Origin of the sequence: Rhizobium sp. P32RR-XVIII, assembly GCF_012641395.1 — a bacterium.
In the GTDB taxonomy this organism is placed as follows: domain Bacteria; phylum Pseudomonadota; class Alphaproteobacteria; order Rhizobiales; family Rhizobiaceae; genus Rhizobium.
In genome coordinates this window covers 613,117-669,196 of sequence record NZ_JABAIH010000002.1, presented here as the reverse complement: position 1 = coordinate 669,196, position 56,080 = coordinate 613,117, and the positions used below count along the sequence as shown (strand labels likewise).

Sequence of the window (56,080 nt, the reverse complement as noted above, 5' to 3'; positions counted from 1 at the left end):
CGGTGGCGGTGGCGGGAATGGGGGCGGCAACGGCGGTGGTAACGGTAACGGCGGCGGCAACGGTAACGGCGGTGGTAACGGCCACGGTGGCGGCAATGGCAATGGCGGAGGCAATGGAAACAGTGGCTCCAACAGCGGCAGCTCCTCGACCGGGCCGAACGGGTCCAGCGGACAAACCACGACCGGCGGCGGTTCTTCGCTAGCGGTCCATCATTCGGATGGAATGAGTGAGGAGATTCGGAGTGGCCGTTACGTCATGAAAGATGCCAAGGGGCGTACGATTGTTAATCGCCGGGCCACCTCCGCGGATGTGAAGCGGCTCCGATCCTTCAGCCCTTGAGCGGCTTTCGGTCGGTTGCGTCCCGCAACGCCATCGCAGCCTCGGTCCTGTTGTTGACGCCGAGCTTTGCCATGATCTGGGTCATGTGGTGCTTGACCGTCTTCTCGTGGAGATCAAGTTTTCTGGCAACCTCTTTGTTACTCAGTCCTGTTCCAACAAGCTGAAGCACCTCGAGCTCGCGCCGCGTTAACGTCGCAATCGGAACGGGCTCAATTGCAGGTGCCGGCGGACTGTTGAGAAGCTTGGCAGAGAGGGTTGGAGCAACGTAGCTTTCCCCTGAGGCGACTGTGCGAATGACATCGGCAAGTGCTCTGGATCCCACCCCTTTCAGCACGTAGCCCTTGGCGCCGCCTTTCAAGGCCGCGGTGACATCGTCACTGGCCTCGGAGACCGTCAGCATCACGACTTTCTGGGATGGCGAGATTTCCAAAATCGAGCCAAGCGCGTTCAGGCCGCCGCCAGGCATGGAGATATCCACCAGCATGACGTCGGGCTCGAGGGTCTCTGCGATGCGAACGGCATCGTCCTTCGAGCCGCCTTCCGCGACAATCTCGAATTCGCTGATCTCCGATAGGCTCCTCGTCACTCCCTCCCTGAACAGCGGATGATCATCGATAACCGCAACGCGTATTACTCGGGTCATATCTGCTCGGTCTCCGCGGTGTTGAGTGTCATGCTGAGGACGGTGCCCGGCGCCGAAAAGCCGATCTCGAAGGTGCCGCCCAAGCTCTCGATTCGTTCCCTGAGCCCTGCCAGACCAAGGCTCGCGGATCCTATGTCGTCAGGATCGAAGCCAGGCCCTCCGTCGGCGACCTCGATGCTGACACGTGTTCCTTCCACGCGTTGCACGACACGTTGTCCGACGCCGCCGCCATGCCGGTAGCCGTTATTGAGTGCCTCCTGGACAAAGCGGTAGACACATATCTTCCCCGAAGGCGAAAGCCGATCCGGCCCGCCCGATATCGACAGCTCGACGGGTGCTCCCGTTCTTTGCTGGTGGGCGCGAACGCTCCGTTCCAATATGTCCGAAAGGCTGGCGGCCTCTATCTGCGGGAGGACCAGGCCGCTGCAAATCGTTCTGATCTCATGCATGGCCTCGTCGAGGCTGGCCTTGATGGAAGCGATCTCCCGTTCGCGGATAGCCTTCGGGGTCGATCGGCTCGTCACTGTGTTGCTATCCAGCCGAAGCGAAGCATAGGCGATGAGTTGAGCTGGTCCATCGTGCAAGTCAGCACCAATGCGGCGGAGATAGCTTTCATTCAGCGCCGCCGCCCGCTGCGACGCACGCTGGACACGCTCGCGCAGCGCCTGGTTCTGCGCAAGAAGAGCAGAGAGGTCATTAATGCGCTGCCGGAGAGCGTGACGCTGGTTCTCGATCGTGTGGCTCCCCCGCAAGACGATCGCGGACAGAATCGCGAAAAACGTCAGCGTAAAGGCCCCGACAGCCATCCAGGTGCGGAGCCTGGCCTGGTTGAGGCTGTGCTCGAAATCATTGGCGACCTCGTAGAACTCGGAAACGGCCACCACCTGCCCTGACCATGGCTGCAGGACCGGATTATAGATTTCCAGCAGAGGCGTTCCGGAAAGCCGTCCCACCTTCTCCTCCTCGGCATCATCGAGGTGATTGAACTGTGCAGCCATCTTGCCTGCCAAGGCCGTTTTGAGCTCGTCGTTGAGCGGGAACGTCTTTCCGACCATGCTCTTGTCGTTCGAATAGAGGACCGTCCCGTCCGAACGCCAGAGCCGGAAGGCCACGACCCGTCCGCCGAGAGCCCCCTGCCCGAGTGTCTCGTCCAAGGCCCGAGCGACGGTGTCGTCGAGGGTGTTGGTCGTCTGCATGTCAGGCAGAAGCGGCGCGATGACGCTGTCGACGTAGAGCGCAGTCGCCGCGGCCGAATTCCGGGTAACCGCGTCTTCGATCAGACTCGTGACAAAAGCCCCGACCATCACCATCGCTGCCACCGAGACGGTGCCGCCGATCAACAGGAATTGCCTTGCAAGAGACTGCGAATTCCATCGTGAGATCAAGTCGGAGCGGAACACGAGAATTCTCAGGATTGGTCGCCCAACAACGCGATGGCGACAGGTTTCAATCTTGCCAATAGCCTACCGCCTTCGCCGAAACGGTCAATGGCGAGCGACGATGTCTGCATCTATCAGACCATCGATATCCGTCCATAGGACCTAAGTCCTAGCCCCCACCGCATTGGTCTGACGGCCATGGAACCCCGCGTCGACGCAAGCTACCGTTGCGTCACTTGATCCGCATCGCGTCATTGCCGAGACCAACGAGGAGATTCTACATGCGCCCTATTAAATTTATCGGCCGAGGCCTGGTCGCTTTCACCATTGCGGTCGCTCCACTCGCCAGCGTAACGCTTGGAGTAACGGACGTTGCCTTTGCCAAGGGAGGCAATGGCAATGGTGGCTCCGGTGGCGGAAACGGTGGCGGCAATGGCAACGGCGGCGGCAACGGCAATGGCAACGGTGGCAGCCACGGCAATGGCAACGGAGGAAGCCACTCCAGCGGACCAAGCTCCAGCTCGGGGAAATCGGGTAGCGCCCGCTCAGGCAAGACGAGTGGAAAAACGACTGCCACGGGGACGCCAACGCTGCAATCGCTTTTCGGCCACAGCAAGAAGTCCGGCAAAACGCTCAATACTGAGTCCACGAAGACGGAAAGGGCAGCAAAGACGAGCGTCAAAAGCGCCAAATCTGAAACGGCCGGCCTGAGTTCGTTGAACCGCAATTACCACGCTTACCTGAATTCCAACGATCCGCGGATGGCCGCCGTTTCGGCCTATGCAGTGGCATACGCCGAATTCGAAAAGGTGAACGGAATTGATGCAATTCCGGCCGACCCGGCATTGAGCGACGAGGCGCTGCGCGAAGCGCTTGCCGGTTTCACCAAGGGAGGCGTTGTAACCGACGCTGATCTCGCGAAAGCCAAGGACATCCTCGGCGTCGGACCGACGGTCGGCAAAATCGATCAGATCCGAGACACGCTCCCGGAGCCTGAGCCCGTAGTGACGCCTACGGAACCGACCGATGGTTCATCCGAAACGACCACCGATGGCACGTCCGAAACGACCACTGACGTGACGTCCGGAACGACCACCGATACGACGACCGAATCGACAACGACGGTTACCGTCACCTCTGAGACCAACACAACGACGGTCGCACCTACGAATTAAGAATCAGCATTCCCTAACCGGAGGCTCGCCGTGCCCTCGCGCGGCGAGCCTCCTGTCGCGTGCGGTTCCCGCGGTCGGACAAGGGCGAGTTAAGGTTCGATGGAACCTTCAGGTAGCGGGCTGGATTATGCTGGTGGAAACCAGGAGGAAATCCAATGCCTGATAACGAGAGCAAGTCGCCCGCCGTAGAATCCTTTAAACAAGAACAGGCAGCGCAGCGTCGCAGGGCCGGAAAGAGCGAACTTCAAAAGGGGCTCGAGGACACCTTCCCCGCCTCGGATCCCGTTTCAATCACCAGAAGTACGATACCGTCCGGACGGACGGATGCCGACGAGGCCGAGCGTACGAAGCAGCAGCCCGATGAAGCTGCCGTCAGCGTTGCACAGGAGTTCCCGCTGGTGGATCAGGCCTTGCTGTCCCGACAGGAGCAGCAGCGGCAGGGCAAGGCTGTCACCCGGGAGGAGCTCGAAGCGCTGAAGTCGGAAGTTGGAAGGGTGACGGAATCAGCCAGACATCTCGCCTCCAGCTCAATGCGCGTGGCGAAGGCGGAAGCAAGAAGTCTCGCGGGCGATCTTGAGGAGCGCATAAAGGAGAGGCCCCTTCTCGCCGTCGGAATCGTCGCAGCGATCGCATATGTCTGGGGCGCGACCCGCTGAAAAGGGAGAGCGGATTAGAAACCGGTGGACGCTCGGAACAGCAAGCCCCCTGCGAGCGATAGAAGCGTTCAGCGGGCGGCATTGGCTTTCTATAGCACGGCTGCCCGGACCAAAGTCGAGCCGGGCGCCGGACTCAGGTCCGGGCAGCGACAGATAATGAAAAATCCTTAGGAACTTGGGACGGACTGCCTCGTTAACAAGCCGCGTCGAGCAGGCGATGCGCCGCTTCGCCGAGCGCAAAAGCAGACTTGCCTGGAGGCTTTCCCTTGAAAGAATTTCTGTCCGCGCTCTTAGCGATAGCCACAGTGATTTCGATCTGCATTTTCGGCATGCGCGTCGCGACAAATGCGACCGCTTCGGACGCGCCTCATAAATTCGCAAGCCTCGATGCGCCCTCTCTCTGGACCTCGGAGCCGGTTCGCATCGATCCTCGCACTCAGAACTACGAGCGGCTTCCGTCACTCGTGTCCGTGGCCCCGCCGTCCCGTCAGCTATCCGCCCGCGATACCCCGCGGCCGGCAGCAAATCCCATCGACGTAACAACAACCGGATCGGTCGAAAGCCAACCTTCGTTCCCGAGTGCAGATGCCGAATGGTGTCGTCAAAAATATCGGTCCTATCACGCCGAGGACAATACCTATCGCCCCTTCAGCGGCAAGCGCCGCACCTGCCTGTCGCCTTACCTGGATACGTCATCGGGAACCGCGGTCGCCGTCGCGGACCAGCCCACGCCGGATCATCTGAGCTGGTGCAGCCAGCGGTATGCCTCATACGATCCCGCCGACAACACCTACCAGCCGTTCGGAGGCGGACCGCGCCGACCCTGCGTATCGTCGCAGGCTCAGTAATCTCAGAAACTGAGACGATCCGAGGGCTACTAATGAGGAGTTTCCTTTCCCGGCCCATTCAACCGCTCATGGAGCGCTGCCTCGACGCCTATGCGGGGCGCATGTTATTCCCGGATGAGAATGGTGTGACCTTCGACTTCCGCAGTCCGGCGGGAGAACCGGCGCTCCTAGGTCCCGACTCCCTTTCCTGGTGCATCTTCAAGAATCCCCTTTGCCTCTTCATCGGCGGGGTGGCCGCGGTCATTCTGGAACTGGCGGAACCTGCCGTCCGCACGGGCGTATGGGAGCACAGCTCTTTCCGTACGGCGCCGGTGCGGCGGTTGCAGCGGACCGGCATGGCGGCGATGGTGACCGTGTACGGCCCGCGCACTACCGCCGAGAAGATGATCGCAGCCGTCGTCCGTCGTCACGGCACCGTCGCCGGAACGACGCCCGCCGGCGAATATTACAACGCAAACGACACAGCACTTCTCAACTGGGTACAAGCCACCGCGACCTTTGGATTCGCAGAGGCCTACAGCCGTTACGTTTCACCGCTCAGCGACGCCGAGGTCTCGTGCCTCTTTGCCGAAGGCCGCGAGGCGGCGAATCTTTACGGTGCCGTCACCGCTCCGCGCTCGACGGTGGAATGGGATGAGCTCTTGGCGTCCATGAGAAGCCGCCTGGAACCGTCGCCGATCATTCACGAATTCCTCGAGATAATGAAGACGGCTGCAATCGCACCGAGGCCGATGCGGCCATTGCAGAAAATGATGGTCAGGGCTGCCGTGGCGGTCGTTCCCGCTTGGGTCCGCGAGCGTATCGGACTGGGTATCGATCAAGAGCTTCGACGGGGAGAAGCTGCTTTGCTTCGGTGGGCCGGGCGCATTGCCGACAGGATCGCACTGCCCTCGGCTCCTCCGGCGCAGGCTTGTGTCCGGCTTGGGTTGCCGCCCGACTACCTCTATCGGCATCGTCCTAAGCACGTCGAGTATTCCTAGCGTTCGATCCGCGCTTGGCTGTTGAGCACGGCGGGCACCGTTCGGCTGCGGATGCGTGTCAATTACAGACTGGTAGCGATACGCGTTAGTCAGACATTCATCACCTTAATTCACCCGATTTTTCCGCTTCGCCGCTAATCAATGCTGCCAGATAGCAAGGGGCTAGCGATGAAAGAGCTTTCGGTTACGTCACGCATCATCAAGTCGGTCTACTATAGTCGGGAAGACGGACAACTTCGTATCCGCTTCAAGAATGGTCAGGAACGTCTTTTCACCGGCGTCCCAGAAGAGGAGGTGGAAGCGATGGTTTCCGCGACCTCGCCGGGGACGCACTATATTGACCATATACGGGAACGCTTCACCCGCGTTGCGGCTTGAGCACGTTCGTCAAAGGCTTTCTCGCCTAGCTTGCTAGAGGGAAGACTCCTGTTCACGACGCTCAAGGCAGGCCCTGAAGGCCCTCCTTGCGCGAGCACTGTTCATTGCCGCCCCTTCGCCCTACATTTTCGCGATCGGAGTGGGGATTGCCATGATAGAACCAGCACAAATCGCACCCAAGATTACGCAGGGCGGCTGTCATTGCGGGGCTGTTCGTTGGGAGTTTCGGGGAAACATCCCCGATGCGACGATCTGCAACTGCACGGTATGCCGTCGCTATGGAGTGCTCTGGGCCTACGGCTATGATGGTGACGGCATCCACGTGCACGATCCGGGAAGCACTCTGACATCCTATGTCTGCGGGTCCCGCTCGCTCTCCTTCAACTTCTGCAAACTCTGCGGCAACCTTGTCAGCTGGCGGAGCCTGAAGCCAGGAAAGGACGGGCGCACCAGAATGGCCGTCAATCTTCGTCTCGCTGATCCGGACGATGTGGCCGATATCCCACTCCAGCGTTTTGATGGCCTCCACAGTTTCGACGATCTGCCGCCGGATGGACGCACGGTCGCCGATGTCTGGTTTTGACCGGTGACCGAAGCTTTTGTTGCTGGCTGCGGTTGCAGCATTGAAGCTTCGACAAGCACTGCGGCAGCCGCGCTTGAGCGCACTAGAACTGCAAGCGCCATCTTGCTAGACTAGGGAGGGGAGGCTCCGGGCGCCAGCGCGCTAGGACCGTGGCATGTCCTCTAGCGAGGCGCGACATGCAGCTTAGGCAGAACCAGGTGCTTGACAGCTCGCCGGCGATGGATCGGCGTGTTCTTCCAGTCGTTACAGCTGGGATCGCTATCGTCATCTTCATTCTTGACACCTTCACCCACCCGGAAATCCTCGTCGCCATGCTCTACGTGGGCGTTGTGCTGCTATCTGCCAAGTTTCTTCGGAGGCGTGATGTCACCTTCGTGTCTTTGGGGTGCATGGCACTTGTGCTGCTGAGCTATTTCTTGGTCCAGCACGGCGGATCGCCATCCGCCGCCTTGGCGAACCGCTTCATCAGCCTTGCAGCGATTGGCATTACCGCCTTCTTCGCGGTGCAAGGCCAATCGCGAGAAAGAGTGCTCAGCGAACAGGCCGGTCTCCTCGATCTCAGTCACGACACAATCTTCGTGCGCGACATGAATGACGTCATCACCTATTGGAACAGGGGCGCCGAGGAGCTGTACGGATGGAAAAAGGAGGAGGCTGTTGGCAAGGTCACTCACCAGCTCATGCAGACCGTCTTCCCGGCGCCGCTCGAAGAGATCACGGTAGCTTTGCTCCGCACCGGCCGCTGGGAAGGCGAACTCGTCCATACGAAGAAAGACGGAACGCAGGCCGTCGTAGCCAGCCGGTGGTCCGTACAACTGGACGCTCTCGGCAATGCCACCACGATCCTGGAGACCAATAACGACATTACAGAGCGCAAGCGCGCGGAAGAGGCGCTGCGCGAAAGCGAGGAGCAATGGAAGGCGGCGTTCGAGAACAATCCGACTGTGTACTTCATGGTGGATGCAGCGGGGACCATGCCCTCGGTGAATTCCTTCGGCGCCGAGCAACTCGGTTACTCGGTTGACGAGTTGGTCGGGAGCCGGGCGCTGGATGTGTTTCATGAGCCTGACCGCGAGGCCGCGCGGGGGCATTTGGCGCGCGCCTTCGCCCAACCCGGCCGGTCGATAAGCTGGGAGGCTCGCAAGGTGCGCAAGGACGGCACGGTGATCTGGGCGCGCGAGACGGCCCGGTCCATGCTGATGGGAAACCGGCCGGTAACTCTGGTCGCATGCGAGGATATTAGCGAGCGCAAGCTAGCCGAGGAGGCTGCGCGGCGGAGTGAGCAAGAGCTGCGCGATCTCATCGAAAACCTGCCGGTCATGGCGTACATCGCTTTGCCGTCGCCCTCCGGGCCTTTTGCAGCATTTGCCAGCCGAAGGTGGCGCGAATACTCAGGCTTGTCCGAGGAAAACACGGCCGGATTTGGCTGGCAGAGCGCGACTCATCCAAGCGACCTGGAACGCAATTTGAAGAAGTGGCAGGCGTGCGCGGCGGCGGGCGAACCGTATGAAAGCGAGTCGCGGTACCGACGCGCGGCAGACAGAGCCTATCGCTGGTTCCTGGATCGCGCCGTCCCGCTGAAGGATGAGCGCGGAGCCATCCTCAAGTGGTATGGCGTCCTCACCGACATTGAAGACCGCAAGCGGGCCGAGGACGCTCTGCGCCGCAAGGAGCATTATCTCACGGAGGCGCAGCGCCTGACCCACACCGGTAGCTTTGCCTACAACCCGGCCACGCAAGTACTTCATTGGTCCGAGGAGATGTTCCGGATCTATAGATTGGATCCACAACTCAATCCTGGGCTTGGCCTGGATGACATCTCTCGCTTCTGGCATCCGGACGATCGCGACCGCGCTCTCGAACGCATTACAACGTCGATCCGCGAGAAAGCCGAGTATGCAATCGAGTACAGGATCGTCCTGCTCGATGGAACGGTCAAGCACCTGTACTCAATGGCGCACCCGGTGTTCGATGACGCCGGAGCGGTCGTCGAATACATCGGCACTGTGATGGATATAACCGAGCGCAAGCGGGCCGAGGAGGCGTTGCAGAAGGCGCAGACCGAGCTCGCGCACGTCGCCCGAGTGACGACGATGGGCGCCCTCACCTCCTCCATCGCGCACGAGGTCAACCAGCCGCTGGGCGCCATCGTCACCAACGCCAACGCGGCCCTGCGCTGGCTCGCCGGCCGCCCTCCCGATATCGACGAGGCGCGGGCGACGCTCGGGCGCATCGTACGGGACGGTCACCGCGCCGCCGACGTGATCGGGGGAGTGCGCGCCCTGCTCAAGAAGACAGCCGTTGTCGCGGCACCCTTGGACCTGAACAAGCTCATCCAGGACACAGCCACTCTTGTCCAAGGCGAATTGCGCCGCCACCGGATCCTGCTGAGAACCGAGCTGGCGCCGGACCTGCCGCCGGTGGCGGGCGACCGGGTACAGTTGCAGCAGGTGATCCTCAACCTGATGATGAACGGCATCGAGGCGATGAGCGAGGTGACGGACCGGCCGCGCGAACTGCTGATGATCGCTCGGTCCGAGGCCTCCGGCGCCGTGCTGGTCGCCGTGAAGGACGCAGGTACCGGGCTCGACACTCAAAGTGCGGAGCAACTGTTTGAGCCGTTCTACACCACAAAGGCGGATGGTCTCGGAATGGGCCTAGCGATCTGCCGGCTGATCGTCGAGGCGCATGGGGGGCGCTTGTGGGCTAGCGCGAATGAGCCTCGCGGCGCGGTATTTCAGTTCACCTTGCCTACGACGCAGGAGAAGACAGCTCCCGCTGAGCCGCCTAGCGCGATGGCGACCGTGTGAAATTGCAAGTGGGAGTATTCCCTTTCGCCTCGGAGACGGCCACCGTCCAACGGCTTTCGTGATCGGGTCCAATTCCCTCAGCGAGGCTCCTGGTCGGATGGCCGGGATCGGGAAAATCCCACGCCAGCTCCTGGATTGAAGTTATTTGGCAGCCTCATCCGATAGAACTTTTCTCTCGCAGCAAAAGAGCGCATGATTATTCATCGTCCGCGGATGAACATCAGGCGTGTGCGGCTGTCTAGACGACAGGTGAGTTGTGCGGAGGCGGCTCCGCACCAGAGAAGGGCGCTGAGCGGGAGGGACGGGACAGGCATGCTTGTTCGATCGATTCCCGTAAGACTAAGTTCCCCAAGCCGTCATCTAGCACGTTTTCTGACGCTCTCCGGTGCAACTGCCGGAGAAATGTCAGAACCGCACAGAAGGCTCTGCGGTTCTAGCGCGGCGTCATGCTTTGACGCATAAACGAGCAACGACCTGACCCTAACGTCGGTCGGTATGAGACCGGGCTGCAACCCGACATGAGTGACCTCCATGTCGTCCTTTACACAAGCGAGTGTTGCGAACCGACTGCTGAAGGCACTAGCGCCGGAAGCCTTCGACCTGCTCAGCCAGGAAATGGCCCGGATCGATCTTGGAATCAGGCAAGTTATCGTCGAATCCAACAAGCCCGTCCCACATGTCTGCTTCATTGAGAACGGTGTTGCTTCGATGGTCGCCATCAATTCCGACAAGGAAGCCGTCGAGGTCGGGCATTTGGGACGCGAGGGCCTTGGCGGCTACCATCTGATGTTGAAGACCGATCGCACCCCGCATAGAACGTTCATGCAAGTCGCCGGGAGCGGAATAACAGTACCGGTCGAGCATTTCATGACCGTTGTCGAAGGCCACACGCTGACCAGAGATTTGCTGCTGCGATACGTGCAATCGGCTGAGCTGCAGCTTGCGCATTCAGCTCTTGCAAACGCCCGGTACAGCATGCATGTGCGTCTCGCTCGATGGTTGCTGATGTGTCATGACCGTCTGGACGGCGATGACCTTCCGCTGACGCACGAATTCCTTTCAATCATGCTCGGTGTCCGGCGGTCTGGCGTCACAAATGAATTGCATATCCTCGAAGGCATCCATGCAATCAGAGCGACGCGTGGCAATATTCGTGTTCTCGACAGACAGAAGCTCGAAGAAGTCGCCGGTGGCTGCTACGGCGTGCCCGAGGCGGAATATGAGCGCCTCGTCGGCATTCCGATCAGAGTAGAAGATCCGGTTAGTCGAAGCGGCTGATCGCATCGCTGAAGGCGACCACCGCCGGATCGAACCTGACGTTACGTCAGACCCGCTACAGGCGTTGCCAGGTTTGCGTGAGACACACCACTTTCATCGTGCAACCGCTCATCTTCATGATATCGCCGGAGACACTGAGGCTGCCTGTGAATGTCTTCCTGCTGTCAGGCTCGGTAATTTCGCCGTGGTAACCTTCATCCGTTCTGGAGAAGGAACCGATCTGTTTTCCAGCGTGATTGCCCGTTTTCATCCTAATGCAATAGACCTGGCCGCAGCGGCTTATGGTGGCGGTCGTTCCGACTTCCGTCTTCCAGTCTCCCACGACAGGGTCGCCGGCCGATGCAAGTCCAGTGGTCATGGAAAAGGCGATCGCAACGGTCGCCCGTTTCATCGTGGGTTCCATTTTCATGTCGTTTCCCCTCACGAGGCGCGCGCCCGACCGTACGCTACCGGACCGGAACCGGATAACCCTTCGGCTCGTTCCGCAGTGGTCGTGTGGCGTAGACCATGTCTAACGGCAGTTAGGAGGCCACCACGCGTCGGCAAGGCGCCACGGGGATATTCTCGGCCTCCGGCGCGGGCTTTGCTAACCACGGACGGAGCGTCCTCGCGGGGACGCTTTACCCGGCAGCCAGGATGCGACCATGACAAAATATCTCGACACACGACAGGATAGCGCACCACCACCGCAGCCGGATGTCGCGACGCAGGTTCGAACCAACCCACGTGCGAGATCGATCTTCTGGTGGCTCGTCACGGGCGTGGCAGGTGTAGCCGTGGTCGGATTGATCTTCTATGTTTCCTGACCCCTTAAAGCCAGGAGAACTAACGGGAGACAGGCTCACTGGGTCTCCCGAAGACCGCAAGAACCGTTACCATGCGGAGGCGGAAGCCGGTGGAACATGGAGGGTCACCGACTTGATGACGGGCTTGCCCGCAGCCTCGAACGGCAGAGACCTCGTCCGGCTCTCCAGGGAAGATGCAGAAGATATTGCGCATGAATTTAACGACAGCGAGCGGGAAGGACGGCCAAGCCCTCTGTTGTGACAGGAGCGACCTGCGCCCTCCGTCCACCGCGGCGGCGCCAGCGACTTGACGATGGATCGCACTCCGGCGCAAATGCCTATCTCGACGTCTTGCCGGCTCTTGCCTCCGCGACCGGCTACTCTCCGGCGATCAATAGGCGCAAAAGATAGAATGAACTCTGAAGCAGATATCGTGATCGTCGGGGCGGGCGCTGCAGGCATCGGGGCCGCCCGCCGCCTCGCGGGGTGTGGCGTGTCCATTTCCGTCCTGGAAGCGCTCCCCAGGATCGGCGGCCGTGCATGGACCGTGCAGACGCCCGCCGGTCCCGTCGATCTTGGCTGCGGCTACCTCCATTCGGCCGATCGTAATCCCTGGACCCGCATCGCAGAAGACACAGGTTTCGCGGTGCATCGCGGTCCGACGGCCTGGGGCCAGCAGTTCCGCGATCTCGGCTTCTCACAGGAAGACCAGGAGGCGGCCTGGACCGCCTTCAGCCGCTGGACGGATCGGATCGTCACGGCGCCGCCCGCAAGCGACCGGGCATCGGATGCGCTTGATCCCGGCAGTCCCTGGTCTGCCTATCTTCAGGCCTTGAGCGGATATATCAGCGGCGACGAACTGGAACGCATCTCGGCGACGGACTACGCCGCCTACAGCCGCGCCTCCACGAACAACAACTGGCGCCTTCCGGACGGCTACGGCACGCTGATCGCTTCTGCCATGCCGACTGGAATCCGGGTGCATCCCGGCACCTCCGTTGAACGGCTGAGCCTGACCGGACGCCGCATCGACGTTCATACGCCGAAAGGCACGCTTCGCCCACGCGCTGTCATCCTGACGGTCTCAACCAACGTGCTCGCGGGAAGCTCGATCACTCTGCCGCCGGAACTCGACCCCTGGTGCGAGGCAGCATGCCGCCTGCCCCTCGGCAACAATGAAAAGCTGTTCCTAGAGATCGTCGGAGACAGCCCCTTCGAGCCGGAAAGCCACGTTATCGGCAATTCCCGCAATCCGGAAACCGGCACCTATTACATCCGTCCGTTGGGCAGACCCGTGATCGAGTGCTTCCTCGGCGGTGCAGGCGCAAGAGCTGCGGCGGCGGGCGGGTCGGATGCCGCCTTCGCGCAGGCCGTGGATGAGCTTGCCACGCTTTTCGGTTCGTCGGTCCGGCCATTGCTTCGCCCCCTCGCCTCCTCCTCCTGGTCAGGCACGCCGTCCATCGGAGGCGGCTATAGCCATGCCTTGCCCGGATATGCGGAGTCTCGTCTAGTCCTTGGCCGCCCATTCGACAACCGCGTCTTCTTCGCGGGGGAAGCGACTAACCCCGCTGACTTTTCGACGGCTCATGGAGCCTATCACAGCGGCATCAGGGCGGCGGAAGAGGTTCTCGCTTCGCTCGAAGCAAGTCCTCGATGAACTCTCGGCCGGGCTGAGCGTTCTAGCCTTTATCTCCCGGCGGCCGGTACGCGATCGACGATGCCTTTTGCATGGCGGCGAGCGTCTCTTCAACGGTCAGCAAGGTAGTCGTCTGGAAGGAGCTCACCGCTCCGCCCGCGCTGATGGCGATCGCCGTGGCTGCCATCGAGACGTTGTCCGGAGCTTCCCACAAGTTGTATCCGTCGTGGTCGCCAAGGGCATACCAGAGACCGTGCAACTTTCCGCCGACAGCCTCGATATATTGCTTGGCTGCCACTCGGCGGTCCTCGGGGTTCTTCATGAGCTTCGCCCATGTCGCTGGCGTATAACTGAACCGGGTCAGGTATAAAGGCATCGGCTTTTCCTCCTCGCGTTCATCCCGCCGGCGGTCAAAAGAGTGCCGGATCAGACGCCCCGAGTATGTCCCTCGCCCGTCTGCGCGGCAAGAACCGTGCGGACGCAGGCGCGGTCACCCATCGGTGACATCAGCGTAATACCCCCGACATAAATGCCAGTCATATAGCGCCTGCACAATTCAAAGGGCATTGCCGCCCCCCCGCCCCATACTTCCTGTGATAATCGGAGCATACCAATGACCTCTCTGCCTATCGTTGGCGCAGCCATGACCATCAACGATCTCGAAATTCACCGCGATTGGCTCTTCGAAAGGCAGCGCGATCTTGAGCTGCAGAGCTTCGTGGATGCGACAACGCTCAACGGTGACTGGACACCTCTTGCCACCCGCGCCAAGAGATTGCTGGACGGCTATCAGGGCCGTCTCGGCATCCATGGTCCGTTCTGGGGTTTCGTCATCGCCTCGCAGGATCCGGATATTCGCGCCGTTGTCGCCAAGCGACTGAAGCAGGGCCTCGATGTCTGCGCCGCCCTCGGCGCCACGCAGATGGTCGTCCACAGCCCTTACACGACCTGGTCCTATAATAATCTCGACAGCAATGCCGGCGAGCGCGAGCGCATCGTCGAACATTGCCACCAGACGATGAGCGAAGCCGTCAAGCAGGCCGAAGACATCGGCTGCACGATGGTCATCGAAAACATCGAGGACATCGATCCGAACATTCGCGTGGCGCTCGCCGACAGCTTCACCTCCCCGGCCGTCGCAGTCTCGATCGACACGGGTCACGCCCACTACGCGCACAGCTCCACCGGTGCTCCGCCGGTCGATTACTACGTCATCGCCGCCGGCAACCGCCTGCAGCACGTCCACCTGCAGGACGCCGACGGCTATGCCGACCGGCACTGGAGCCTCGGCGAAGGCAGCATCCACTGGCGCTCGATCTTCTCGGCTCTCTCGAAGCTCCAAAGCAATCCGCGCCTGATCATCGAGATCAAGGACAAGTCCAAGATCCCGGCCTCGGCTGCCTACCTCGCCTCGCTTGGCATCGCCGAATAAGACGGAATGAACAAATCCGGCTCTCCGCCCGACGCTGACGAACAGCGTTCGAAAGCGAAACGCGCGAAGAGCCGGATTTTCGATTTCAATGCATCTTGCGTTTCCCAGATTCTTCGCTTTATGTTCGCCGCGTTCTCAGGGCGGGGTGCAATTCCCCACCGGCGGTATCGGGATTTCATCCCGGAGCCCGCGAGCGCCTCCAGCATCTGGAGGGTCAGCAGATCCGGTGAGAGGCCGGAGCCGACGGTATAGTCCGGATGGAAGAGAGCATGCAGGCGGGACCTTTCGCAGGAAGGGCCTCTCGTGCTTGTTCGCCCAAGGGATATTCGGGCCGCTCTCAGCGGCCTTAACAGCCGGCCCACCGGCAGACCCTTGAAAGGCAGAAAACATGACTATCGCAACCAAACCCAACCAGAACCGGATCGCCGTCGTCCGTGCCCGCTGGCACGCCGATATCGTCGATCAATGCGTCACGTCCTTCGTCGAAGCGTGGCAGGCTCAAGGTGGAACGAGCACCGACATTGATATCATCGACGTTCCCGGTGCGCTGGAAATTCCGCTTCATGCGCAGTTGCTTGCCAGGACCGGAAGATACGCGGCGATCGTCGGCTGCGCATTTGTCGTCGACGGCGGCATCTATCGCCATGATTTCGTGGCGGCAACGGTGCTCGATGCGATGATGAGGGTTCAGCTCGATATGAACGTGCCGATCCTCTCGGCGGTGCTCACGCCCCATAATTTCCAGGAGTCGGAAGCGCACATTCGCTTCTTCAAGGATCATTTCGTCATCAAGGGACAAGAGGCCGCAAGCGCCTGCAAGGCTATCCTGGCAGCTCGGGCAAGCCTCGCCCTCGCCCAGGTATAGGACAAACCCGCCTGCGCGCCGGCCCAGAGCTTCCGTGGTGCGCAGGCGACCGCGCGACCGAAATATTCCTCTCACATGACACGCAACAAAGTATCGATATTGTTGTTATTTTGTTATCATTCGTTGTTAATTATCTCCACGCGTGATATGTGAGACTGCCTTGTACGAAGCGGACCACAAGTGCTCGCGCGCGACGTTGAGCCGGTCATTTATATGCGTTGAAACCGTGGTAACGCTTTGGTTTCAATCGTTCCTCGCTAAAATGACGATTTACGCAGTATCTTGAACCCAGCTAAGGTTGCTCAGAAGGAGAGCTTGATGGCACGCATTACGTTGAGACAGTTGCTCGATCACGCCGCAGAACAAGGCTACGGAGTGCCCGCATTCAATATCAACAATATGGAACAGGCTCTCGCCATCATGGAGGCGGCCAATGCCGTCGATGCGCCGGTGATCATGCAAGCTTCGCGCGGCGCCAGAGCGTACGCCAACGACATCATGCTGAAGCACATGATGGATGCGGTGGTCGAAATCTATCCCCACATCCCTGTCTGCGTGCACCTCGATCACGGCAACGAAGCGTCCAGCTGCATGACAGCCATTCAGGCTGGCTTTACATCCGTCATGATGGACGGTTCCCTCAAGGCGGACGCCAAGACACCGGCCGATTGGGACTACAATGTCGGCGTCACCAGGAAGGTCGCCGAGATGGCCCATCTCGGCGGCGTCTCGGTGGAAGGAGAACTCGGCGTTTTGGGTTCGCTGGAAACCGGCATGGGCGAAGCCGAGGACGGGCATGGAGCCGAAGGCAAGCTCTCGCATGATCAGCTTCTGACCAATCCGGACGAGGCAGTCAAATTCGTCCGCGAGACCAAGGTCGACGCACTGGCGATTGCCATGGGCACATCGCATGGTGCCTACAAGTTCAGCCGCAAGCCGGACGGCTCGGTTCTCGCGATGAACGTCATCGAGCAGATTCACCAGAAGCTGCCGAATACGCATCTGGTGATGCATGGCTCGTCATCGGTACCGCTCGAGCTGCAGGAAATCATCAACAAGTACGGCGGCCAGATGAAGCCGACATGGGGCGTGCCGGTCGAGGAAATTCAGCGCGGCATCAAGAATGGCGTCCGCAAGATCAACATCGATACCGATGGCCGAATGGCGATGACCGGCCAGATCCGGCGCGTTCTGCAAGAGGACCCCAGCGAATTCGATCCGCGCAAATATCTCAAACCGGCAATGGCCGCGCTGACGAAGCTCTGCAAGGAACGGTTTGAGCAGTTTGGAACGGCCGGCAAGGCTTCGCAAATCCGGCCGCTTCCGCTTTCGGAAATGGCAAAGCGCTATAAGTCCGGCGCCCTGGACCCGACCTTTTCTTGATAGTGAAACGTCAGCGGGCGCTCGCGCGTCCGCTGACGTTTTCACCTGCGGTTTCATCCAGGCTTTGGCCGTGGAAGGTCTTCAACGACGTCACGACGTCGTCGATCTCCGCGGCGAGCCGCTCATCGGTCCATCCAAGCGCCGCCGCGGCAATCCTTCCAATCTCACGCAGCCCTTCCATTGTCAGCACCCCCTCGATCGCCAGCGTGGTGCGCCTAAGCACGATGTCGGACAAATGCACGACAATCTCCTGCCGCGCGATCCAATCGATTTCCAGGAAGCTGTAGTGGGCAGCACCAGAAAGCCGAGCGGCGTCGGTATAGGCTGACGCATGTTCAAGGATCGCCGAAGCCGTCGTCCCATACCGCGCCAGGAGTTGGTCCACTCTCTTCGGGTCTGCACCGGTTTTTGCAGCAATTGCTCGTATCCAATCCGCTCTAGCTGAGGGAGTGGCCGGAAAACTTCTGCCGCCGCCGATGGCGAGGTTCTGCGTCGATTGCTTCCGGACGCGTTGGAGACGGTTGAGTGCGAGGTCCGCAACTTCTTCGGCAAAACCGCGAAATGTCGTCCATTTGCCCCCGACAAGGGAGATGATCGGGAAAGGCCGTCCTGCCTGCGGCTCCATCACCGGGGCTGAATGGTCGCGGCTGATCAGGCCCGGGGAAGACGCATCGGATGCCGGCAGCGGGCGAATGCCGCTGTAGCTGTAGACCACCTGTTCCCGCTCGAAGCGAAGCCCCGACAAGAGGGATCTCACACTGTCCAGGAAATACTCGATCTCCGGCTCTTCGCACCGGACGTTGTCGGGGTCGTCGCACGGAATGTCGGTTGAGCCAACGAGGGCGAGGCCGAGATAGCTATAAACGAGGCAGATGCGGCCATCATCCGCTTCGAAATAGATCATATGGCCGTTCAGACTGCGCACGAGCTCCGGGTGATCGAGCAGGATATGAGATCCTTTCGTGCCGCCGATCAGCCGTGACGGCGCGCCGAGCGTCTCATTGACACGATCGATCCACGGGCCGGCTGCGTTGACGACAAGTTTCGGAGAAACGCAAAACGTGCTTCCGTTCGATCGCTGAAAGGTGAGTTTTCCGTCCGCTGAGGAAACCAGCGTCGTGAAGTTCGCGGCTAGCGAGTTTCCGTTCGCTTCAAGCCCATCCATGACGAGTTCGTAGACGAGCCGCTCCGGCCGGCTGATCTTGGCATCATAATAGATGCCTCCGGCGACAATTGCCGGGGTGACATGCGGCATCTCCTTCAGTGCTTTCTTTTTCAGCAAAAGCCTGTGGCGGGGCATGACGCGATTGCGCGATCCGTAGAAGTCGTAGAGCGCGAGCCCGATCTTCACGAGAAGGGCGCCGCGTCTGCGTGGTGCAGTCGTCGAGCCCATCAGAGTCCGGAGGGCCGCCCATATGCCACGCGTCCAGGAGAAAATAGGAATGAAAGTCGGCAGGGGGTCGACGCAGTGCGGCGCATTCTTGAGGAGCAAATTCCGTTCGAGCGTCGACTGGGCAACCAATCCGAACTCGCCGGTCTCGAGATATTTGAGGCCGCCGTGGATAAGTCGCGACGGTGCCGCACTCGTCCCCGAGCCGAAGTCAGCCTTGTCGACGATGAGGCAGTTGACCCCTTGGGAAGTCAGATCGCGGAACAATCCCGCCCCATTGACGCCTGCCCCGAGAATGACGACGTCGATGTCGTTTTCTTGAAGCCGCGCAAAACGCTGTTCCAGATCGGTGGCGATATCGGTCATTGAATCATGTCCTGGTGAACTGTCTGGAAGCGCCGCGCATGCGGCGGGCTTCGATCTCTACTCTTGGGTTTCGGCCGGGACGAGGTTTCCGAGCTTCGGCCAGATCGGAGCCATCGCATCGGCAATCTCGCAAAACAGGCTATATCGAACCTGATAATCGGCGCTGCGGGCGGGATCGGGATAGCAGGTTTTGGCGGTCGCGCCGCCCTCGCGCGGATCGCTTTGCGGGTCGGCATAGAGGCCGACGCCCGCGCCTGCGCAGAGCGCAGCGCCCCAGGCGGCCGCCTCGTCCGTCTGGGTCACGGTCACCGGCATGCCGAGAACGTCGGCGAACATCTGCACGACGGCTGGATTGCGTGAAACACCGCCGGCAAGCCTTGCCTCCGAAAATTCGAAGCCGTCGCGCAGTGCGTCGACATGGATCTTGTGGTTGAAGGCGATGCCTTCCAGGACCGCGCGCAACATGTCGCCCCTGTCGTGCCATCCGCCGAGCCCGAAGAATCCCGCGCTCGCTGAAGCGCCGTAGGGAGAGCCGAAGAGATAGGGGTGGAAAAGCGCTGTCGATGGACGGCTGAACGCTGCCTGGATCTCGGGCGCAAGCAGCGCATGCACCGACTGTCCGGCGGCTTCGACGCGGGTGCGCTCGCTGCTGCACAGTTTGTCGAGAAACCAGTCGTAATTGGCTGTCGACGCCGGCGAAATCGACATGTTGTTCCATTGCCCGGGCGCAATGGCGTTACGGCAAAACCACCGCTTGTCGACGCTCGGTTGGCTCGACAAGGTCTCGTTGATCGAATAGGTGCCGGCTATGACGGCGACCACGCCGAAAGCATAGCCCCCGGCTCCCAGGGCCGACGCCGTCACGTCGTGAAGACCGGCGACCACGGGAGTGCCCTCGGCCAGGCCAGTCCGCTGCGCGACGACACGCGTGATATGTCCGACAATCTCGTCAGAACGAGACGCCGGCGGCAACGCGTGGCTCAACTCGCCCAGCCCGAACAGCCGAAGCGCGTCTTCCGAATAATCCTGGGTTTCGACGTTTGTGAAGGACGTGCTTGCTTCCGTTCGGTCTGTGCCGATCTCGCCCGTCAGGCAGAAACGCAGCCAATCCTTGCAGCTCAGAATATGACCGATCTGTTCGAAACGGGAGGGCTCCCTTTCCTTGATCCAGGCGAGAAGGGCCGACGGCGCGGAGACATGCGGAAGCTGGCCGGTCAGCCTAACGGCTTCGTCTGCGATGCTGCTTCCCAGCCACCGGTCAACGACGGATCCCGCGCGGCTGTCGAGCGACAGGATCGCACGCCCGAGCGGCTTGCGGGACCGGTCAAGGAGATAGATGCCGTCACCGTGAGCCGTGGCCGCAATCGCTTGAATGTCGCTGGCGGGGCGCTTGCTGAGGCTCACAGCCTCGGCGATTGCATCGGCTGTCGCGTTCCAGAGTTCGTCCATATCCCGCTCGACATGGCGCGCCCTCGGCATGAACTGCGTAACACGCCTGCGCGCCACGGCGATCGGCGTACCGTCGACGTCGAAAATCACCGCTTTGGTCACGGTCAAGCCGCTATCGATTCCGAGCAGACTCGGCATTCATGTTACTCCCACTATGGAAACGACGGACCTGCACGCTCTTGAGCCGTCTAGTGACGGCATCGCGCAGGCGCAGGTTCACGACCGGACCTCGTCGTCCCTGGCAATGACGACATTGATATCCTTGGATCGCATGCGATCGACATGAGTGGCCAGCGTCTTGTCATCAACGATGACGACGTCGAACTCCGTCAGCGCCGCGAAGCTGTGCAACGCGCGCCGCTCGAATTTGGTATGGTCCATGAGAAGGATACGTTTGACGGCGCAATCGAACATTGCCCGTTTGGTATCGACCAGCTCCGGGGACTGATGGAAGACGATGTCATCGGTGATCGCCGACATGGAAATGAATGCCACATCCGCCCTCAGCCTGTTGATTTCGTTGATCGTCATGCGCCCCATGAAAGCATTGCACCAGTTGTAGTACTGACCTCCGAGGGCCAGCAGCGTGACATCGTGCATTCCCTTCAACGCGTTCATGAGAGTGAGCGAGTTTGTGATCGCCGTCAGCGGGACCTTGGCCGGCAGATGGGCGGCCATTTGGAGGACCGTGGTTGAATCGTCGAAAAAGATCGCCTGCCCTGGCTCGACGAATTGCATCGCGGCTTTCGCGATCATCTTTTTCTCCGCCGACTGGCGGCTCGAACGGTAGACATCGCTCGATTCGATGAGGCTGGTAGCGGCAGCAGTGACAATGCCGCGCGTCTTCCGGAAGAGACCGCGGCTGACGAGTTCGTCGACATCGCGGTGCGCCGTCATCAGGCTTATTCCGAAGCGATCGGTCAGGTCCTCGATGCGCATCGAGCCTTCCGCCATGACCGCCTCCGCGATCATTTGCCGGCGAACGAGCTGACGGGTATGCCGGCTGTCGCTCGGCAACTCGTCCGGCAGGAGTGCTCCTACGCTTATCTTCTGTGTCACGTTAGCCTCGCTGCCAAATTCCGTGGATCCGAGACTCCTACTGCGAATGCATTGCAAGAGCAAAGCAGGAGACCGAAGGAGCGGCTGTCGTGCCGCCTTCCCCCACTGGGTCACGGCAATGAGCGTTCGTGAGACCCGTATGGAAGAGGAAGAGGACGCCGCTGCCGGCGTCCCCTCGTATGATTACTGGGCGAGAACGAACGGGCCCGTGTACTTGTCGACGTTATCCTTGGTGATCAGCAGGCAATCGAAGAGCTGCTTTTCACTGTCGGCGCCGGTCTTGCCAGTCTTGATGACGTTGTCAGCCTGCTTGACGGCCTCCTCGGAGAAAACGGCGACTGGCTGCAGAACGGTGTACTGGAGCTCGCCGGCCTTGATCGCAGCAACGGCGTCCGGAGAACCATCGAAGCCGCCGACCTTGATGTTGGCAAGCTTGCCGGCTTCCTTCAGCGCAGCGATTGCGCCGAGCGCCATTTCGTCATTGCCCGAGATCACGCCGATGATGTCGGGATTGGCCTGGAGCATGGACTGCATCTTGTTGTGGCCCTGGGTACGGTCCCAGTTGGCGACTTCCTGAGCGACCTTCTTCAGGTCCGGATACTGCGACAGCACGGTCTCATAGCCGTTCGAACGCGTTGCCGCATTGTTGTCCGACGGAGCGCCGAAGAGTTCGGCATAGTTACCCTTGTCACCGACCGCTTCGACCCACTGTTGCGCGCCGAGGGCGGCGCCCTGAGCGTTGTTGGACACCAGCTGCGCCTTGGCAAGGCCTTCCTGGTTGATTTCGGCGTTGACCAGAATGACCGGAATGCCGGCGGCGACCGCCTTCTTCACTGCGCCGACCGAACCGTCCGCATTCGCGGGGTCGAGAATGATCGCGACCGACTTGTTGGTGATCGCGGTGTCGATCAGGTTGCTTTCGGTGTTGGTGTCGCCCTTGTGAGCACTCACCGAGGCCGTGTAGCCGAGCTTTTCGGCGGTGGCCTTTGCGACATTGCCTTCCGTCAGCCAGTAGGGGTTGGAGGGGTCGTTGACGATGATTGTCATCTGACCCGCCGCCCATGCAGAGCTTACAAAAATCGGCGCAACCGCCGCAGCTGCCAGAAGAATACGAATGCCTTTTTTAAACATGGTTTCTCTCTCCCTTTCGATGAGCTCAGATGTTGCCGGCGAACCGGCCGTGCTTTCCGCAATCGGCGATATGTTGAAGATGGGCCGTCGTGGACAAGTTCAGTCGCGTCCGTCAGGTCGATTTGACCCGACGTCCGTATTGGATGCTGTTCATGAGAACGGCCAGAACGATGACGGCGCCGGTGAAGACCGTCTGCCAGTAGGCCGACACGCCGATGATCACGAGACCGTCGGAAAGGAAGCCGATGACGAAGGCACCGAGCATCGTGCCACGGACGGTCCCTCGCCCGCCGGTGAGCGCCGCGCCGCCGATGACAACGGCTGCAATCGCGGTCAGCTCGTAGGTGGTGCCCGCGGTCGGACCGGCCGAGGTGAGCTGGGAAGACAAGACCAGGCCGGCAATCGCAGCGCACACGCCCGAAAGCACATAGACGATGATCTTGACCCGCTTGACCGGAACGCCGGAGAGGTCGGCCGCACGCTCGTTGCCGCCCGAGGCGTACAGCCAGCGGCCGAAGGCGGTACGGCTCAGAACCAGACCGCAGACGATCGCCAGGACGGCAAGCACGATGACGCCGATCGGCACACCGGCCAGGCGATTGAAACCGAGCCAATCGAAGCCGGTATTGCCAAGCTCCGGGCGCCCGCCGAGATTGTTGTAGGTCAGGCCATTGGTCATCAGCAGCGCGATGCCGCGAGCGACGTAGAGCACGCCGAGCGAGGCAACGAAGGCCGGCACCTTGAGATAGGCAATCAGCACGCCGTTGACCGCGCCGACAACGGCGCCGAGCGCGCAGGTGAGGACGACGACGGCCCAGACGGGCGGATACAGGATGACGCCAAAGGCATTCAACGTGACACCCTGCATCAGGAACCCGGCAATGCAGCCGGCGAGTCCAAGCGTCGAACCCACCGACAGGTCGATACCGCCGTTCAGGATCACGAGCAGCATGCCGATGGCCAGGATGCCGAAGATCGCGACATGCGAGGCCATGATCAGAAAGTTGTTCAAGGTGAAATAGTATGGCGACAGGAACGAGAAGACCGCGACGATCACGATCAGCGCGAAAAACGCACGCCCCTCCAGAAGCAGACGCACGAAATTGGTGTTGCGCCTTTGCCCATTCGCCACTGTTTTCTTTTCGGTTAGATTCGTGACTGACATAATCAGTGCTCCATAGTTCCGGGCTAGTGCGCGATCACAGCTTCGCCAGAGGCGGCCATGATCTTTTCTTTAGTGACGTCCGAACCGAATTCGGCTGATATCCTGCCGCGATGCATGACGATGATGCGATGCGCGATGCTGAGGCATTCATTGACTTCCGATGTCGAATAGATCACCGCCAAGCCCTGCTTCGCACGCTCGGCGAGCAGCTTGAACACTTCCGCTTTTGCGCCGATGTCGATGCCGCGGCTTGGCTCGTCGAGAAGGATGACCCTCGGCTCCGTGGCCAGCATCTTTCCGATGACGACCTTCTGCTGATTGCCGCCGGAAAGCGAACCGATCGCGGCACCTCCTCCGTCCGTCTTGACGTGGACCTTTTTGATTGAATCGTCGATCAGATCCCGCTCGCGGCGGCCGGAGGTGAAGAGCCCTTTGGTGAAAGCACGTATGCTCGCCAGCGACAGGTTCGAGCCAACCGTCATGGTCTGAACCAGACCGTCCCGCTGGCGATCTTCGGGGACCAGCACCAAGCCGTTTGCGATGCGATCAGCGATGCTCAGACCGGCGACGTCGCGCCCTTCAAGAAGGATCTGGCCACCACTCGACCTCAGCCGGCCGGCCACGCATTCAAGCAGTTCGGTGCGCCCGGCGCCCATCAGGCCGTATATGCAGACGACTTCGCCGGACTTGACCTGCAGTGACAGGCGGTTGACCGAATTGTAGGCGGCGCCCGATGGGCCGGGAACGGTCAGTTCGTTGATCGAGAGCGCCACCCGGCCGATCTCGTGGCCAGTGGGCGGGCTTCCCAGATCGAAATTGTCGCCCACCATGTTGCGGACGATCCATTCCAGATCGATGTCCTTGCGTTCGGCATAGGCGGTCATCTTGCCGTCGCGAAGCACGACCGCATGATTGGTGATCTGCAGAGCCTCTTCGAGGTGGTGGGAAATATAGACGATCGAGACCCCCCGGCTCGTCAGATCCTGGATAACCTTGAACAGAACTTCCACCTCGGTCGCACTCAGCGCCGACGTCGGTTCATCCATGATCAGGATGCGCGAGTTGACCGATAGGGCTCGGGCGATCTCCACGATCTGCTGCTGGCCAAGACGCAAGTCTTCGACAGGTGTGAGCGGGTCAATGTCTTCTTCCAGCTCCTCCATGAGCGCCCGTGTCTGGCGCTCCTCTTCGGCGAAGTCGACAACGCCTCCCTTCATGATCTCGCGGCCCATGAAGATGTTGTCGCGGACACTGAGGTTCGGCGCGAGACTGAGCTCCTGATGGATGATCGAGATTCCGCACTCGCGCGCATGGGTGGAGGAACTGAAGGTTACGGGATTTCCGTCGAGGATGATTTCACCTGAACTCGGCTGAACGACGCCGGACAGAATCTTCATCAGTGTTGATTTGCCGGCTCCATTTTCACCAAAGAGCGTAGTTACCTGGCCACGATGAATGTCGAAGTTCACACCCTTCAGCGCATGAACATTGCCATAGGACTTGGCGATGTTGCGCGCCGCAAGGACGACCTCGCCTAGCTTGCCGTTAACACGTGCTGCCTGGCTCATTTCACTTCCACCTTAACTGGGGTTACGAGCCAGTTCTTGGGATTGATGAGCTTGAAGACGCCGACCACGGTCGCGGACTTGCCATTTAGCGTATCCGGGTCGAGGCCGGCGAAGACCGTCTTCTTCATCTCATTGTTGATGGCCGATCCGGCATCCTGATACTGGATCTGATTGGTGAACTGACCGAACTCGATGGAGCCGGTGGCATCGCGGAGGTCCGTGCCATTGACCGCAGGGCCGGTCTGGACACGGACCACCGTCTCGGGAGGCAATCCATCAATCTTCATCTCGTTGGTATTGGACTTGCGGGTACCGAACGTGCCCGTCAGCGTGACCGGGATGACCGGACCGGTGCTCGTCGCAGTGCCGTATTTCACGCCTGCAGCTTTCTTGTCGGCAGCAATAGCGGTCGCGAGCTCGGCCGCGGCAACGGCGCGCTCCTGAACATTGGCCTGTATCTTGGGGAATTCCTGGGCCCCATAAGCGGCGGGCGAAAATGCCTGTTCCCGGACATCGTGATCGGATCCGATCTTCACAACCGTGGTATCGAGTGCGATTGCTCCAAGGACAATCACTGCGACAGCGACGCTCGCCAGGGTTTTCATTCTCCCGCCAGATTTGGCTGCTACGTATTCAGTCTGCGTGCTCATGTTCGGACGACCTTTTTGCGTTGCTGGTCGGATTACGCCGTGCGTGGGGAGGAGCGGCTGTGACGTTCTGACGTCAAAACGTCAGCGTAGCCGAGGCGGCTTTTGTCGATCAAACCGCAGAAGCGCTGCGTGTTCGCAGCTTGGCAAAAACAAGCTCATGGGCATCCTCCTCGGTCTATAGGCGCTTGTCTCCCCCAACCGCCCGGATCACCACTCACTATCCGTCAATTCTAAGTCTCGTGATAGCTAAGTGTTATTTGACACGCAGGCTATGTTATATTTTACCATTCTGTCAATGGGCATTTCTATCCAAGTGGAGCGACACGCGGCGAACGTGAAGTTTCGACAAGCGAGCCGCCGAGCGTCCAGAATCTCGCGCAGACACCATCGTACGATGAACGCCGCTACACAGGGTTTGACGAAAGGTCACTTTTCTTCTATCGGCTTTAAACTATTGAAAACAATAGTCGTATTCTGCTTCCATTTGCCAAGGCCAGCGCTTTTCAATCGCCTGCCAAGCAAGAAGTTGCCATCAGGTCTTTTGCATAAGGGTCGCGCGCCCGTCACAATCCGGTCCGCTTGTAATGGCCTTTGCATCATTCATTTTACCTGAAAAAAATTTCAACACCAGAAAATTATTGCTAGTAAGGTGGTATCTCTATGTTATATTCGATTTTGCGGCAGCCTGCGGCGAGATCGGAGCGGACCGCGCTGCAAACAGGAAGCGCGGGCAATGCATTTGCCGATGCCGAATATGCCGGTCGCAGGATGAACGCGTTCAGGCGCCATCCAGGGTGGAACGAACGATGTATTAATGGTGCATCAGGTCGATCGGGGATGAGGAGAATGGATTTGACAGGATCGTTGCCGGCCGCAGCATGCTTCCTCATGGCAGGACAGCCCCAGAATGCCTAACAGCGAGCAGGTCATCATCGGCATCGATGCCGGAACCTCGGTCATCAAGGCCGTGGCGTTCGAGCCTTCCGGTCGCCAGATCGCGTCGGCATCGGCGCGCAACAAATACGCAACCGGGGACGACGGCTCCGCGACGCAATCGCTCTCTCAGACCTGGTCGGATTGCGTGACGGCATTGCGCGGCCTTTCCGGCAAGGTACCCGGTCTTGCCAAGCGCACCGCCGCAATTGCGGTGACCGGACAAGGAGATGGAACCTGGCTCGTCGGCTCCGGCAACGCCCCTGTCGGCGATGCTTGGCTTTGGCTCGACGCGCGTGCGGCCTCGACCGTTTCGCGTCTGAGCAGGCGGGAGGAGAATCGTGCGCGCTTTGAAGCGACCGGTACCGGCCTCAATACCTGCCAGCAGGGAGCGCAACTCGCTCACATGGACAGCCTCATGCCGGAACTGCTGGACCGGGCAGAAACCGCCGTGCACTGCAAGGATTGGCTCTATCTCAACCTGACCGGTATTCGCGCGACCGATCCGTCGGAAGCGAGCTTCACATTCGGCAATTTCAGGACGCGCCAATATGATGCGGCGGTGATCGATGCCCTGGGCCTCGAACACCGCCGATCGCTCCTGCCGGAGATCATCGATGGCACAGAGATCAGTCACCCGCTGACGGCAGAGGCCGCGAGCGCCTGCGGGCTTTTGGCGGGAACGCCGGTCTGTCTCGGATACGTGGACATGGTGATGACCGCGCTTGGCGCGGGCGTGCGCAGCGGCGGCCGCAACGCCGCCTGTTCGACGATCGGCTCGACCGGTGTTCATATGCGCGCCAAGCCGGTCGCCGATGTTCATCTCAATCGCGAAGGCACAGGCTATGTGATCGCCCTGCCCATCCCCGGCATCGTCACCCAGGTGCAGACGAACATGGGCTCGACGATCAACATCGACTGGATCCTCGATATCGCCGCCTATCTCATGGCCGATGCCGGCAAGTCGGTGTCGCACGCCGACCTTATCGCGCGCATCGACGGCTGGTTTGCGGAGAGCAAGCCGGGTTCGGTTCTCTATCATCCCTATATTTCCGAAGCCGGTGAGCGCGGACCTTTCGTCAACGCCAATGCGCGCGCGGGCTTCACCGGATTGTCGACGCGCCATGGGTTCCCGGACCTGGTACGAAGCGTGGTCGAGGGGCTGGGACTTGCCACCCGTGACTGCTACGCGGCGATGGGTGCGATGCCGGGCGAACTGCGCATCACCGGCGGCGCGACACGTTCGGTCGGCCTGCGCCGCTCGCTTTCGGCTGCGGTGAACGCCCCGATCCGCCAGTCGCAGCGCGAGGAGACCGGTGCTGCCGGTGTGGCGATGATGGCTGCCGTTGCCGTCGGTATCTACTCGAGCATGGACGAATGCATTGCCGACTGGGTGACGCCGCTTCTCGGCGAACCCGAGGTTCCCGACGCCGCAGAAGCGGCGCGGTTCGATCGGCTGTTTTCCGCCTATACCGATGTCCGCAAGGCAATGGCGCCCGCCTGGGACAAGCTCGCCACAGCCGCAACGACTCCGCCGGACAGCGAGTAATTCAGTTCTGATGCAGCAGGCATCCAGAGGAGCATGACATGACCGAACCCGAAATCCTGGATCTCTTCGTCATCGGCGGCGGCATAAACGGCGCGGGGATTGCGCGCGATGCTGCAGGCCGCGGGCTGAAGGTCGCACTGTGCGAAAAGGATGATCTCGCGCAGGGAACATCGTCGCGCTCGGGCAAGCTCGTGCATGGCGGCCTGCGCTATCTCGAATATTATGAGTTTCGCCTCGTGCGCGAGGCCCTGATCGAGCGTGAGGTGCTGCTCAACGCAGCGCCGCACATCATCTGGCCGATGCGCTTCGTCCTGCCCCACAGCCCTCAGGATCGCCCGGCATGGCTCGTCCGGCTCGGCCTCTTCCTTTACGATCACCTCGGAGGCCGCAAGAAGCTGCCGGGAACGCGCACGCTCAACCTGCTGCGCGACCCGGAAGGCACGCCGATCCTCGATCAATACACGCGCGGCTTCGAATATTCCGACTGCTGGGTCGATGATGCGCGCCTGGTCGTCTTGAATGCGGTGGGCGCCGCGGAAAAGGGCGCCATCGTGCTAACCCGCTCGCCGGCCGTCTCTGCACGGCGCGAAAATGGCAGCTGGACCATAACGACGAAGAACAATGCGACCGGAGCAACGCGGACCTTCCGCGCGAAGTGTCTCGTCAATTGTGGCGGCCCCTGGGTGACGGACATCATCAACCGCGTCGCAGGCTCGAACTCCGCTCGCAACGTGCGCCTCGTCAAGGGCAGCCATATCATCGTCCCGAAGTTCTGGGCGGGCTCGAACGCCTATCTCGTCCAGAACCACGACAAGCGAGTCATCTTCATCAACCCCTATGAAGGCGACAAGGCGCTGATCGGGACCACCGACATCGCCTATGAAGGCCGGGCCGAGGACGTTGCCGCCGACGAAGCGGAAATCGAATACCTGCTCAAGGCCGTCAATCGCTACTTCAAGGAGAAGCTGCGCCGGCAGGACGTGCTGCACAGCTTCTCCGGCGTGCGCCCCCTCTTCGACGACGGCAAGGGCAATCCGTCGGCCGTCACCCGCGACTATGTCTTCGATCTCGACGAGACGGGGGGCGCCCCCCTGCTCAACGTCTTCGGCGGCAAGATCACCACGTTCCGCGAACTTGCCGAACGCGGCATGCAGCGCCTGAAGCACATCTTCCCGAACATGGGCGGCGACTGGACGGAGAAAGCGCCCCTGCCCGGCGGCGAGATCCCCAATGCCGACTACGAGACCTTCGCCAACAGCCTACGCGACGCCTATCCCTGGATGCCGCGCAGGCTCGTCCATCACTACGGCCGCCTCTATGGCGCCAGCACCAAGAACGTCGTCGCCGGTGCGGCGAACCTCGAAGGGCTTGGCCGGCATTTCGGCGGACAACTCTACGAGGCCGAAGCCCGTTATCTCGCCGCGACGGAATGGGCAGAGACGGCGGAGGACATCCTTTACCGCCGCACCAAGCACTACCTGCACCTGACCGAAGCCGAACGCGCAGCCTTTACCGAGTGGTTTGCGTCCTCCCGTCTTGCCGCCGCCTGAAGGATGCTTTGATGCCGCTGACCCTTTCGCTTAATACCAATCCGCTGGTAAACCGCTTCGCCGATCCTGACGATCTGATCGAGGCGGTTGCCCGCGACCTGAAGATCCGCGACCTCCAGCTCACGCATGAATTCATCAATCCAAGCTGGCAGGCACCCGTCATCCGCCGTCTGACCCGCACCATGAACGCGGCGCTGAAGCGCACCGGCGTCCGCGTCACGTCTGGTATGACGGGCCCCTATGGGCGCCTCAATCATTTCGGGCATCCGGATGCCGATGTCCGCCGCTATTACATCGACTGGTTCAAGACCTTTGCCGACATCACCGCCGATCTGGGCGGCCATTCCGTCGGCACGCAGTTCGCGATCTTCACCTACAAGGACTTCGACGATCCGGCGAGGCGCGAAGAGCTGATCAAGATCGCGATCGACTGCTGGGCGGAAGTGGCCGAGCATGCCCGTGCCGCCGGCCTCTCCTACATCTTCTGGGAGCCGATGAGCATCGGCCGCGAGTTCGGCGAGACGATTGCCGCTTGCCTGTCGCTGCAGGAACGGCTGACCGCGGCGAAGATGGCCGTGCCGATGTGGATGATGGCCGACATCGACCACGGCGATGTAACTTCGGCCAATCCTGATGACTTCGACCCCTATGCCTGGGCTCGCGCCGTGCCCAAGGTATCCCCGATCATTCACATCAAGCAGAGTTTGATGGACAAGGGCGGCCACCGGCCGTTTACGGCCGAATTCAATGCGAAGGGCCGCATCCAGCCCGAACCGCTGCTTCGAGCCTTTGCCGAAGGTGGCGCGCGAGACAATGAAATCTGTCTTGAGCTTTCCTTCAAGGAGAGAGAGCCCAACGATCGCCAAGTCGTACCCCAGATCGCGGAAAGCGTTGCCTTTTGGGCGCCTTACATCGACACGGGGGTAAACGATTTGAACATCTGAGGAGAACTATAAGCGCGGCAGCATGATCGGCGGTCCGCCTCGCCCATCATCGACATTGACAGGATCGGGCGGCGGCGCAAAGTCGCAGGAACGTCACCGGCAAACAGAAGCAGGACCGATGCGCGACAGACCAAGAAGGAACGGGTGATGACGGATGCCGATGACACGCTTGCGGTACGCGCTGCCTGGCTTCACTACGCCGGCGGCCTGACCCAGTCGGAGGTCGCCAAGCGCTTGGGATTGCCCTCCGTGAAAGCGCATCGCTTGATCGCCAGGGCCGTCGCCGAAGGCGTCGTGAAAGTGACGATCGATGGCGACATCGTCGAATGCGTCGAGCTGGAAACGAAACTCGCTGCGCGCTTTGGCTTGCAATATTGCGAGGTGGCGCCCGACTTGGGTGAGGAAGGCCTCCCCCTGCGCGCGCTCGGACATGCCGGCGCGGGGTTCCTGAAGCGGGAAATCGAACGAGGCGACAACAAAGTGATCGGCCTTGGTCATGGACGCACGCTTTCTGCGGCCGTCCAGTACATGCCGCGCGTCAATGCCAAGGGTCTCCGTTTCGTTTCCCTGTTAGGCGGGCTGACGAGGAACTTCGGCGCCAATCCCTACGACGTGATGCATCGCATCGCCGAGAAGACGGGGACCCAGGCCTATGTCATGCCGGTGCCTTTCTTCGCAAACACAGGTGAAGACCGAGAGGTCCTGCGGGCGCAACGCGGCGTCAAGGAGGTCCTGGACCTGGCCAACCATGCCGATCTCAAATTCGTCGGCCTCGGTACTGTGGACGCGGAAGCACAACTCGTCCTCTCAGGCATGGTCGAGCCGCGCGAGATCGAAGAGATCGCTGCCGCAGGCGGGGTTGGCGAAATCCTCGGACATTTCTTCGACGCCAGTGGCCATATTCTCGAGACCGCGCTGACGATGCGGACGCTCTCTGCATCCTTTCCAACGACCAAGTCGGAAAGACTGGTCGCATTGGCCGGCGGCGTGGCGAAGGTACCGGCCATTCGCGCGATCTTGAACAGCCGCCGCCTGTTTGGATTGATCACCGATGAGCGTACGGCTCAGGCACTCCTGAAAGCCAGTGAGGATGTTGTGCCGATCGCCCGCCGCGAGCCGAAACGCAACACAGCCTGAAAACAATTTCACACTCTTTGTGTTGTCTTGTGCGTATTTTCTGTTATTTTAGAGCAAACAGGTTGAGCATGCGATGAAGCGAGAAGAGCGGCAGCAATCAATCATAAATCTGCTCGTCGAGAACAAGACCGTAGACCTCGAGGATCTTGCGGATCGCTTCACCGTTTCCAAAATGACCATCCACCGCGACCTCGACGATCTCGAACAGGCGGGTGTCCTGCGCAAGGTTCGAGGCGGCGCGACGATAGATGCCGGCACGCAGTTCGAAAGCGATTTCCGTATTCGCGAGCGCCAGGGACATGAAGCGAAGCTGACCATGGCGCAACGTGCGCTCGAGCTTGTCGAGCCCGGCATGACGGTGATGGTCAATGACGGGTCGATGGCCGCTGTTCTGGGTGAAATGCTGCTGCAGAAGCGGCCATTGACGCTGATCACATACAACGCCGCGATCATGGAGAGGCTGAAGGGTGAAAGCGGCATTACCCTCATTGCGCTCGGCGGCATCTATTCGGCAAAGTTCAACGCCTTTCTCGGCGTGGTGACGGAAGAAGCGCTTTTCCGCCTCAGAGCCGATATTGCTTTCATTTCGACCCCGGCGGTTTCGGGCAGGCTCGCCTACCACATGGATGACAACGTCGTGCGCGCCAAGCGCGCGATGATTTCCTCGGCAACCAAGACCTGCCTGCTCGTCAACCATGAACGCATCGGTCACACCGCCCTCCACGTTATGGCGGATCTGGCGGATTTCGATGCCGTGATTACCGACAGCGCGCCCGACGCCGCAACTCTTGAGGAATTCGAACAGGCGGGCATCAGGCTCACCATCGCATCAACGCAGGATCCGACATGACCGAAAAGCCGCGCTTCTGGATTGGCACCAGTTGGAAGATGAACAAGACGCTTGCGGAAGCGCAGCACTTTGCGCGTGGCCTCGAGGCCGCCGATGCGGCGCGCGATCCGCGCATCCAGCGCTTCGTCATTCCGCCCTTCACCGCCGTGCGCGAAGTCAAGTCGATGCTCGCAGAGACCTCCGTGAAGGTTGGCGCGCAGAACATGCACTGGGCAGATCAAGGCGCCTGGACGGGTGAGATTTCGCCCCTGATGCTCAAGGATTGCAATCTCGACATCGTCGAACTCGGCCACTCGGAGCGTCGCGAACATTTCGGCGAGACCGATGAAACGGTAGGTCTCAAGACGGAAGCCGCCGTCCGCCACGGACTTATCCCGCTGATCTGCATCGGCGAGACGCTCTCCGATCGCGAGAGCGGAAAGGCAGCGGACATCCTCGCAACACAGGTGCGCGGTGCGCTTTCCAAACTGTCCGGCGACCAGAAGTCGGCTGAGATCCTGCTCGCCTACGAGCCGGTCTGGGCAATCGGCGAAAACGGCATTCCGGCAACCGCCGACTATGCCGACGCGCGCCAGGCCGAAATCATCGCCGTTGCCGAAGAGGTGCTCGGCCGCAAGATCCCCTGCCTCTACGGCGGGTCGGTCAATCCGCAGAACTGCGAAGAACTGATTTCGAGCCCGCATATCGACGGGCTTTTCATCGGCCGTTCCGCCTGGAATGTCGAAGGTTATCTCGACATCCTGAGCAAATGCGCCGCCAAACTCTAAGGAGAAAAACATGAAACTTGCCATCGCAGGAGACAGCGCCGGTGAAGGCCTGGCCAAGGTTCTCGCCGATCACCTGAAGGACCGCTACGAGGTGCACGAAGTCTCGCGCACGAGCACCGGTCCCGATCCCTTCTATGCCAATCTCTCCGACCGCGTCGCCTCGGGCGTCATCGACGGCACCTACGACAAGGCGATCCTCGTCTGCGGCACCGGCATCGGTGTCTGCATCTCGGCCAACAAGGTTCCGGGGATCCGCGCCGCGCTGACGCATGACACCTATTCGGCCGAACGTGCGGCACTCTCCAACAACGCGCAGATCATCACGATGGGCTCGCGCGTCATCGGACCGGAGCTCGCCAAGTCGATCGCCGATGCCTTCCTCGCCCGGACCTTTGACGAAAACGGTCGCTCAGCCGGCAACGTCAAGGCGATGGACGAGCTCGACGCGAAGTACAACGCGCGCTGAGCTTGAGACGAAGGCCAAACGGCATAATCTCATCTCGTGAGAGGACGCCCGCGGGAAGGCGGCGACGTCATTTTGAGCAAGGTCCTTGGCCGGTCAAATTGACGTTCACGATCTGCTCGCGGGTGTGTCGTTCACGGTCACGGATTGATATTGCTCGTGGAGGCGGGCATGTAGTCCTGTCAGCACACAACGGGAGGATGGCGTGAAGACGAAGAAGCTCATCAACGCAGGCGCCGATGCCGTCGACGAGATGCTGGAAGGCATTCTGGCGGCACATCCGGACCATCTCTATGCCGTCGACGGAATGCCGCGAGCAATCGTGGCGCGGCACGGACCACGCCAAGGCAAGGTCGGTCTGGTCATCGGCGGCGGCTCGGGCCACGAGCCCACCTTCCTGGGTTTCGTCGGGAAGGGTCTCGCCGACGCCGCTGCCATCGGCAATGTCTTCGCCTCCCCGCCTCCCGATCCGATCGTGGCCTGCGCAAACGCGGCTAGTGGCGGCGCCGGCGTTCTCTTCATGTATGGGAACTACGCCGGCGACGTCATGAATTTCGATATGGCGGCAGAAATGCTCGCCATGGACGATATCGAGGTTCGCACCGTGCTCACCACCGACGACGTGGCGTCCGCCCCCGCCGATCAGCGGGAAAAGCGCCGTGGCGTTGCTGGAAACGTCTTCATCTTCAAGTCGGCCGGTGCCGCCTGCGATCTCATGTATTCCTTCGATGAGGTCGAGCGCATCGCGCGTTGGGCGAATGCGCGCACCTACACCATGGGCGTCGCTCTCTCCCCATGCTCGTTGCCGCAGACCCTCAAGCCAAACTTCCAGATCGGCGAGGACGAGATGGAAATCGGCATGGGCATCCATGGAGAGCCCGGCGTCATGCGCGGTTCATTACGAACTGCCAACGAAGTCACCGACGAATTGCTGGACAGGATTCTCGGTGAAATGAATGCCGCGAGGGGCGATCGGGTCGCTGTACTCGTCAATTCGCTTGGCTCCACGCCACTGATGGAACTCTACATTATGATGCGCCGCGTCAAGACGCGGCTGGATGACGCCGGCCTCGTGATCCATTCATCGCTCGTTGGCAACTACTGCACCTCCCTTGAAATGGCGGGTGCGTCGATCACGTTGATGCATCTCGATGATGAACTGCAGCGCCTGATCGACCATCCATGCGACTGCGCCATGTTCCGGGCGGGCAAATAACCATGACTGAGATCAACGTCGAAACGCTACAGCGGATGTTTGCGGCCATCGCAAACGCCATGGCGAAGGAGAAAGACCGGCTCTGCGAACTTGATGGCGTTATCGGAGACGCCGATCATGGTATCGCAATGGAGCTCGGCTTTTCGGCAGCGTCCAAGGCGGTTGCCGCTCTGGAGGCAGGATCGAACGAACCCTCGGCCGTCTTCAACACTGCGGCAAAGGCCTTTCTCAACGCTGTCGGCGCATCCTCGGGCCCGCTCTACGCCACCGCCTTCATGCGGGCCGGCGCTGCGGTAAAGGGAAAAGGCGTTCTCTCCGATGATGATCTCGTCGAAGCTTTCATCGCCATGGCGAAGGGTATCCAGGATCGCGGCAAGGCCGAGCTTGGCGAAAAAACGATGATCGATGCCTGGATACCGGCTGCTCAAGCCTGCCACGCGGCACGAGCGGCTGGCGCCGGATGGTCCGAATGCCTTGGCGCTGCCTTGCAAGCGGCCACGAAAGGCGCGGAGGACACCAAGGCGATGGTCGCCACCAAAGGCCGGTCATCGCGGCTTGGCGAGAGATCGATCGGCCACATGGATCCGGGCGCGGCTTCCGCTGTCGTGCTCATAGGCGCGATGGCCGAATATTTCGAGGGCTAGCGGCACTGGATGGTCGCGCGCTTGGCGAGACCCATGAAATTGGCACGAACACATCATTTCTAAACGACAGGACAGTCGAATTAGATTATTGTGCAGTGCAGCAACCAAAGGCGATCTGCCGCGTTGTATCCGTCATCGCCATCCGGCGACAGGGCCAGGAGGCGACATGCGTTCCCTTTCCGATACGCTCGAGCGGCTTGCAAGATTTCATACAGCTAAGAGCAACCACACCCTCGCGCCACCATCGAAGCTGTCTCGACTCCAGCGCTTCGGTGCAAATCCCGGGGCGTTGAAAGCTTGGTACCATGTCCCGGAAGGCCTGAACGAGCCACCGGCATTGGTCGTGGTCCTGCACGGATGTACACAGAACGCCGCCGGATATGATCACGCATCCGGCTGGTCGAAGCTCGCCGATGACTTCGGCTTCGCGGTCCTCTATCCCGAGCAGGTGCACGCCAACAATCCCAACCTGTGCTTCAACTGGTTCAACCTGACCGACATCCGCCGGGGCCAGGGCGAGGTCTTTTCGATCCGTCAGATGGTGGAGACGATGATTGCCGAACACGGCATCGACCGTCGCCGGATTTACGTCACGGGGCTCTCGGCGGGTGGTGCGATGGCGAATGCCGCGCTCTGTGCCTATCCCGAGGTCTTCGCCGGCGGGGCGGTCATCGCCGGTCTTCCCTACGCCTCCGCTACCTCCGTACCGGAGGCCTTCGATCGCATGCGCGGACACGGCATTCCCAATGCGGACGAGTTGCGGAAACGGCTGTCCGGCGCCTCGCCGCATCGTGGGCCCTGGCCGGCGATATCGGTCTGGCATGGTACGCGCGACAGGACCGTCGTGGAGGCAAACGCCCATGCCATCATCGCTCAATGGAGTGGCGTCCACGGCGTTCCACCCTCTCCGACATCGGTCGAGACGGTCGACGGGCATCAAAGGCTTATCTGGCAAGATAGGTCCGGCAGGGACGCGATCGATCTCTATGTCGTGGAGGGCATGGACCACGGGACACCGCTCGACGTCGCCTCGGGCTACGGAAACGCGGCGCCATACATGCTGGACGTAGGAATTTCCTCTACCCTCCATATCGCGCGCTCGTGGGGCCTGACCCCATCGTTTGAACGTCGGCGGGAAAGACCCCATTATGCCAAGCCCGCCAGTCCAGAGCTTGCAGCCAGCCAACCACAGCCAGATCGGGCAGGAAACATTCAAGCGGTGATCGAAAGAGCCCTGCGCTCAGCGGGTCTTATGCGCTGACGCGGCTGGTTTTTTGCGCGCCCGTTTCTAGCAGCGGCGGACCGTTCGAAATCACGGCACGTCATTGATCTGGCGTCACCTTGCCAGAAGATCGCGAAATCGCGTTCCGGTTTTGATCCAGCAATTTTCGTGTTAAAATGTTGGCATTTGGGAATTGACTTGAGCTGGGAGGAGAAAACCATGGCTATTCAAGTCCCCAGGGATTTCCGCCGCGTGATCGTTGCCGCGTCGGTTGGAAACATCATCGAATGGTACGACTTCTATATCTTCGGGAGCTTGGCGGCCGTTCTGTCGGTCAAGTTCTTTGAGCAATCCCACCCCGTTGCAGCTCTGTTGAGCACGATTGCGCTGTTCACCGCAGGTTTCCTGATCCGTCCGCTGGGGGCATTCCTCTTCGGCTGGATGGGCGACCGGGTCGGCCGCAAATATACTTTCCTCATCACGCTCAGCGGAATGGGATTGGGCACGGGCGCGATCGGCCTGATTCCGACCTATCAGTCGATCGGTCTGGCCGCTGCCTTCATCCTCTTCGGCTTGCGGATGATCCAGGGCCTCTGCCTGGGCGGCGAGTATGGCGGCGCCATTACCTACGTGGCCGAACACGTCCCGGACGAGAGCCGCGGCTACTATACCGGCTGGCTTCAGACCTCTCCCACCCTCGGGATCGTGGTATCGCTGGCCGTAATCATCGCGACGCGCACCTATTTCGGCAATGAAGTTTTCGACCTGTGGGCGTGGCGCGTACCGTTCCTGGTGTCCTTCCTGCTGGTAGCCATCGCAATCTACATCCGGCTCCAGCTCCAGGAGACACCGATCTTCCAGGACATCAAGGCGCGGGGCCAGATGACCCGAAATCCCTGGAAGGAAGCCTTCCTCAGCTCCAACATGAAATACGTCGGCATCGCTACCATCGTGCTGATCGGGCAAGGCGTGGTCTGGTACAGCGGCCAGTTCTGGGCGCTGTACTTCCTGCAGCAGGTCTCCAAGGTGGACGCGCTGACCTCGTCCTACATCGTCGGAGCCGCGCTGCTTCTCGCAACGCCGAGCTTGATCTTCTTTGGCTGGCTGTCCGATCATATTGGCCGCAAGCCCGTGATCCTGGGAGGCATGCTGCTTGCCGCGCTCACGTACTATCCGCTGTATTTGTGGCTGGGCACAGTCACGCAGCCCGGCGCCATCAACTATCCGGTCGCGATCTTCATCATCTTCATCCTCGTTTGCTATGTCGGGATGGTCTATGGGCCGGTCGGGGCGTTCCTGGCGGAATATTTCCCGGGCAGGATCCGATACACGTCGGTATCAGTACCGTATCACATCGGCAACGGCTGGGGCGGTGGGTTGGTGCCGTTCGTCACTTCGGCTGCCTTCGCGGCGACCGGCAGCATCGGCTCCGCGCTGATCTACCCGATCGCGGTCCCTGCCGTCTGTTTCATACTCGCCCTGTTCCTGATGCCGGAGACCCGTCAAATAAGCATCTGGGAACCGCTTGAGCCTAGAGCCCATCCATAGCAAGCTCGCCAGCGTGCGGGGCGGCTATGCCCCGCACGCATTCTCTCCGACTGCGATACTGCCCTGCTTCGGCAGGGCTTTTCTGACCGTAGGCTGGTCGAGCCGAGGGCGCGGCCGCGGAACTTAGATCGAGGTTGCCTCTTATGCGGGAGGAGCGGGCTATGAAGCCACTTGCCTCGTTTCGCTCAAGGGGCTGGCATGGACGAAATTCGTCGAATCAAGATTGCCCATAGTCGCGCCGGTGTTCTGGAGCGCCGGTGACAGCTCCAGGGGCAGATGCTCTCCAGAGAGTAGGAGAACAAGGAACAGACAGGATGCACAAGTTTCTCAAGGCTGTAGGTGGGATTCTGTTGATCGGCCCTGTGGTTGTCACACTGCTGCTGGCGCTCCCGCAGGTAAACAGCCAAGGCTTTTCGCTCTACTTCCTCGCCATGGCCCTCCCCGTCCTGGTATCGGGCGCGATTGTGATCGGCTTCGCGAATATCATCGAGAATCTCGAAGCGATCAGGGTCGCGAGCGAGCAGCAAGCCAAAACGTTGCAGGCTCTCATCGAACGCCGCATCGCTCACAACCGGGTGTGACGTCAGGCGATCGGTGAAGTTAGTGGCTGATTTGGTCGAGCCGAGCCACCCGTGGGCATCGATCAGCCGCGACGTTAACGTTTCGATGCCGCCGATAGAACTTCGGCAACGCCGACTTGGGCTTCGCTCAAGGCGGCGGGAAACATTGGAATACCGGCGCCGCCAACCCTTGCGACCAACGCGTCGATCACACCTTCGTCCTGATAGGTTTCCTGGATTCGCACGTACTCTATCGACAGATGAGGATCGAGCGCCATGGCCTGGACGACAAGCTTCCGGGCTTCGTCAACTCTGCCGACAGCCATCTGAGCCGCGATCTGGTAGATGAATGTCCGCCTGGTTTGGAAACGCAGTGCACGCGCGACGCAGAACATTTCCTCGTACCGTTCAAGAACATAGAGGGCCGCAACCCGCTCCTCGGTGATCCAGACCGGCAGGAACGGATCCAAAGCCTCCGCCCGGTCGAGCAATTCAAGCGCTTTGCCGGGTTGACCCGAGAAGACGAAGAGTGCGGCGCTCCTGCCGATAATGTAAGCATCATTGGGCGCAAGCTCGCAGGCCTTGTGGTGATGGTAGTGTGATGTCGTGAAGTCGCCAACCTTCATCTTGATCGACCCCATGATCCTGTGAGCTTCGGGATCGGTCGGATCGAGTTCCAGCGCATGTGCCACCTGCTTCTCGCCCATGAGCATGTCGAAGTCCGGCAGATTGCTCCATGAACAGATATGCATGGCGAAGGACCGGCCGAAGCCCGGATCTGCCTGCATGGATTTCTCGAACCAGTTCATCGCCTGGCGAATGTGATCGTCGGAAACGCCGACAAGCCGGTGGTGATCCAGCCCCCTGAGATAATACTCGTAGGCGCTCATGTTTTCCGGCCGCTTGAGCCTCGCCGCCACGAGTTCCGACTGCTCCACGCGTCCCGACACCGTCGCCGCCACGCGCGCAATCACATCGTCCATCACATCCAGAATTTCCTGAAACGGGCGGGTAATCGACTCGCTCCAGATCACGTGGCCTTCGCTCGTCTCCGTCAGCGAAATGTTCACGCGGATATTCGTCGAAGATTTCCGGATAGAGCCGCCGACGACGTAGCGGACGCCAAGAAGCTTGCCGATTTCCAGGGGATCGGTCGTGGTCAGGGCCGTGGAAGCGGATCGCGAGCTGACGAAGAGGCCCTTGAGACGGCTCAGCTCGAGCGTCAGATCATCGGTAATGCCTTCCGCCAGATAGAGCTGGTCCTGATCCGCCCCCGGCGCCACCGTAAACCGGGCAACGGCGATCGAATTTGCGCGGACGGGAGTTTCGGGCTTCGGATCCAGCCGGGTCGGAGCGACCTGAAATACATGGCGATCCATCACGGCATCGACGCGATAGATCCGCATGGGCTCAGAGATACCCTTGAGCGTCCTGTCACCTTCGTGCACGAACTTGCAAGGCGACACGCGATGGACCTGATCATAGAGCGCTCCGGACACGTCTATCGCGCCGGGATTGGCGGAGGCCTGGATCCTCGCTGCAATATTGACGCCGTCGCCGCGAAGATCGCTTCCGACAACCACAACATCCGCGATGTGCAGTCCGAAGCGCATGTCGACGGGTGCTGCTCCCGGAACGGCAGACACGCTGTAGCGTGCCTCGATAGCTGATCTGATTGCGTTCACGGGGCTGCCGAATTCAGCCAGAATGGCGTCGCCCGCCGTTCCGAACACCCGGCCGTCGTGGCGCACCACGACATCCTCGACGACTCTGAGGCAGTCATGAATTCGTGCGACGGTCGCCTCTTCGTCACGTTCCATCGCCGCCGTCGAACCCACGACATCGGCTACGAGGATGGTCGCCAGCTTACGATTCATAACTGTGTCTCGGATCGTCAGGTCGCCGTCAGGTCGGAGTGTATCACATCGGGCCTGAAGCGGCATGGATATATGGCGCGCGCTATCGCTGATTGGCCACCCGAATTCGTCCCAAACAGATTGCCGTCGTTCGTTTCACGCCTATCCTTTATCCATCAAGAGGAGGACCACGCCATGCCATTCATCCAGACCCCCGATGCATCCGTCAACGAGAAGACCGCGTCGATGTACGCGTCCGCCGAAGCGAATTACGGTTACGTTCCCAACATGTACCGCGCCTTCGGGCACAGGCCCGAGGTGATGGAGCATTGGGGTGCGCTGCTTTCGAGCATCCGCGGACATATGACCCCCAGGCGCTACGAATTGGTGACGCTGGCGGCAGCGAAGGAACTGAAATCCTCTTATTGCATGCTGGCGCACGGCTCCGTGCTGTTGCGCGAGGGGTTCACCAATGATGGGCTGGCGGCGGTTGCAAACGAGACAGAGAAGGCGCCGATCGACGCGGCCGAACGCGCCGTCATGACCTTCGCCGCCAAGGTCGTGCGCGATGCGACCTCCGTGACGCAGGACGACGTCAACGGACTGAAGAAGCACCACCTCACCGACGAGGAGATCTTCGATATCACGGCAGCGGCGGCCGCCCGCTGCTTCTTCTCGAAGATGCTGGATGCATTGGGAACCGCGCCCGACCACGTCTATGCCGAACGGCTTGACCCCAACCTCCGCAGGGCGCTCACCGTCGGCCGCCCGGTCAGCGGGCTTGCCTGAGCCACGCTACGATCGCCTGGGGTTTTCATCCCCGCCGGGGCCGCAGGCCCAGCAACGAATTCGGAGTGGCCAGCGCTATTCCGCTTTCAACGCCTCGATCAGCGCCCGGAAGCCAGCCGACATATGGCGGCGGCTGGGGTAGTAGAGGTAAAGGGGCTCCTCGGGCTGGCACCAGTCGTCAAGCACCTGGATAAGTCGCCCGGCGGCGATATGCTCGACCACGCGGTTTTCCCAGACATAGGCGAGCGCCACCCCGCCAAGGGCTGCCTGCGTCATCAGTTCATGGTCGTCGAGCGAGAGTGGCCCGGTCGGGTGGAAGGTGATCGCCTGCCCGTCCTTCTCGAAATCCCAAGGATAGCGCGCGCCGGAGGGAAACATGTTCTGGATGCAGAGATGGCGCTTCAGATCGTGGGGCGTGACCGGCTTCGGGTGCCGCTCGAAATAGGCGGGCGAGCCGACGACGACAAGTCGCAGCCGCGGCCTGATCCGCAATGCGATCATGCCCTCGGTCACGCGCTCGCCGAACCTTATGCCGCCGTCGAAGCCTTCCTCGACGATATCGACCAGGCGGTCGGTGGCGCTGATTTCGAGCTGCAGATTCGGGTTCTTCTCAAGCAACGGCCCGATCACCCGCCCGATCACGAAAGGCGCAATCGAATTCGGCACGTTGATCCGAACCTTGCCGAAGGGTGTGTCGCGAAACCGGTTCAGTGCATCGAGGGCCGTGGTGATTTCGCCGAAGGCCGGATCAAGATGCGATTTCAGAAGTTCGCCCGCCTCGGTCAGCGAGACGCTGCGCGTCGTCCGGTTCAAGAGCCGGATGCCGATCCGGTCTTCGAGGTTGAGAACCGCATGGCTGACGGCGGAAGCCGTCACGCCGCGTTCCTCGCCCGCCTTCCGAAAACTCCTGTGCCGGGCGACGGCGGCGAAGGCGGCAAGCTCGGAAAGATCGGTGGCGCGCATTACTGAATCTGGCTCATCATAGTTCTGCGAATAACAAATCTTATACAGCAGCGAACTTTCGGTCAAATTCTCTTCGTCAGCACGGAGATGCAGACGTCAACAACCTCAGAGAGTTGAAAGGAACGTGTCATGAAAGTCTGGTTCATCACTGGTGCATCCCGCGGCTTCGGCGCGCTGATGACCAAGGAAGCCCTTGCAGCTGGCGACGCCGTCGTCGCAACCGCCCGCAATCCCAAGACTGTGACCGAACAGTTCGGCGATCATCCGAATCTTCTCGCCGTCGCGCTTGACGTCACCAACGAGGGACAAGCGAAGGAGGCCGCCGCCAGGGCCGTCGAACGCTTCGGGCGCATCGACGTCCTCGCCAACAACGCCGGCTACGGCCTGCTCGGCGCCGTCGAGGAAGCCACCGCCGAGGAGATCGAAAAGCTCTACCCCACCAATGTCTTTGGCCTGCTGAAGGTCACCCGCGCGGTCCTGCCCTATATGCGCCGGCAGCGTTCGGGACATATCCTCAACTTCTCGTCGATCGGCGGCTATTTCGGTTATCCCGGCTGGGGCGTCTATGGATCGACCAAGTTCGCGGTCGAGGGCCTCTCGGAATCGCTGGCCGCCGAACTCGAGCCCTTCGGCATCAAGGTGACGATCGTCGAGCCGGGCTTCTTCCGCACCGACTTCCTGGCCGACAACTCGCTCTCGGTCAGCCCCGCCTCGATCCCGGATTACGTCGGCACGCCGGCAGGTAACATGCGCGATTTCGCCAGCGATGCGAACCACGCCCAGCCTGGCGACCCGGCAAAGCTCGCAGCCGGCATCATCGTCCTTGCGAACGCGCCGAACCCGCCGCTTCGCATGCCCTTCGGCAGCGATACGGTCGCGGTGATCGAGGAACAGAATGCCAGCGTTGCCAAGGAACTTGCCGAATGGCGCGAACTCGCCGTCTCGACGGACTTCGCGAAAGAAGCCACTGCCTGACCAGCGGCTCCTATGATATCGCTCCGCCTGCGGAAAAGCCCGGGCGGAGCGCAATGGCGTTTGATTGCCGCAGCCTTACTGCAGCGTGCGCGTCGCCATTTCCTGCGCGCCGACGCCCGGTATTCCGGTGGTTGCAACCACGCTGTCGAGACCTGTTGCGACCACGGACACGCGGAACATGCCGTCGAGATTCCGGTCGAAGATGGCACCGACCACGATATCGGCATCATCCTGCACCTCGTCGCGGATGCGGCTTGCGGCCTCGTCCACTTCGAAGAGCGTCATGTCCGAACCGCCGGAGATCGAGATCAGCACGCCCCTGGCGCCCTTCATCGAGATGTCGTCGAGCAGCGGATTGGCAATCGCGGCTTCCGCGGCCTTGAGGGCGCGCTCGTCGCCGGCGGCCTCGCCCGTCCCCATCATCGCCCGGCCCATGCCGCGCATCACCGATTTGACGTCGGCGAAGTCGAGATTGATCAGGCCTTCCTTGACGATCAGGTCGGTAATGCAACCGACGCCGGCGAAAAGCACGCGGTCGGCGGTCATGAAGGCGTCGGCAAAGGTGGTCTTTGCATCGGCGATGCGGAAAAGATTCTGGTTCGGGATGACGATGACGGTATCGGCTGCCTGCCGCAACGCTTCGATGCCGACCTCGGCCGTCCTCATACGACGGTTGCCCTCGAAGGTGAACGGCTTGGTCACGACGCCCACCGTCAGGATGCCGGCGGAGCGCGCGGCATGCGCGATCACGGGTGCTGCGCCCGTCCCCGTGCCGCCGCCCATGCCGGCGGTGACGAAGCACATATGCGAACCTGCCAAGTGATCCATGATCTCGTCGATCGATTCTTCGGCCGCCGCACGGCCGACTTCCGGCAGCGACCCGGCACCCAGTCCCTCGGTCACATGCGTGCCGAGCTGAATGCGGCGCGACGCCTTGGATGTCGCCAGCACCTGGGCATCCGTGTTGGCGGCGATGAAGTCCACGCCCTCCAGACTCTCGTTGATCATGTTGTTGATCGCATTTCCGCCGCCGCCGCCTACGCCGATCACCGTGATCCGCGGCCGCAATCCCGAAATCCCGCTCTTGGCGTCCGTCATCATCTTCTCCTTTGATGGCATCTTTGTCCCCGCCCCTCGTGCGGCAAACCGAATCGGAGCATCAGGCTAAGCGCGCAACAAGGCAGAGGCGGGGCGAAAGAACAAGATGACGCTTTATGAAATTCCCTCCGGAACTCTTTTCCCGCTTCGAAGGTTGTTTTATTCTCGTGCCATCAAAAGAGGAGACGTGCCGAAATGGCTTTGTCAGCCACACGCCAGCATATTGCCTCGCCACGCGAGCATATCCTCACGGCCCAGGAAGCCCTGGAGCCGCTGTTTCTGGCTCTTGAGCAGGAGGTCGAGGTGCAGATGATCGCCGCAGCGGTCCGCGCCGGATGGACTCCCGAAGACGCCGTCGCCGCAATCGATGAACTGCGCCGCAACGAGCTTTTGACCAGCGGCGCCACGTCTCATTGATCTCCGAACCAAATCGGGCCGGTAACCGAAAATTCACTCGCCATCCCGACGGAAGGGCTTAAGTCTACCGCGAAAGCAACAATCGCGGAGCCTACCTGCATGACCTTCAAGACCATCTGCATCTATGGTGCCGGCGCGCTCGGCGGCGCCATAGCAGTGAAGCTCGCGGCCGGCCTCGGCGCGGACGCAACGGTTTCCGTGGTGGCGCGCGGCGCCCATCTCGATGCGATCAAGGAAAATGGCCTCAACCTTTTCGAGGCCGGATCCGAGACGCCGGTCAATGCGCGCATCGTCGCGACGGAAGATCCATCCTCGCTGCCGCCGCAGGACTTGATCGTCACCGGCCTTAAAGGTCATCAGCTCGGCCCGGCCGCCGAAGGTATCGCCAAACTGCTGAAGCAAGGCACGCGAGTCGTGATGATCCTCAACGGCATTCCCTGGTGGTACTTCCACGGCGATACACAAAGCCCGCATGCCGGCCTGCAGTTCGAGGAGCTCGATCCCGGCGGCCACCTCTGGCGGCTGGTCGGTCCGGACCGCGTCATCGGCTGCGTCGCCTATCAGGGCGCGGAAGTGATCAATCCCGGCGAAGTCAAGTTGTCGAACAATGGCCGCTTCGTTCTCGGTGAACCGTCCGGCGAAGCCACCGCCGATCTGGAATCGATCGCTGCGCTCTTTTCCCGGGCGGGCCTCAGCGTCACGACCACCCAGCGCATCCGCGACGAGATCTGGAACAAGCTCACCGGCAATGCGGCCTTCAACCCAATCAGCGCGCTGACACGTGCCCTGATGAGCGACATCATGGCCGATCCGGCGCTCTCCAATACCGTCGGCAAGGTGATGAACGAAGTGCGCGCCGTCGGCACTGCGCTCGGCGCCCGTCTCGGTATCACCGTCGAACAGCGGCTCGAACAATCTCGGGACATCGGTCCGGTGCGCACCTCCATGCTTCAGGATCTGCTGGCCGGAAAGCCTCTCGAGATCGTGCCGCTCACCGGCATGGTCGTTGCGCTGGGGCGGCTCGCCTCGGTGCCGACACCGGTCTCCGAGACCGTTTTCGCGCTGGTGTCGCAGCTGGATCGCGAGAACCGTCGATCTCACGCGTCTTTATGATATTCCTATTTCTTCAGCCTTGAGCGCGAATGGATTTCCTATCCGTAGCGGCAGTAGCCTTTGCCATCCATGCAGAGGTAATGCCATGCGACGTATCATGTTTCCGCCTCACCCCTTTATGCCGACGCGCCGCAAGACTGCGGTGCGTCAGATGCGCGAACGGCGCACGGCGCAGATCCTGATGGTCTTCGGAATCGTGCTCGCCTGCGTCGAGCTCTACATCGTCTTCGGCAATATCTGGCATCTTTCGTGACACACCCGAATGCGCTTCGAGTTCGCGGCGCGATCGCCGCGATGATCACTCCCTTCCGCAAGGGTGCCGTCGACCAGGAACGGCTGCGCGCACTTGTCGAATGGCAGATTGCCAACGGCATTGCCGGCATCGCGGTCTGCACCGTTACCGGTGAAGGCCCAGTCCTTGCATCGGACGAACGCAGTGTCGTCGTTTCGACGGCCGTTCAGGCCGCCGCGGGCCGCATACCGGTGATCGCGGCGACCGGCACGAACTGTACCGCGACCACGATCGAGCTCACTCAAAGAGCCGCTGATCTCGGCGCATCGGCTGCCCTGGTGACGGTGCCCTACTATTCCAAGCCGGGGCCGAAGGGCATCGTGCATCACTTCGAACAGCTCGGCCGCGCGTCGCCGCTGCCGTTGATCGTCGAAACCGACCCGGCGCGCACGGCGAGCGATCTTTCAGAGGTCGTGCTGGAGAAGTTGGCGGATATTTCCCCGATCCACGGCATTTGCGACGCAGTAGGCGATGTCCGCCGCCTGGCGGCAATCCCGATTGCCCATCTTGCACGTTTCCGCTGGTTCACCGGCAACGACCTGACGGCATCCGCCTTCGCCGCTCAGGGCGGCGACGGGCTGATCTCACCAGGAGCGAATATCCTTCCGCGCCTGTTCTCCTCGATGCAGCAGTCCGCGCAGGGCGGAAACCTCGCGGGAGCGCTCGCGATCCTCGATCGCCTGATGCCGCTCCTCAAGGTGGTCGGAACCGACCGGGATCCCGTTTGCATAAAGCTGGCGCTCCGTCTCCTGCGCGGTGTCGATGACGAGGTACGGCTGCCACTCGTACGAGCAGATCGCGAAACGGAGGCTGCCATCACGGCCGCTCTCGAGCCCTTTCTCGGGCGGCAAGCCGCTGCTATCCCTATGAGATTTTGATATTTCTGCCGAAAGTGCCGCATGGAACGCTTACCGGGCAGACCTTAACTTCATCATCGTGACTTCGCCGGCAGGAATCGCCGGCACGTTGAAAACCTCGAAAGGAAAAATCGATGTCACGTCTTTCTTCCGGCGCGTCCGCCGATCCACTCCAACGCAACACCGCGCCTGCCCGCTTCACGATTGGCAGAAACAGGCGCGGTCAGTGGATCGTCGCAGACCGCGACGGGCTTGTCGGCGGTCTCTTCATCAATGAGTCTGCCGCCCTTCATTTTGCTGCGGCTGAGTGCAATCACAACCCGGCCGATATCTGCCGCGCGGACGGCCTCGTGCCAGATTCTGCGCTGCTCAGCACACCAGAACCCCGTATGCATTGATTGATTTGCGGCGCTCCTGCTGTCCCACAGCGGGAGCGCCTGACGCGTTACGATCTCTCGCAGCCAACTCTTCCTTAACCGGCATCCGTTAAGATCGATGGTCCAGACACTCCGCTACCGAGACCGATGCCGAAACCGAACTTTCGCTTTACCCACTTTGACCTCAAGGAGCAGCGCGCCGGAACCGTCATCGAGGTGACGCTGAGCGCGGTCAACAATGTACGGCTGATGACAGCGCCGAACTATCAGCGCTTTACCGAGGTGCTTGACTTCAAGTACGTCGGAGGCATCGCCAAGAAATCGCCAGTCAGGCTAACCATTCCCGACAGCGGTCATTGGCATCTGGTCGTCGATATGGAAGGCCATCACGGCCTTGCCGAATCCTCGGTGAAGATGATCGGCGGATCGGCCGGCCAGAAGCGGGCCTAGAGAGCGTCGACTAACGCGGACTGCGCTCTTTTCTCAGCTTCGCCCAATATTCCAGGCGCTTGCGGATATCCCGCTCGAAGCCGCGCTCCGGAGGATCGTAAAAGGTCTGCCGGCCCATCTTCTCCGGAAAATAGTCCTGGCCCGAAAAGGCGTCCGGCTCGTCGTGGTCGTAGCGATAGCCTTCGCCGTAGCCTTCGCCCTTCATCAGCTTGGTCGGTGCGTTCAGGATGTGCTTCGGCGGCAGCAGCGAGCCGTACTGCTTGGCAGCCTGCGTCGCGGCCTTGAAGGCCGTATAGACGGCATTGGATTTCGGGGCGGTCGCCAGATAGACGCAGGCCTCCGCCAGCGCCAATTCACCCTCCGGTGACCCGAGGTAGTCATAGGCGTCCTTCGCGGCGTTGCAGATCACCAGTGCCTGCGGATCGGCAAGGCCGATATCCTCCACCGCCATGCGCACCAGCCGCCGCCCGAGATAGAGCGGATCCTCACCGGCGTCGAACATGCGGGCAAGATAATAGAGTGCTGCATCCGGATCGGAGCCGCGCACCGACTTGTGCAGCGCCGAGATCAGATTGTAATGGCCGTCCTGCGCCTTGTCATAGACCGGCGCGCGGCGCTGCACGATGCGCGTCAGAGCCTCCGTGTCAAAGGTCTCGCCGTGACGGGCGGCCCGCCAGACCTCCTCGGCAAGCGTCAGCACGGCGCGGCCGTCGCCATCTGCCATGCGCAGGAGGCTCGCCCGAGCATCATCCGTCAATGGCAGGGCTTTGTGCTCGATCGTCTCGGCGCGCTTCAACAGCACTTCCATGCTCTCTTCGTCGAGCGCCTTGAAGGTCAGGACGCGGGCGCGCGAAAGAAGAGCGGCGTTGAGCTCGAAGGACGGGTTCTCGGTGGTCGCACCCACGAGGATGACAGTGCCGTCTTCCATGACCGGCAGAAAACTGTCCTGTTGGGCGCGGTTGAAGCGGTGGATCTCGTCGACGAAAAGCAGCGTCTGGCGGCCGTCCATACGGCGCAGGCGCGCCGATTCGAACACCTTCTTGAGGTCGGCGACACCGGAGAAGATTGCCGAGATTTGCTCGAAGGCGAGACCCGCTTCGCCGGAAAGCAGCCGGGCAACCGTCGTCTTGCCGGTGCCCGGCGGCCCCCAGAAGATCATGGAGCCGAGCGAACCGCTCTCGATCATCCGGCGCAGTACGCCATCTTCGCCCGTCAGATGTTCCTGGCCGGTGACCTCAGCGAGCGTCTGCGGCCGAAGCCGGTCGGCGAGAGGCCGCCGGTTGGCGACCTCTTCAGGAATACGCGGTGCGAAGAGATCGTTGCTCATCGGAAAAACTGCCGTATCCGCTGGCCGTCACGCTCGATCTCGACCCGCCAGAAGCCTGGATCGGCGTCAGCCATTTGTTCCAGCACCTGCGTCGTCTGCACTGGCGAGCCGTTGATCGAAACGATGATATCCTTCGGTTCGAAACCCAAGCGGCCGGCGGGCGAGTCATCCTTCACTTCCGCGATGACGACGCCGGTCGATTCGGTCGGCATGCGCAGTTCGTCGGCTACCCTCGGCGAAAGGTTCTCCACGACCGCGCCGGTGAAGGGCGTGCGCCCGCCGATCGTCCGCTGATCGCGCGGCGAGGTTTCCGGCGCCCGCTCAAGCGTCAGTGGGAGCTGCTGTTCGCCGCCGTTCTCGACCACGCTCAGATTGACAGCGCTTCCCAGCCCGGCGGTCGTCAGGCGATAGAGGAGCGCGTCCGGGTGTTCGACCGGAATGCCGTTCACCGCTGTTATGATCTCGCCTGCCTTGAGGCCGGCCTTGGCGGCAGGCCCGCCCTCTGTCACCTTGACGACCAGCGCGCCGCGGGCCTTGTCGAGACCGAGGGCCTCCGCAACTTCGGAGGTCACCGCATCGAACGTGGCGCCGACATAAGGACGCTCGAACGACTTCGCACCTGCATCGGCCGATGTCAGGAACACCTTCACGAGATTGGCGGGGATCGCGAAGCCGATGCCGTTCGACCCGCCGCCGCGCGAAAAGATCGCGGTATTGATGCCGATCAGTTCGCCTTTCATGTTCATCAGCGCACCGCCCGAATTGCCGGGGTTGATGGAGGCGTCTGTCTGGATGAAGAAGCCGAACTCGTTCTTGACCACCTGATTGCGCGCAAGCGCGGAGACGATACCGCTCGTCACCGTCTGGCCGACACCGAAGGGGTTGCCAATCGCAAGCACCAGATCGCCGACCTCGACGGCATCGGAATTGCCGATTGCAAGTGTCGGGAAATTCGCCTTCGTCTCGATTTTCAGCACCGCCAGATCGACCCGGTCATCACGCAGGATGACCTTGCACGGGAACTCGCGCCCGTCCGACAGCGCCACCTTGATATCGTCCGCACCCTCGATGACGTGGTTGTTCGTCACCACCGTGCCGTTGGCCTCGACGATGACGCCGGAGCCCAGCGAGGATTGCTTCTCCGTGCGGTTCGGCATTTGCTGGCCAAAGAACTGTTCAAAGAAAGGATCGCCCGCGAAGGGGGACTGACGCTGCACCGTCTTTTCCGCGTAGACATTCACCACCGCACCTGCCGTCTGCTTGACGAGCGGCGCAAAGGAAAGCTGCATTTCCGTCCGGCTCTGCGGCACCTGCTTGGCGTCTTGCGCGTTCGCGCCGAGCGGCAAAGCGACGACCAGCGCAACGAGCGAAATGAAAGCGGGTTTCAACAGGCCTTGCATTGGAATCCCTTCTGAAATTGGTATTGAGAATGTGTTGTAGCGCCGGACGCTAGAAAGGAAAGAGGGCGGAAGGATGGAAGAATGAGGCGGCCTTGAAAGCACTTGAGGGACCTGTAACGTTGAATCAGGAAAGCACGGCATGGAGCTGATATCGAAAGCTAAAATATGGGCGAAGTCACTGAAGCGTGACATCGTCGCTTTGTGGCTCGCCGCCCGCGACCGGCGCGTTCCCTGGTATGCCAAGGTGATGGCCGGAGCAGTGGCGGCCTACGCGCTTTCGCCTGTCGACCTGATCCCGGATTTCATCCCTGTTCTCGGCTATCTCGACGATCTCATCATCGTGCCGCTCGGCATTCTGCTTGCCGTCAAGCTCGTCCCGCCGCAGGTCATGGCCGAACTCCGGGCAGAGGCTGCATCACGCGTCAGCCGTCCGACAAGCCGCACAGGGCTTGCTTTCATCCTTGCCGTCTGGGCCTGCTGCATCATCTTTCTGGCGCAGGCGTTCCTTTGAGACGCCGCCCCTGCCTTGCGAAACAGGAAGAAGACCTGCATGAGACCTCCCCTCGCCTTCGCCATACTTGCTTTCTCTCTGTCGGGCTGGAACGCCGGGACCAGCTGGGCCGCCAGCTTCGATTGCGACGCGAAGGAACTGAAGCCTGACGAAAAGGTCATCTGCGCGAACCGGGCGCTGAACGACGCCGATGTCAGGATGGCAACGACCTTCGATCTGCTTTCGGGTCTGTTGGCCATGGGGGCGCGAGGCACCCTGCAGGACGAACAGACAGCGTGGCTCAAGAAGCGCGAGGAATGCAAGGCCGACGCCGCCTGCATCAAGGCCGCCTATGACGAGCGGCTGAAGCAGTTCGGCGAGACCTACAAGAACATCAACCGGCCGCTTTGATCTGACCGGAAGTCACTTTCAACGCATCGGGTCAATTGCCGGCGGTCATCAGGTTGGCGTCTCGGGCGAGCAGCCATTGCCCGTCATCGGTCTTGCGGAAGATCGTCAGCGTATAACCGGATCGCTGCACCGTCGGTCCGCTAGGCGACGTTATGGTCAGCTCAATGAAGCTGCGCAAATAGGCCCAGTCGCCAAGCACGTTCAGCTCCTCGATCGTGCTTCTACCGTCGAGTTTGACATCGCTCATTTGTGCCGCCGACGCCGCGAACTCCTCTCGGCCGAAAGGCTTGCGGCCGGGCACCATAAACACGACGTCATCGGTCATCAGGCTGAGAACCGTGGCCGTGTCGCCGCGCTTGCTCGCGGCGAACCACCTTTCCAACACATCCCGTATGGCGGCTTCGTCATCAGACATCATTTGCCTCCCGTTGTCCCGAGCGGCAGCCGGCGCATCGGCGATCCGCTCAACGCCCGCCGAGGTCACGCACCGCGCCGCGGTCAGCACTCGTCGCGAAGGCCGCGTAGGCCTTGAGCGCTGTCGTGACATTGCGCTTGCGATGCTCGGCCGGATGCCAGCCCTTCTCCTCCTGCTCGGCACGGCGGGTCGCAAGTTCGGCGTCGCTGATGCGCAGGCTGATCGTGCGGTTGGGGATGTCGATATCGATCATATCGCCGGGGCGCACGAGGCCAATCGTACCGCCGTTTGCCGCTTCCGGCGAAACGTGGCCGATCGAGAGGCCCGAGGTACCGCCGGAGAAGCGGCCGTCGGTGATCAGTGCGCAGGCCTTGCCGAGGCCCTTGGACTTTAGATAGCTGGTCGGATAGAGCATTTCTTGCATGCCGGGGCCGCCCTTCGGGCCTTCGTAGCGGATGACGACGACGTCGCCTGCCACCACCTCGTTGTTGAGAATTCCCTTCACGGCCGAGTCCTGGCTTTCGAAGACCTTGGCCGGGCCGGAGAATTTCAGGATCGATTCATCGACGCCTGCGGTCTTGACGATGCAGCCGTCGAGCGCGAGGTTGCCCTTGAGCACGGCTAGGCCGCCATCCTTCGAGAACGGATGCTCTACCGAGCGGATGACACCCTTTTCGCGGTCGGTATCGAGCTCTTCCCAGCGGGCGCTCTGGCTGAAGGCGACCTGCGTCGGCACGCCGCCGGGTGCAGCGCGATAGAATTCGCGGACCGTCTCGCTGTTGGTGCGGGTGATATCCCAGCGGTCGATAGCATCGCCCAGCGTTTCCGTGTGAACGGTCGGGCAATCGCGGTTGAGAAGCCCGCCCTTATCGAGTTCGCCAAGGATCGACATGATGCCGCCGGCGCGATGAACGTCTTCCATGTGAACGTCGCTCTTGGCCGGGGCCACCTTGGAAAGGCACGGCACGCGGCGCGACAGCGCGTCGATATCATCCATCGTGAAATCGATCTCGCCTTCATGGGCGGCCGCAAGGATGTGCAGCACGGTATTGGTGGAGCCGCCCATGGCGATATCGAGTGTCATGGCGTTTTCGAAGGCCTGCTTGGAGGCGACCGTGCGTGGCAGGACCTTGTCATCCTCCTGCTCGTAATAACGGCGGGCGAGATCGACAATGAGATGACCGGCTTCGACGAAGAGGCGCTTACGGTCCGCATGGGTTGCGAGCGTGGAGCCGTTGCCGGGCAGCGACAGGCCGAGCGCCTCGGTCAGGCAGTTCATGGAGTTGGCGGTGAACATGCCGGAGCACGAGCCGCAGGTCGGACAGGCCGAGCGTTCGATGACCTGGACATCCTCGTCGCTGATCTTGTCGTCGGCTGCGGCGACCATGGCATCGACGAGATCGAGCGCCACCTTCTTGCCCTGCAGCACGACCTTGCCGGCTTCCATCGGACCACCCGAAACGAAGACGGTCGGAATGTTGAGACGCAGCGATGCCATCAGCATGCCGGGAGTGATCTTGTCGCAATTGGAAATGCAGACCATGGCATCGGCGCAATGGGCGTTGACCATGTATTCGACGCTGTCGGCGATCAGTTCACGCGACGGCAGCGAATAGAGCATGCCGTCATGGCCCATGGCGATACCGTCGTCGACGGCGATCGTGTTGAACTCCTTGGCGACGCCGCCAGCCGCTTCGATCGCGCGCGCGACGAGCTGGCCGAGATCCTTGAGGTGCACGTGTCCCGGCACGAACTGCGTGAAGGAGTTCACCACAGCGATGATCGGCTTGCCGAAATCCGAATCCTTCATGCCCGTCGCGCGCCAAAGGCCGCGCGCGCCCGCCATGTTGCGGCCGTGGGTCGTGGTTCTGGAACGATATGCTGGCATCGGTATCTTCCTCGATCTAGCGGAATAGTGCGAGCGATGCGGACGGCAAAAGGCTTGCGGAACCGGGCGATCGCTGCTTTTTGGAACTGTCCTAGTCCAATCGGCCGGGGCTGTCACTACCGGCAGGGGCAAATCCGGTACGCCACTCATTTGCGCCATCGAGCATATACGATGAAGCGCATCCTTTTGTTACAGGCTATTCCATCACAACCAAACACAAAAAATTGGCTTCACGAAAGTGATCTTCAAGGCCTACACATTAGTCTGAAAACGCTGTTGATGCGTTTATTTAAAATATCGGGCCGCCCCCGCCCAGGAGGATTTCGAAATGCCAGCCTACCGTCCGCCCAAGATTCCGTCTTCGGAGATCACACCGCGCCAGATTTATCTGCGCCGTCGCGAATTCCTCGGAGCAGCAACGCTTGGCGCCATGGCGCTCTACGGTGCCGGGCAGGCGAGCGCTGCCGCGCTTTCCGCCGTCGAGAGCAAGTACAAGGTCGATGAGAAAGCGACGCCGCTGAAGGACATCACGACCTATAACAATTTCTATGAATTCGGTCTCGACAAGGGGGACCCGGCAGCCCTTTCGGGTGATTTCAAGCCCCTGCCATGGACCGTCAAGGTCGACGGGATGGTCAGCAAGCCGGGGACCTTCGACATCGAAGCCCTGATGAAGGACTTCCCTATCGAAAGCCGCACTTACCGGATGCGCTGCGTCGAGGCCTGGTCGATGGTGATTCCATGGGACGGCTTCCCGCTTGCGGCGCTGCTCGACAAAGTCGAGCCGCTGGGAAGCGCCAAATATGTCGCCTTCGAAACGGTTGTCCGGCCGGACGAAATGCCGGGCCAGAAGGGGATATTCCAGTCGCTGGATTGGCCCTATGTCGAGGGCCTGCGCCTTGACGAAGCCCGCCACCCGCTAACGTTGCTGGCCGTCGGCCTCTACGGCGAGACCCTGCCCAATCAGAACGGCGCGCCGGTCCGCCTCGTCGTGCCGTGGAAATATGGCTTCAAGGGCATCAAGTCGATCGTGCGCATCACGCTCACCGACAAGGAGCCGAAGAATACCTGGCAGGTTACCAACTCGCAGGAATACGGCTTCTACGCCAACGTGAACCCGGCGGTCGACCATCCGCGCTGGAGCCAGGCGACCGAGCGGCGGATCGGCGAGAGCGGATTCTTCGGCGCAAGCCGTCACCCGACGCTGCCCTTCAACGGCTATGCCGACGAAGTGGCGAGCCTCTATACCGGCATGGATCTGAGGGCGAATTTCTGATGGCCGGACTTTCGCTCGCGCTTCCGAAACGCTGGCAGCCCGCTTCGGTTTGGGCGCTCTACGCGGTGGGCTTGATCCCGGCAGTCTGGACCTTCTATCTCGGCGCAACGGATCAGCTCGGAGCCGATCCGGTGAAGACCTTCGAGCTCTTCCTCGGGCTCTGGACGATCCGCTTCCTGATCCTGACGCTCGCCGTCTCGCCCGCGCGCGATCTCTTCGGCTGGAACTATCTCCGTTACCGGCGCGCGCTCGGACTGCTCACTTTCTACTACGCGCTGATGCATTTCACGGTCTACATGGTGCTGGATCAGGCATTGGTCCTTCAAGCCGTCATCGACGACGTCGTGAAGCGGC

Annotated in this window: 56 protein-coding genes and 1 riboswitch (2 of these 57 running past the window's edge); of the genes, 38 read left to right on the top strand and 18 right to left on the bottom strand. The window is 61.1% G+C overall.

Annotation, left to right across the window (positions count from 1 at the left end):
• On the top strand, positions 1–340 hold the 3' portion of the coding sequence (locus HGP14_RS08450; RefSeq protein ID WP_168829379.1) for a hypothetical protein. Its footprint begins 155 nt before the window's first position; only the last 340 of its 495 coding nucleotides appear in the window; its start codon lies beyond the left edge, outside the window; it ends in the stop codon at positions 338–340.
• Here HGP14_RS08450 and HGP14_RS08445 read toward each other — a convergent pair.
• Together HGP14_RS08445 and HGP14_RS08440 are read right to left on the bottom strand one after the other, a co-directional pair.
• Positions 330–983: a response regulator transcription factor gene (locus tag HGP14_RS08445; protein ID WP_168829378.1), complete on the bottom strand. Its 654-nt coding sequence runs from the start codon at positions 981–983 to the stop codon at positions 330–332. The genes HGP14_RS08450 and HGP14_RS08445 overlap by 11 nt on opposite strands.
• Positions 980–2,395, bottom strand: coding sequence for a sensor histidine kinase (locus HGP14_RS08440; RefSeq protein ID WP_168829622.1), 1,416 nt, complete (start codon positions 2,393–2,395; stop codon positions 980–982). Before HGP14_RS08440 ends, HGP14_RS08445 begins: the two co-directional genes overlap by 4 nt.
• A gap of 248 nt (positions 2,396–2,643) precedes the next feature.
• On the opposite strand from HGP14_RS08440, the gene HGP14_RS08435 reads away from it, so the two are divergent.
• The 8 genes from HGP14_RS08435 (at position 2,644) to HGP14_RS08400 (ending at position 11,070) form a co-directional block, all read left to right on the top strand.
• A complete protein-coding gene (locus HGP14_RS08435) occupies positions 2,644–3,537 on the top strand; it encodes a hypothetical protein (protein ID WP_168829377.1) in 894 nt (297 codons plus the stop codon).
• Positions 3,538–3,692: 155 nt separating this feature from the next.
• Positions 3,693–4,193: a hypothetical protein gene (locus HGP14_RS08430; RefSeq protein WP_168829376.1), complete on the top strand. Its 501-nt coding sequence runs from the start codon at positions 3,693–3,695 to the stop codon at positions 4,191–4,193.
• A 266-nt stretch (positions 4,194–4,459) separates the two neighbouring features.
• A complete protein-coding gene (locus HGP14_RS08425; protein WP_168829375.1) occupies positions 4,460–5,041 on the top strand; it encodes a BA14K family protein in 582 nt (193 codons plus the stop codon).
• A 32-nt stretch (positions 5,042–5,073) separates the two neighbouring features.
• Entirely contained in the window at positions 5,074–6,021 is a 948-nt protein-coding gene (locus HGP14_RS08420) for an oxygenase MpaB family protein (protein ID WP_205927063.1), read from the top strand.
• 168 nt (positions 6,022–6,189) lie between these two features.
• Positions 6,190–6,399: a KTSC domain-containing protein gene (locus HGP14_RS08415; protein WP_168829374.1), complete on the top strand. Its 210-nt coding sequence runs from the start codon at positions 6,190–6,192 to the stop codon at positions 6,397–6,399.
• A gap of 151 nt (positions 6,400–6,550) precedes the next feature.
• Positions 6,551–6,982 (top strand): GFA family protein, encoded by a 432-nt coding sequence (locus HGP14_RS08410; protein WP_168829373.1) that lies wholly within the window; start codon positions 6,551–6,553, stop codon positions 6,980–6,982.
• A 176-nt stretch (positions 6,983–7,158) separates the two neighbouring features.
• A complete protein-coding gene (locus HGP14_RS08405) occupies positions 7,159–9,792 on the top strand; it encodes a PAS domain S-box protein (RefSeq protein WP_168829372.1) in 2,634 nt (877 codons plus the stop codon).
• Between the two features lie 531 nt (positions 9,793–10,323).
• Positions 10,324–11,070: a Crp/Fnr family transcriptional regulator gene (locus HGP14_RS08400; RefSeq protein ID WP_168829371.1), complete on the top strand. Its 747-nt coding sequence runs from the start codon at positions 10,324–10,326 to the stop codon at positions 11,068–11,070.
• A gap of 55 nt (positions 11,071–11,125) precedes the next feature.
• Here the strand turns inward: HGP14_RS08400 and HGP14_RS08395 are convergent, their stop codons facing one another.
• Positions 11,126–11,461, bottom strand: a complete 336-nt coding sequence (locus tag HGP14_RS08395; protein ID WP_168829620.1) for a DUF2147 domain-containing protein — start codon at positions 11,459–11,461, stop codon at positions 11,126–11,128.
• Positions 11,462–11,714: 253 nt separating this feature from the next.
• Here HGP14_RS08395 and HGP14_RS08390 point away from each other — a divergent pair, with 253 nt between their 5' ends.
• Positions 11,715–11,876, top strand: a complete 162-nt coding sequence (locus tag HGP14_RS08390; RefSeq protein WP_168829370.1) for a hypothetical protein — start codon at positions 11,715–11,717, stop codon at positions 11,874–11,876.
• Between the two features lie 391 nt (positions 11,877–12,267).
• Entirely contained in the window at positions 12,268–13,512 is a 1,245-nt protein-coding gene (locus HGP14_RS08385) for an FAD-dependent oxidoreductase (protein WP_168829369.1), read from the top strand.
• Between the two features lie 22 nt (positions 13,513–13,534).
• On the opposite strand, the gene HGP14_RS08380 is transcribed toward HGP14_RS08385, so the two are convergent.
• Positions 13,535–13,867: a GYD domain-containing protein gene (locus tag HGP14_RS08380; RefSeq protein ID WP_168829368.1), complete on the bottom strand. Its 333-nt coding sequence runs from the start codon at positions 13,865–13,867 to the stop codon at positions 13,535–13,537.
• Positions 13,868–14,104: 237 nt separating this feature from the next.
• Between HGP14_RS08380 and HGP14_RS08375 the strand changes: the two genes are divergently transcribed.
• The 3 genes from HGP14_RS08375 to fba all read left to right on the top strand — a co-directional run bounded on the left by HGP14_RS08375 (position 14,105) and on the right by fba (position 17,171).
• On the top strand, positions 14,105–14,923 hold the full coding sequence (locus HGP14_RS08375) for a sugar phosphate isomerase/epimerase (protein WP_168829367.1): 819 nt from the start codon (positions 14,105–14,107) through the stop codon (positions 14,921–14,923).
• Positions 14,924–15,050: 127 nt separating this feature from the next.
• A riboswitch (FMN riboswitch) is annotated at positions 15,051–15,196 on the top strand.
• 115 nt (positions 15,197–15,311) lie between these two features.
• Entirely contained in the window at positions 15,312–15,788 is a 477-nt protein-coding gene (locus HGP14_RS08370) for a 6,7-dimethyl-8-ribityllumazine synthase (RefSeq protein ID WP_168829366.1), read from the top strand.
• Between the two features lie 318 nt (positions 15,789–16,106).
• A complete protein-coding gene (fba, locus tag HGP14_RS08365) occupies positions 16,107–17,171 on the top strand; it encodes a class II fructose-bisphosphate aldolase (protein ID WP_168829365.1) in 1,065 nt (354 codons plus the stop codon).
• Positions 17,172–17,181: 10 nt separating this feature from the next.
• On the opposite strand, the gene HGP14_RS08360 is transcribed toward fba, so the two are convergent.
• The 7 genes from HGP14_RS08360 to HGP14_RS08330 form a co-directional block, all read right to left on the bottom strand.
• A complete protein-coding gene (locus HGP14_RS08360; protein WP_168829364.1) occupies positions 17,182–18,927 on the bottom strand; it encodes a glycerol-3-phosphate dehydrogenase/oxidase in 1,746 nt (581 codons plus the stop codon).
• A 57-nt stretch (positions 18,928–18,984) separates the two neighbouring features.
• Positions 18,985–20,514: an FGGY-family carbohydrate kinase gene (locus HGP14_RS08355; protein ID WP_168829363.1), complete on the bottom strand. Its 1,530-nt coding sequence runs from the start codon at positions 20,512–20,514 to the stop codon at positions 18,985–18,987.
• A gap of 78 nt (positions 20,515–20,592) precedes the next feature.
• Positions 20,593–21,435: a DeoR/GlpR family DNA-binding transcription regulator gene (locus HGP14_RS08350; RefSeq protein WP_168829362.1), complete on the bottom strand. Its 843-nt coding sequence runs from the start codon at positions 21,433–21,435 to the stop codon at positions 20,593–20,595.
• A 183-nt stretch (positions 21,436–21,618) separates the two neighbouring features.
• The gene (locus tag HGP14_RS08345) at positions 21,619–22,566 is read right to left on the bottom strand and encodes a D-ribose ABC transporter substrate-binding protein (RefSeq protein ID WP_168829361.1); all 948 of its coding nucleotides are present in this window, start codon (positions 22,564–22,566) and stop codon (positions 21,619–21,621) included.
• 112 nt (positions 22,567–22,678) lie between these two features.
• A complete protein-coding gene (locus HGP14_RS08340) occupies positions 22,679–23,731 on the bottom strand; it encodes an ABC transporter permease (protein ID WP_168829360.1) in 1,053 nt (350 codons plus the stop codon).
• Between the two features lie 23 nt (positions 23,732–23,754).
• Positions 23,755–25,299 carry a sugar ABC transporter ATP-binding protein gene (locus tag HGP14_RS08335; protein WP_168829359.1) on the bottom strand — a complete coding sequence of 515 codons (1,545 nt, stop codon included), beginning with the start codon at positions 25,297–25,299 and terminating at the stop codon, positions 23,755–23,757.
• The gene (locus HGP14_RS08330) at positions 25,296–25,949 is read right to left on the bottom strand and encodes a DUF2291 domain-containing protein (RefSeq protein ID WP_168829358.1); all 654 of its coding nucleotides are present in this window, start codon (positions 25,947–25,949) and stop codon (positions 25,296–25,298) included. The genes HGP14_RS08335 and HGP14_RS08330 overlap by 4 nt, the downstream gene beginning before the upstream one ends.
• Positions 25,950–26,856: 907 nt before the next feature.
• On the opposite strand from HGP14_RS08330, the gene HGP14_RS08325 reads away from it, so the two are divergent.
• The 12 genes from HGP14_RS08325 (at position 26,857) to HGP14_RS08270 (ending at position 39,353) form a co-directional block, all read left to right on the top strand.
• Complete coding sequence (locus tag HGP14_RS08325; protein WP_168829357.1) at positions 26,857–28,431, top strand: FGGY-family carbohydrate kinase; 1,575 nt, start codon at positions 26,857–26,859, stop codon at positions 28,429–28,431.
• A gap of 38 nt (positions 28,432–28,469) precedes the next feature.
• A complete protein-coding gene (locus HGP14_RS08320; protein ID WP_168829356.1) occupies positions 28,470–29,981 on the top strand; it encodes a glycerol-3-phosphate dehydrogenase in 1,512 nt (503 codons plus the stop codon).
• 11 nt (positions 29,982–29,992) lie between these two features.
• Complete coding sequence (locus HGP14_RS08315; protein ID WP_168829355.1) at positions 29,993–30,925, top strand: sugar phosphate isomerase/epimerase family protein; 933 nt, start codon at positions 29,993–29,995, stop codon at positions 30,923–30,925.
• Positions 30,926–31,072: 147 nt separating this feature from the next.
• Positions 31,073–32,062, top strand: a complete 990-nt coding sequence (locus HGP14_RS08310; RefSeq protein ID WP_168829354.1) for a sugar-binding transcriptional regulator — start codon at positions 31,073–31,075, stop codon at positions 32,060–32,062.
• A 73-nt stretch (positions 32,063–32,135) separates the two neighbouring features.
• On the top strand, positions 32,136–32,912 hold the full coding sequence (locus tag HGP14_RS08305) for a DeoR/GlpR family DNA-binding transcription regulator (RefSeq protein ID WP_168829353.1): 777 nt from the start codon (positions 32,136–32,138) through the stop codon (positions 32,910–32,912).
• The gene (locus tag HGP14_RS08300) at positions 32,909–33,679 is read left to right on the top strand and encodes a triose-phosphate isomerase (protein ID WP_168829352.1); all 771 of its coding nucleotides are present in this window, start codon (positions 32,909–32,911) and stop codon (positions 33,677–33,679) included. The genes HGP14_RS08305 and HGP14_RS08300 overlap by 4 nt, the downstream gene beginning before the upstream one ends.
• A 10-nt stretch (positions 33,680–33,689) precedes the next feature.
• Positions 33,690–34,145 carry an RpiB/LacA/LacB family sugar-phosphate isomerase gene (locus HGP14_RS08295; RefSeq protein ID WP_168829351.1) on the top strand — a complete coding sequence of 152 codons (456 nt, stop codon included), beginning with the start codon at positions 33,690–33,692 and terminating at the stop codon, positions 34,143–34,145.
• 202 nt (positions 34,146–34,347) lie between these two features.
• Entirely contained in the window at positions 34,348–35,358 is a 1,011-nt protein-coding gene (locus HGP14_RS08290) for a dihydroxyacetone kinase subunit DhaK (RefSeq protein ID WP_168829350.1), read from the top strand.
• Between the two features lie 2 nt (positions 35,359–35,360).
• A complete protein-coding gene (dhaL, locus tag HGP14_RS08285) occupies positions 35,361–36,002 on the top strand; it encodes a dihydroxyacetone kinase subunit DhaL (protein WP_168829349.1) in 642 nt (213 codons plus the stop codon).
• A 166-nt stretch (positions 36,003–36,168) separates the two neighbouring features.
• Positions 36,169–37,263: an alpha/beta hydrolase family esterase gene (locus HGP14_RS08280; RefSeq protein ID WP_168829348.1), complete on the top strand. Its 1,095-nt coding sequence runs from the start codon at positions 36,169–36,171 to the stop codon at positions 37,261–37,263.
• A gap of 180 nt (positions 37,264–37,443) precedes the next feature.
• Positions 37,444–38,772, top strand: coding sequence for an MFS transporter (locus HGP14_RS08275; RefSeq protein WP_168829347.1), 1,329 nt, complete (start codon positions 37,444–37,446; stop codon positions 38,770–38,772).
• Between the two features lie 314 nt (positions 38,773–39,086).
• Complete coding sequence (locus HGP14_RS08270; protein WP_168829346.1) at positions 39,087–39,353, top strand: hypothetical protein; 267 nt, start codon at positions 39,087–39,089, stop codon at positions 39,351–39,353.
• 74 nt (positions 39,354–39,427) lie between these two features.
• Here HGP14_RS08270 and HGP14_RS08265 read toward each other — a convergent pair whose 3' ends face one another.
• Positions 39,428–41,209 (bottom strand): adenylate/guanylate cyclase domain-containing protein, encoded by a 1,782-nt coding sequence (locus HGP14_RS08265; protein ID WP_168829345.1) that lies wholly within the window; start codon positions 41,207–41,209, stop codon positions 39,428–39,430.
• A 174-nt stretch (positions 41,210–41,383) separates the two neighbouring features.
• Between HGP14_RS08265 and HGP14_RS08260 the strand changes: the two genes are divergently transcribed.
• On the top strand, positions 41,384–41,977 hold the full coding sequence (locus HGP14_RS08260; RefSeq protein ID WP_168829344.1) for a carboxymuconolactone decarboxylase family protein: 594 nt from the start codon (positions 41,384–41,386) through the stop codon (positions 41,975–41,977).
• Positions 41,978–42,052: 75 nt separating this feature from the next.
• On the opposite strand, the gene HGP14_RS08255 is transcribed toward HGP14_RS08260, so the two are convergent.
• The gene (locus HGP14_RS08255; protein ID WP_168829343.1) at positions 42,053–42,940 is read right to left on the bottom strand and encodes a LysR family transcriptional regulator; all 888 of its coding nucleotides are present in this window, start codon (positions 42,938–42,940) and stop codon (positions 42,053–42,055) included.
• Positions 42,941–43,069: 129 nt separating this feature from the next.
• Here HGP14_RS08255 and HGP14_RS08250 point away from each other — a divergent pair, with 129 nt between their 5' ends.
• Complete coding sequence (locus tag HGP14_RS08250; protein WP_168829342.1) at positions 43,070–43,915, top strand: oxidoreductase; 846 nt, start codon at positions 43,070–43,072, stop codon at positions 43,913–43,915.
• Positions 43,916–43,990: 75 nt separating this feature from the next.
• Here HGP14_RS08250 and ftsZ read toward each other — a convergent pair whose 3' ends face one another.
• A complete protein-coding gene (gene ftsZ, locus HGP14_RS08245; RefSeq protein WP_168829341.1) occupies positions 43,991–45,013 on the bottom strand; it encodes a cell division protein FtsZ in 1,023 nt (340 codons plus the stop codon).
• A gap of 195 nt (positions 45,014–45,208) precedes the next feature.
• Here ftsZ and HGP14_RS08240 point away from each other — a divergent pair, with 195 nt between their 5' ends.
• The 6 genes from HGP14_RS08240 to HGP14_RS08215 all read left to right on the top strand — a co-directional run bounded on the left by HGP14_RS08240 (position 45,209) and on the right by HGP14_RS08215 (position 48,519).
• Positions 45,209–45,430: a hypothetical protein gene (locus HGP14_RS08240; RefSeq protein WP_168829340.1), complete on the top strand. Its 222-nt coding sequence runs from the start codon at positions 45,209–45,211 to the stop codon at positions 45,428–45,430.
• 99 nt (positions 45,431–45,529) lie between these two features.
• Positions 45,530–46,543: a ketopantoate reductase family protein gene (locus HGP14_RS08235; RefSeq protein WP_168829339.1), complete on the top strand. Its 1,014-nt coding sequence runs from the start codon at positions 45,530–45,532 to the stop codon at positions 46,541–46,543.
• An 85-nt stretch (positions 46,544–46,628) separates the two neighbouring features.
• Positions 46,629–46,796 carry a hypothetical protein gene (locus tag HGP14_RS08230; RefSeq protein ID WP_168828764.1) on the top strand — a complete coding sequence of 56 codons (168 nt, stop codon included), beginning with the start codon at positions 46,629–46,631 and terminating at the stop codon, positions 46,794–46,796.
• Positions 46,793–47,713, top strand: coding sequence for a 4-hydroxy-tetrahydrodipicolinate synthase (dapA, locus tag HGP14_RS08225; RefSeq protein ID WP_312862104.1), 921 nt, complete (start codon positions 46,793–46,795; stop codon positions 47,711–47,713). The genes HGP14_RS08230 and dapA overlap by 4 nt, the downstream gene beginning before the upstream one ends.
• A gap of 113 nt (positions 47,714–47,826) precedes the next feature.
• Entirely contained in the window at positions 47,827–48,090 is a 264-nt protein-coding gene (locus HGP14_RS08220; protein ID WP_168829338.1) for a hypothetical protein, read from the top strand.
• A gap of 126 nt (positions 48,091–48,216) precedes the next feature.
• Complete coding sequence (locus HGP14_RS08215) at positions 48,217–48,519, top strand: DUF1883 domain-containing protein (protein ID WP_168829337.1); 303 nt, start codon at positions 48,217–48,219, stop codon at positions 48,517–48,519.
• Positions 48,520–48,529: 10 nt separating this feature from the next.
• On the opposite strand, the gene HGP14_RS08210 is transcribed toward HGP14_RS08215, so the two are convergent.
• Both HGP14_RS08210 and HGP14_RS08205 read right to left on the bottom strand, forming a co-directional pair.
• Positions 48,530–49,846 carry a replication-associated recombination protein A gene (locus tag HGP14_RS08210; protein WP_168829336.1) on the bottom strand — a complete coding sequence of 439 codons (1,317 nt, stop codon included), beginning with the start codon at positions 49,844–49,846 and terminating at the stop codon, positions 48,530–48,532.
• The gene (locus HGP14_RS08205; protein ID WP_168829335.1) at positions 49,843–51,246 is read right to left on the bottom strand and encodes a DegQ family serine endoprotease; all 1,404 of its coding nucleotides are present in this window, start codon (positions 51,244–51,246) and stop codon (positions 49,843–49,845) included. Before HGP14_RS08205 ends, HGP14_RS08210 begins: the two co-directional genes overlap by 4 nt.
• Positions 51,247–51,385: 139 nt before the next feature.
• Between HGP14_RS08205 and HGP14_RS08200 the strand changes: the two genes are divergently transcribed.
• On the top strand, positions 51,386–51,757 hold the full coding sequence (locus tag HGP14_RS08200; protein ID WP_168829334.1) for a YkvA family protein: 372 nt from the start codon (positions 51,386–51,388) through the stop codon (positions 51,755–51,757).
• Positions 51,758–51,796: 39 nt separating this feature from the next.
• Positions 51,797–52,147, top strand: coding sequence for a lysozyme inhibitor LprI family protein (locus HGP14_RS08195; RefSeq protein ID WP_168829333.1), 351 nt, complete (start codon positions 51,797–51,799; stop codon positions 52,145–52,147).
• Between the two features lie 31 nt (positions 52,148–52,178).
• Here the strand turns inward: HGP14_RS08195 and HGP14_RS08190 are convergent, their stop codons facing one another.
• The gene (locus tag HGP14_RS08190) at positions 52,179–52,631 is read right to left on the bottom strand and encodes an SgcJ/EcaC family oxidoreductase (RefSeq protein ID WP_312862103.1); all 453 of its coding nucleotides are present in this window, start codon (positions 52,629–52,631) and stop codon (positions 52,179–52,181) included.
• The gene (gene ilvD / locus HGP14_RS08185) at positions 52,612–54,450 is read right to left on the bottom strand and encodes a dihydroxy-acid dehydratase (RefSeq protein WP_168829332.1); all 1,839 of its coding nucleotides are present in this window, start codon (positions 54,448–54,450) and stop codon (positions 52,612–52,614) included. The genes HGP14_RS08190 and ilvD overlap by 20 nt, the downstream gene beginning before the upstream one ends.
• A gap of 328 nt (positions 54,451–54,778) precedes the next feature.
• Here ilvD and msrP point away from each other — a divergent pair, with 328 nt between their 5' ends.
• Positions 54,779–55,726 carry a protein-methionine-sulfoxide reductase catalytic subunit MsrP gene (gene msrP / locus HGP14_RS08180; protein ID WP_168829331.1) on the top strand — a complete coding sequence of 316 codons (948 nt, stop codon included), beginning with the start codon at positions 54,779–54,781 and terminating at the stop codon, positions 55,724–55,726.
• Positions 55,726–56,080 carry the 5' portion of a protein-methionine-sulfoxide reductase heme-binding subunit MsrQ gene (gene msrQ / locus HGP14_RS08175; protein ID WP_168829330.1) on the top strand. The gene runs 308 nt beyond the window's last position, so 355 of the gene's 663 nt are visible here — the first part of the coding sequence; it begins with the start codon at positions 55,726–55,728; its stop codon lies beyond the right edge, outside the window. The genes msrP and msrQ overlap by 1 nt, the downstream gene beginning before the upstream one ends.

Excerpts from the sequence above, each read along its gene's own strand:
- HGP14_RS08445 (WP_168829378.1), bottom strand. The coding sequence starts at position 983 with ATGACCCGAGTAATACGCGTTGCGGTTATCGATGATCATCCGCTGTTC.
- HGP14_RS08435 (WP_168829377.1), top strand. The coding sequence starts at position 2,644 with ATGCGCCCTATTAAATTTATCGGCCGAGGCCTGGTCGCTTTCACCATT.
- HGP14_RS08430 (WP_168829376.1), top strand. The coding sequence starts at position 3,693 with ATGCCTGATAACGAGAGCAAGTCGCCCGCCGTAGAATCCTTTAAACAA.
- HGP14_RS08420 (WP_205927063.1), top strand. The coding sequence starts at position 5,074 with ATGAGGAGTTTCCTTTCCCGGCCCATTCAACCGCTCATGGAGCGCTGC.
- HGP14_RS08415 (WP_168829374.1), top strand. The coding sequence starts at position 6,190 with ATGAAAGAGCTTTCGGTTACGTCACGCATCATCAAGTCGGTCTACTAT.
- HGP14_RS08410 (WP_168829373.1), top strand. The coding sequence starts at position 6,551 with ATGATAGAACCAGCACAAATCGCACCCAAGATTACGCAGGGCGGCTGT.
- HGP14_RS08405 (WP_168829372.1), top strand. The coding sequence starts at position 7,159 with ATGCAGCTTAGGCAGAACCAGGTGCTTGACAGCTCGCCGGCGATGGAT.
- HGP14_RS08400 (WP_168829371.1), top strand. The coding sequence starts at position 10,324 with ATGTCGTCCTTTACACAAGCGAGTGTTGCGAACCGACTGCTGAAGGCA.
- HGP14_RS08395 (WP_168829620.1), bottom strand. The coding sequence starts at position 11,461 with ATGAAACGGGCGACCGTTGCGATCGCCTTTTCCATGACCACTGGACTT.
- HGP14_RS08390 (WP_168829370.1), top strand. The coding sequence starts at position 11,715 with ATGACAAAATATCTCGACACACGACAGGATAGCGCACCACCACCGCAG.
- HGP14_RS08385 (WP_168829369.1), top strand. The coding sequence starts at position 12,268 with ATGAACTCTGAAGCAGATATCGTGATCGTCGGGGCGGGCGCTGCAGGC.
- HGP14_RS08380 (WP_168829368.1), bottom strand. The coding sequence starts at position 13,867 with ATGCCTTTATACCTGACCCGGTTCAGTTATACGCCAGCGACATGGGCG.
- HGP14_RS08375 (WP_168829367.1), top strand. The coding sequence starts at position 14,105 with ATGACCTCTCTGCCTATCGTTGGCGCAGCCATGACCATCAACGATCTC.
- HGP14_RS08370 (WP_168829366.1), top strand. The coding sequence starts at position 15,312 with ATGACTATCGCAACCAAACCCAACCAGAACCGGATCGCCGTCGTCCGT.
- fba (WP_168829365.1), top strand. The coding sequence starts at position 16,107 with ATGGCACGCATTACGTTGAGACAGTTGCTCGATCACGCCGCAGAACAA.
- HGP14_RS08360 (WP_168829364.1), bottom strand. The coding sequence starts at position 18,927 with ATGACCGATATCGCCACCGATCTGGAACAGCGTTTTGCGCGGCTTCAA.
- HGP14_RS08355 (WP_168829363.1), bottom strand. The coding sequence starts at position 20,514 with ATGCCGAGTCTGCTCGGAATCGATAGCGGCTTGACCGTGACCAAAGCG.
- HGP14_RS08345 (WP_168829361.1), bottom strand. The coding sequence starts at position 22,566 with ATGTTTAAAAAAGGCATTCGTATTCTTCTGGCAGCTGCGGCGGTTGCG.
- HGP14_RS08340 (WP_168829360.1), bottom strand. The coding sequence starts at position 23,731 with ATGTCAGTCACGAATCTAACCGAAAAGAAAACAGTGGCGAATGGGCAA.
- HGP14_RS08335 (WP_168829359.1), bottom strand. The coding sequence starts at position 25,299 with ATGAGCCAGGCAGCACGTGTTAACGGCAAGCTAGGCGAGGTCGTCCTT.
- HGP14_RS08330 (WP_168829358.1), bottom strand. The coding sequence starts at position 25,949 with ATGAGCACGCAGACTGAATACGTAGCAGCCAAATCTGGCGGGAGAATG.
- HGP14_RS08325 (WP_168829357.1), top strand. The coding sequence starts at position 26,857 with ATGCCTAACAGCGAGCAGGTCATCATCGGCATCGATGCCGGAACCTCG.
- HGP14_RS08320 (WP_168829356.1), top strand. The coding sequence starts at position 28,470 with ATGACCGAACCCGAAATCCTGGATCTCTTCGTCATCGGCGGCGGCATA.
- HGP14_RS08315 (WP_168829355.1), top strand. The coding sequence starts at position 29,993 with ATGCCGCTGACCCTTTCGCTTAATACCAATCCGCTGGTAAACCGCTTC.
- HGP14_RS08310 (WP_168829354.1), top strand. The coding sequence starts at position 31,073 with ATGACGGATGCCGATGACACGCTTGCGGTACGCGCTGCCTGGCTTCAC.
- HGP14_RS08305 (WP_168829353.1), top strand. The coding sequence starts at position 32,136 with ATGAAGCGAGAAGAGCGGCAGCAATCAATCATAAATCTGCTCGTCGAG.
- HGP14_RS08300 (WP_168829352.1), top strand. The coding sequence starts at position 32,909 with ATGACCGAAAAGCCGCGCTTCTGGATTGGCACCAGTTGGAAGATGAAC.
- HGP14_RS08295 (WP_168829351.1), top strand. The coding sequence starts at position 33,690 with ATGAAACTTGCCATCGCAGGAGACAGCGCCGGTGAAGGCCTGGCCAAG.
- dhaL (WP_168829349.1), top strand. The coding sequence starts at position 35,361 with ATGACTGAGATCAACGTCGAAACGCTACAGCGGATGTTTGCGGCCATC.
- HGP14_RS08280 (WP_168829348.1), top strand. The coding sequence starts at position 36,169 with ATGCGTTCCCTTTCCGATACGCTCGAGCGGCTTGCAAGATTTCATACA.
- HGP14_RS08275 (WP_168829347.1), top strand. The coding sequence starts at position 37,444 with ATGGCTATTCAAGTCCCCAGGGATTTCCGCCGCGTGATCGTTGCCGCG.
- HGP14_RS08270 (WP_168829346.1), top strand. The coding sequence starts at position 39,087 with ATGCACAAGTTTCTCAAGGCTGTAGGTGGGATTCTGTTGATCGGCCCT.
- HGP14_RS08265 (WP_168829345.1), bottom strand. The coding sequence starts at position 41,209 with ATGAATCGTAAGCTGGCGACCATCCTCGTAGCCGATGTCGTGGGTTCG.
- HGP14_RS08260 (WP_168829344.1), top strand. The coding sequence starts at position 41,384 with ATGCCATTCATCCAGACCCCCGATGCATCCGTCAACGAGAAGACCGCG.
- HGP14_RS08255 (WP_168829343.1), bottom strand. The coding sequence starts at position 42,940 with ATGCGCGCCACCGATCTTTCCGAGCTTGCCGCCTTCGCCGCCGTCGCC.
- HGP14_RS08250 (WP_168829342.1), top strand. The coding sequence starts at position 43,070 with ATGAAAGTCTGGTTCATCACTGGTGCATCCCGCGGCTTCGGCGCGCTG.
- ftsZ (WP_168829341.1), bottom strand. The coding sequence starts at position 45,013 with ATGACGGACGCCAAGAGCGGGATTTCGGGATTGCGGCCGCGGATCACG.
- HGP14_RS08240 (WP_168829340.1), top strand. The coding sequence starts at position 45,209 with ATGGCTTTGTCAGCCACACGCCAGCATATTGCCTCGCCACGCGAGCAT.
- HGP14_RS08235 (WP_168829339.1), top strand. The coding sequence starts at position 45,530 with ATGACCTTCAAGACCATCTGCATCTATGGTGCCGGCGCGCTCGGCGGC.
- HGP14_RS08230 (WP_168828764.1), top strand. The coding sequence starts at position 46,629 with ATGCGACGTATCATGTTTCCGCCTCACCCCTTTATGCCGACGCGCCGC.
- HGP14_RS08220 (WP_168829338.1), top strand. The coding sequence starts at position 47,827 with ATGTCACGTCTTTCTTCCGGCGCGTCCGCCGATCCACTCCAACGCAAC.
- HGP14_RS08215 (WP_168829337.1), top strand. The coding sequence starts at position 48,217 with ATGCCGAAACCGAACTTTCGCTTTACCCACTTTGACCTCAAGGAGCAG.
- HGP14_RS08210 (WP_168829336.1), bottom strand. The coding sequence starts at position 49,846 with ATGAGCAACGATCTCTTCGCACCGCGTATTCCTGAAGAGGTCGCCAAC.
- HGP14_RS08205 (WP_168829335.1), bottom strand. The coding sequence starts at position 51,246 with ATGCAAGGCCTGTTGAAACCCGCTTTCATTTCGCTCGTTGCGCTGGTC.
- HGP14_RS08200 (WP_168829334.1), top strand. The coding sequence starts at position 51,386 with ATGGAGCTGATATCGAAAGCTAAAATATGGGCGAAGTCACTGAAGCGT.
- HGP14_RS08195 (WP_168829333.1), top strand. The coding sequence starts at position 51,797 with ATGAGACCTCCCCTCGCCTTCGCCATACTTGCTTTCTCTCTGTCGGGC.
- ilvD (WP_168829332.1), bottom strand. The coding sequence starts at position 54,450 with ATGCCAGCATATCGTTCCAGAACCACGACCCACGGCCGCAACATGGCG.
- msrP (WP_168829331.1), top strand. The coding sequence starts at position 54,779 with ATGCCAGCCTACCGTCCGCCCAAGATTCCGTCTTCGGAGATCACACCG.